The organism is Maribacter sp. UBA3344 (assembly GCF_002362375.1).
GTDB classification, from domain to species: domain Bacteria; phylum Bacteroidota; class Bacteroidia; order Flavobacteriales; family Flavobacteriaceae; genus Maribacter; species Maribacter dokdonensis.
Genome location: NZ_DERI01000009.1, coordinates 57672 through 115342, shown reverse-complemented (window position 1 = coordinate 115342; position 57671 = coordinate 57672). Strand labels below are relative to the sequence as shown.

At 36.6% G+C, this 57671-nt stretch carries 42 protein-coding genes and 1 tRNA gene (1 of these 43 only partly in view); 9 read left to right on the top strand and 34 right to left on the bottom strand.

Annotation, left to right across the window (positions count from 1 at the left end; genetic code table 11):
- Positions 1-75: 75 nt before the first annotated feature.
- From B2Z27_RS05560 to ruvB, 17 genes are all read right to left on the bottom strand, one after another.
- The gene (locus tag B2Z27_RS05560; RefSeq protein ID WP_210708719.1) at positions 76-294 is read right to left on the bottom strand and encodes a hypothetical protein; all 219 of its coding nucleotides are present in this window, start codon (positions 292-294) and stop codon (positions 76-78) included.
- Positions 284-817: a DUF420 domain-containing protein gene (locus B2Z27_RS05555; protein WP_286812869.1), complete on the bottom strand. Its 534-nt coding sequence runs from the start codon at positions 815-817 to the stop codon at positions 284-286. The genes B2Z27_RS05560 and B2Z27_RS05555 overlap by 11 nt, the downstream gene beginning before the upstream one ends.
- A gap of 10 nt (positions 818-827) precedes the next feature.
- Positions 828-1559: an SCO family protein gene (locus B2Z27_RS05550; protein WP_286812867.1), complete on the bottom strand. Its 732-nt coding sequence runs from the start codon at positions 1557-1559 to the stop codon at positions 828-830.
- The gene (locus B2Z27_RS05545) at positions 1559-2188 is read right to left on the bottom strand and encodes a hypothetical protein (protein ID WP_286812865.1); all 630 of its coding nucleotides are present in this window, start codon (positions 2186-2188) and stop codon (positions 1559-1561) included. Before B2Z27_RS05545 ends, B2Z27_RS05550 begins: the two co-directional genes overlap by 1 nt.
- 122 nt (positions 2189-2310) lie before the next feature.
- Complete coding sequence (locus B2Z27_RS05540) at positions 2311-2694, bottom strand: cytochrome C oxidase subunit IV family protein (protein WP_058103931.1); 384 nt, start codon at positions 2692-2694, stop codon at positions 2311-2313.
- A gap of 53 nt (positions 2695-2747) precedes the next feature.
- Positions 2748-3725, bottom strand: a complete 978-nt coding sequence (locus B2Z27_RS05535; protein WP_058103932.1) for a cytochrome c oxidase subunit 3 — start codon at positions 3723-3725, stop codon at positions 2748-2750.
- Between the two features lie 97 nt (positions 3726-3822).
- A complete protein-coding gene (locus B2Z27_RS05530; RefSeq protein ID WP_074672003.1) occupies positions 3823-4404 on the bottom strand; it encodes a cytochrome c oxidase subunit 3 in 582 nt (193 codons plus the stop codon).
- Between the two features lie 2 nt (positions 4405-4406).
- Positions 4407-5309, bottom strand: a complete 903-nt coding sequence (cyoE, locus tag B2Z27_RS05525) for a heme o synthase (protein WP_286812864.1) — start codon at positions 5307-5309, stop codon at positions 4407-4409.
- 222 nt (positions 5310-5531) lie between these two features.
- Positions 5532-6236: an energy transducer TonB gene (locus tag B2Z27_RS05520; RefSeq protein WP_058103935.1), complete on the bottom strand. Its 705-nt coding sequence runs from the start codon at positions 6234-6236 to the stop codon at positions 5532-5534.
- A gap of 62 nt (positions 6237-6298) precedes the next feature.
- On the bottom strand, positions 6299-6691 hold the full coding sequence (locus B2Z27_RS05515; protein WP_286812863.1) for a VanZ family protein: 393 nt from the start codon (positions 6689-6691) through the stop codon (positions 6299-6301).
- Entirely contained in the window at positions 6684-7064 is a 381-nt protein-coding gene (gcvH, locus tag B2Z27_RS05510; protein ID WP_286812862.1) for a glycine cleavage system protein GcvH, read from the bottom strand. Before gcvH ends, B2Z27_RS05515 begins: the two co-directional genes overlap by 8 nt.
- Before the next feature lie 132 nt (positions 7065-7196).
- Positions 7197-14327 (bottom strand): cell surface protein SprA, encoded by a 7131-nt coding sequence (gene sprA / locus B2Z27_RS05505; RefSeq protein WP_286813100.1) that lies wholly within the window; start codon positions 14325-14327, stop codon positions 7197-7199.
- Positions 14328-14392: 65 nt separating this feature from the next.
- Positions 14393-14974, bottom strand: coding sequence for a Holliday junction branch migration protein RuvA (ruvA, locus tag B2Z27_RS05500; protein WP_058103939.1), 582 nt, complete (start codon positions 14972-14974; stop codon positions 14393-14395).
- Between the two features lie 73 nt (positions 14975-15047).
- Complete coding sequence (locus B2Z27_RS05495; protein WP_071341265.1) at positions 15048-17342, bottom strand: NADP-dependent malic enzyme; 2295 nt, start codon at positions 17340-17342, stop codon at positions 15048-15050.
- A gap of 118 nt (positions 17343-17460) precedes the next feature.
- Complete coding sequence (locus B2Z27_RS05490) at positions 17461-18780, bottom strand: MFS transporter (RefSeq protein ID WP_099189774.1); 1320 nt, start codon at positions 18778-18780, stop codon at positions 17461-17463.
- 167 nt (positions 18781-18947) lie between these two features.
- A complete protein-coding gene (gene queG, locus B2Z27_RS05485; protein ID WP_286813099.1) occupies positions 18948-19868 on the bottom strand; it encodes a tRNA epoxyqueuosine(34) reductase QueG in 921 nt (306 codons plus the stop codon).
- Between the two features lie 2 nt (positions 19869-19870).
- The gene (gene ruvB / locus B2Z27_RS05480; protein ID WP_071341258.1) at positions 19871-20893 is read right to left on the bottom strand and encodes a Holliday junction branch migration DNA helicase RuvB; all 1023 of its coding nucleotides are present in this window, start codon (positions 20891-20893) and stop codon (positions 19871-19873) included.
- 196 nt (positions 20894-21089) lie between these two features.
- Here ruvB and B2Z27_RS05475 point away from each other — a divergent pair, with 196 nt between their 5' ends.
- Entirely contained in the window at positions 21090-23354 is a 2265-nt protein-coding gene (locus B2Z27_RS05475) for an acyl-CoA dehydrogenase (protein ID WP_286812861.1), read from the top strand.
- On the opposite strand, the gene B2Z27_RS05470 is transcribed toward B2Z27_RS05475, so the two are convergent.
- From B2Z27_RS05470 to B2Z27_RS05430, 9 genes are all read right to left on the bottom strand, one after another.
- Positions 23351-24178 carry a GIN domain-containing protein gene (locus tag B2Z27_RS05470; protein WP_058103944.1) on the bottom strand — a complete coding sequence of 276 codons (828 nt, stop codon included), beginning with the start codon at positions 24176-24178 and terminating at the stop codon, positions 23351-23353. The two genes, B2Z27_RS05475 and B2Z27_RS05470, sit on opposite strands and share 4 nt — an antisense overlap.
- Positions 24179-24307: 129 nt before the next feature.
- On the bottom strand, positions 24308-26137 hold the full coding sequence (locus B2Z27_RS05465) for a cytochrome c oxidase subunit I (protein ID WP_058103945.1): 1830 nt from the start codon (positions 26135-26137) through the stop codon (positions 24308-24310).
- Between the two features lie 62 nt (positions 26138-26199).
- Positions 26200-27303: a cytochrome c oxidase subunit II gene (locus B2Z27_RS05460; RefSeq protein ID WP_074671969.1), complete on the bottom strand. Its 1104-nt coding sequence runs from the start codon at positions 27301-27303 to the stop codon at positions 26200-26202.
- A 36-nt stretch (positions 27304-27339) separates the two neighbouring features.
- Positions 27340-28674, bottom strand: coding sequence for a quinol:cytochrome C oxidoreductase (locus B2Z27_RS05455; RefSeq protein ID WP_091606845.1), 1335 nt, complete (start codon positions 28672-28674; stop codon positions 27340-27342).
- A gap of 15 nt (positions 28675-28689) precedes the next feature.
- Positions 28690-29250, bottom strand: a complete 561-nt coding sequence (locus B2Z27_RS05450; RefSeq protein WP_091606847.1) for a c-type cytochrome — start codon at positions 29248-29250, stop codon at positions 28690-28692.
- 2 nt (positions 29251-29252) lie between these two features.
- Positions 29253-29783, bottom strand: a complete 531-nt coding sequence (locus tag B2Z27_RS05445) for a DUF3341 domain-containing protein (protein WP_058103949.1) — start codon at positions 29781-29783, stop codon at positions 29253-29255.
- A 2-nt stretch (positions 29784-29785) separates the two neighbouring features.
- Positions 29786-31531 (bottom strand): NrfD/PsrC family molybdoenzyme membrane anchor subunit, encoded by a 1746-nt coding sequence (nrfD, locus tag B2Z27_RS05440; RefSeq protein ID WP_286812858.1) that lies wholly within the window; start codon positions 31529-31531, stop codon positions 29786-29788.
- A 32-nt stretch (positions 31532-31563) separates the two neighbouring features.
- Positions 31564-34683 carry a TAT-variant-translocated molybdopterin oxidoreductase gene (locus tag B2Z27_RS05435; protein WP_286812857.1) on the bottom strand — a complete coding sequence of 1040 codons (3120 nt, stop codon included), beginning with the start codon at positions 34681-34683 and terminating at the stop codon, positions 31564-31566.
- Between the two features lie 34 nt (positions 34684-34717).
- Positions 34718-36088, bottom strand: coding sequence for a c-type cytochrome (locus tag B2Z27_RS05430; protein WP_286812856.1), 1371 nt, complete (start codon positions 36086-36088; stop codon positions 34718-34720).
- Positions 36089-36320: 232 nt separating this feature from the next.
- Here B2Z27_RS05430 and B2Z27_RS05425 point away from each other — a divergent pair, with 232 nt between their 5' ends.
- Positions 36321-36692 carry an SPOR domain-containing protein gene (locus B2Z27_RS05425; RefSeq protein ID WP_058103952.1) on the top strand — a complete coding sequence of 124 codons (372 nt, stop codon included), beginning with the start codon at positions 36321-36323 and terminating at the stop codon, positions 36690-36692.
- A gap of 55 nt (positions 36693-36747) precedes the next feature.
- Here B2Z27_RS05425 and infB read toward each other — a convergent pair whose 3' ends face one another.
- The 3 genes from infB to rimP are packed head-to-tail and all read right to left on the bottom strand — an operon-like array spanning position 36748 to position 41322.
- Positions 36748-39573 carry a translation initiation factor IF-2 gene (gene infB, locus B2Z27_RS05420; RefSeq protein WP_286812855.1) on the bottom strand — a complete coding sequence of 942 codons (2826 nt, stop codon included), beginning with the start codon at positions 39571-39573 and terminating at the stop codon, positions 36748-36750.
- A 42-nt stretch (positions 39574-39615) separates the two neighbouring features.
- On the bottom strand, positions 39616-40848 hold the full coding sequence (nusA, locus tag B2Z27_RS05415; RefSeq protein ID WP_058103954.1) for a transcription termination factor NusA: 1233 nt from the start codon (positions 40846-40848) through the stop codon (positions 39616-39618).
- A 12-nt stretch (positions 40849-40860) separates the two neighbouring features.
- Positions 40861-41322: a ribosome assembly cofactor RimP gene (gene rimP / locus B2Z27_RS05410; protein WP_071341249.1), complete on the bottom strand. Its 462-nt coding sequence runs from the start codon at positions 41320-41322 to the stop codon at positions 40861-40863.
- Positions 41323-41543: 221 nt separating this feature from the next.
- Between rimP and B2Z27_RS05405 the strand changes: the two genes are divergently transcribed.
- Positions 41544-42869, top strand: a complete 1326-nt coding sequence (locus B2Z27_RS05405) for a cation:proton antiporter (protein ID WP_286812854.1) — start codon at positions 41544-41546, stop codon at positions 42867-42869.
- 24 nt (positions 42870-42893) lie between these two features.
- Here the strand turns inward: B2Z27_RS05405 and B2Z27_RS05400 are convergent, their stop codons facing one another.
- Together B2Z27_RS05400 and B2Z27_RS05395 are read right to left on the bottom strand one after the other, a co-directional pair.
- The gene (locus tag B2Z27_RS05400) at positions 42894-43226 is read right to left on the bottom strand and encodes a hypothetical protein (RefSeq protein ID WP_058103957.1); all 333 of its coding nucleotides are present in this window, start codon (positions 43224-43226) and stop codon (positions 42894-42896) included.
- A 254-nt stretch (positions 43227-43480) separates the two neighbouring features.
- Positions 43481-43551, bottom strand: a tRNA-Gln gene (locus B2Z27_RS05395).
- Positions 43552-43720: 169 nt separating this feature from the next.
- Between B2Z27_RS05395 and B2Z27_RS05390 the strand changes: the two genes are divergently transcribed.
- Positions 43721-47071 (top strand): DUF2723 domain-containing protein, encoded by a 3351-nt coding sequence (locus B2Z27_RS05390; protein WP_286812852.1) that lies wholly within the window; start codon positions 43721-43723, stop codon positions 47069-47071.
- Between the two features lie 51 nt (positions 47072-47122).
- On the opposite strand, the gene B2Z27_RS05385 is transcribed toward B2Z27_RS05390, so the two are convergent.
- The 3 genes from B2Z27_RS05385 to B2Z27_RS05375 all read right to left on the bottom strand — a co-directional run bounded on the left by B2Z27_RS05385 (position 47123) and on the right by B2Z27_RS05375 (position 49522).
- Positions 47123-47419, bottom strand: a complete 297-nt coding sequence (locus B2Z27_RS05385) for a thioredoxin family protein (RefSeq protein ID WP_058103959.1) — start codon at positions 47417-47419, stop codon at positions 47123-47125.
- 92 nt (positions 47420-47511) lie between these two features.
- The gene (locus B2Z27_RS05380) at positions 47512-48741 is read right to left on the bottom strand and encodes a metallophosphoesterase (RefSeq protein WP_286812851.1); all 1230 of its coding nucleotides are present in this window, start codon (positions 48739-48741) and stop codon (positions 47512-47514) included.
- A gap of 58 nt (positions 48742-48799) precedes the next feature.
- Positions 48800-49522 carry a copper homeostasis protein CutC gene (locus B2Z27_RS05375; RefSeq protein ID WP_286812850.1) on the bottom strand — a complete coding sequence of 241 codons (723 nt, stop codon included), beginning with the start codon at positions 49520-49522 and terminating at the stop codon, positions 48800-48802.
- Positions 49523-49563: 41 nt separating this feature from the next.
- Here B2Z27_RS05375 and B2Z27_RS05370 point away from each other — a divergent pair, with 41 nt between their 5' ends.
- The 5 genes from B2Z27_RS05370 to B2Z27_RS05350 all read left to right on the top strand — a co-directional run.
- Positions 49564-50550 carry an isoaspartyl peptidase/L-asparaginase family protein gene (locus B2Z27_RS05370; RefSeq protein WP_286812849.1) on the top strand — a complete coding sequence of 329 codons (987 nt, stop codon included), beginning with the start codon at positions 49564-49566 and terminating at the stop codon, positions 50548-50550.
- 65 nt (positions 50551-50615) lie between these two features.
- Entirely contained in the window at positions 50616-51464 is an 849-nt protein-coding gene (locus B2Z27_RS05365; protein ID WP_286812848.1) for a hypothetical protein, read from the top strand.
- A gap of 10 nt (positions 51465-51474) precedes the next feature.
- The gene (locus B2Z27_RS05360) at positions 51475-51990 is read left to right on the top strand and encodes a hypothetical protein (protein ID WP_286812847.1); all 516 of its coding nucleotides are present in this window, start codon (positions 51475-51477) and stop codon (positions 51988-51990) included.
- 95 nt (positions 51991-52085) lie between these two features.
- Positions 52086-54920, top strand: a complete 2835-nt coding sequence (gene polA, locus B2Z27_RS05355; RefSeq protein WP_286812846.1) for a DNA polymerase I — start codon at positions 52086-52088, stop codon at positions 54918-54920.
- A gap of 121 nt (positions 54921-55041) precedes the next feature.
- Positions 55042-57671 carry the 5' portion of a leucine-rich repeat domain-containing protein gene (locus tag B2Z27_RS05350; RefSeq protein ID WP_286812845.1) on the top strand. Its footprint extends 703 nt past the window's final position, so only the first 2630 of its 3333 coding nucleotides appear in the window; it begins with the start codon at positions 55042-55044; the stop codon falls past the right edge of the window.

The window sequence follows — 57671 nt, the reverse complement described above, 5'->3', positions numbered from 1 at the left end:
CAAGTGCCACACAATCATAAGACTAACCAATTGAAAGAATGTTACAGTTTTTTTGAAAAAAATTAAAAATGAGCATTATGCCCTCATCTTCCTGTAAATAAAATAGAAAAGTGCTGCCACCAAAACATATGGTACGGCCATTAAATAAACTATGCCATTATTTATACCTTCCGCTGCTTTGCCAGTGGATTCACTCTCTAGCACGGCTCTACACATAGCACATTGAGCCTCCACATCCATTGGTGTTAAAAGCACTAAAAAAAACAATATTAAAAATAAATATTTAGTATGCATAATACGGAGATATCATTAAATAAACCACAACACCGGTAACCGCAACATAGAACCAAATAGGAAAAGTATATTTTGCCAATGCTCTATGGTCTTCAAATTTTCCTAAATAAGCCATTGCATAGGTTCGTAGCACTAACGGAATTAGCGCAATGGATAAAATAATATGAGTAATCAAAATAAAATAGTATACATATTTGATTGCGCCTTCACCCCCATAACTTGTAGAATCCGAGGTCATGTGATAGGCAATATACATTACCAAGAACAATAAGGACAGTACAATATTTGTAGTCATCAAATTCTGATGTAATTTTTCATTACCATTCTTAATAGTCCAAACAGCTGCCAGAAGTAGAACCGCAGTTAAACCATTTATTGCAGCGTAAATTGGTGGTAAAAATGACAGAGGTTCAACATTGGGTAATTTAACCCCAAACAAAGCTGCTACAACTATAGGTATAACTATAGAAACTATAGCAATTAGCCTATTGAATTTTTTTTCGTCTTGAACCTTACCTTGCATATCTGTACTCTTATTCTTCCAACAACTTTTTAATATCGGCTTTAAGTATGCCTATTTCTTCCGTTTCACCATGATCATTGACGCCCTTATCTTCTAAAATTGCTCCGCGATAATATACAATAGGATTACCGAACTCGTCAATTCTAGATCTTAAGAAGCCTTCCTTATCTACTAAAGCAAATAACCCGGAATGTTCAAACCCGCCAGGCGCATCTGGCATTTCTGCCGCAAAAATATTGAATCCGGCATTGGCCAGGTCATAAATGGCTGTTTGATCGCCGGTCATTAAATTCCAATTATGGTCTTGTATATGGTGCTTTTCTTGGTATTCCCTTAATACCTTGGGCGTATCAAATTCAGGCGTTATACTAAATGAAGCTACCCCAAAGTGATCCTCACTTTTAAAATGTTTCTGAATATTTACCAAGTTGGTAGTCATTACAGGGCAAATACTAGGACACCTTGTAAAAAAGAAATCCACAACATAGACCTTACCTAAATAATCCTTATCAGAAACCAGAATACTGTCTTGGTTCAAAAACTGAAACGAAGGTACTTTTCTTCGTTTTCCATTCAATAAAATATAGCCAAGTTTTTCGTTATCGATTTTACTAGAGGTATTCAAACGATCATTCTCAACCACCGAACCATCAGACAATCTATTTACTATTCTTGGAACCACAATAATTCCAAAAATCAGAACAATTAACGAAACCCAAACGTATGTATATTTTTTATTCATTATTTAGATCTATCTGCGTTATTCTTTTTTAAGGCCAAACGATACTCTGCTAAAATGATCTTAATATCATCAACCATTTTGTTGTTTAGATCAGCTACCGAATTAGAATTAAAACCATATTTGGTACCATCATCTTCATCATCTGACCTACCTCTTAAAGTTAAATCCTTATCAATTATAAAAACATAAGGAGTACTATTTTCTGAATCTAGCTCAATATCTGTTTTTAAACTAGTAAACATTGAATTAATTTGCTCTGTATCTGCATACACAAATTTCCACTTTTCGTTATCTGCCAAGGTTGCCAATTCCTTTTTAAGTTCATTTACTTTTGATTCATCTTCAGGAGATACCAACATTACAAACTGAAAGTCGTTAAACTCATAAAAGCGTTTATATATCTTTTGATTTAAATTAAAGGCATTACCTTTTCTACCTTCAACATTGGAACCCAAAAAACCTAATACGGTTATTTTATTCTTTAATTGGGTCTCAGGTGCAAAGTTCAGCTCCTGAACATTTTTAGTAAGTTGAGATAATTTACCAAAATTGGTTACACCAGACGCAAAGAACATATACGCCACAATAGGCAGCACAAACAAGACAACAAGAACAAAGGTCTTTTTCATATATCAGTAAAGCAATCTATTGAAACACACAACAGATCTTCATAAAACAATTGTTAAATACAAAGTATACAAAAATAAAAAAGACGGTTATATAACCGTCTTTTAATATTGTTAATTATACCCTAGAAGTTCCAACTTATAAAACCATCTTTATAAACATTATAAATGTAATCAGCTTCAACCAGAAGGATAAACGTCAAATAAATGACCAAGAATATTGGTGTCCAAACTATGGCTCTTCTTAGAGAAGACTTTTCATCACGTAAGTGCATAAAATCCCACGCTATATAATACGCTTTTACCAAAGTTAAAATGATAAACACCCAATTGATCAGTTTCATTCCCAATATATAGGTATCGGTTAATGATGCTGGCTTAATGATACCTAAAACTACCTCTACTGCAGTTATTAAGGTCAAAAATGCCAATACTCCCCAGATTTTCTGTGTGTTAGATTTGAACTTTACAAGCCCTCTAAAAATCTCTAATTTATGTCCGTCTGCCATGTTACTTTAATCTAAAATTCTATTTACAGTAATGCTGTTTATTGTTAAAAGGATTATACCAAGTAGAAGAAGGTAAATACAAATACCCAAACTAAATCTACAAAGTGCCAGTATAAACCAACCTTTTCTACCATTTCATAATGTCCTCTTCTTTCATAAGTACCAAGAATAACATTAAACCAAATAATAATATTGATCACTACGCCTGAGAAAACGTGAAAACCGTGGAAACCTGTGATAAAGAAAAAGAAATCTGCAAACAATCTGCTTCCATATTCATTATGAATTAGGTTAGCACCTTCCACAACTTGTGTAGCATCTGCCAATTTAGCCAAAGAAGCCTTTCTATCCAATACGGTCTTCTTACCTTCTTCATTGATCAATTCAGTTCTGATCAAAATATTAGGATTAGCCTTAAAACCTTCTACAACTTCATTTAAAGAAACACTTGTAAGTCCCGGTTCTTGATAAAACCAAACACCATTCTTTCTCTCGTGCTCAGTTCTTTCACTTGGAATAGAAGTTGCAAAATCTGACAATGCAACTCTCTTTTCGGTATCACCAGCATCAACAAACTGCAAAATTCTACCACCTTTTGTTTCTAAAGCACCGTAATCACCTTTGATAAAAGTTCCCCACTCCCATGCTTGAGAACCAACGAAGATTATACCACCGATAACCGTAGCGAACATGTACCAGATAACGGCATTCTTTTTCATTTTATGTCCTGCATCTACAGCCAATACCATAGTTACAGATGACATAATTAAAACAAACGTCATAAAAGCCACATAAATCATGGGATAATTACCATGAAAGAAAGGAACGTGTGTAAACACCTCGTCCGCAATGGGCCATGTTTCAATAAACTTAAATCTTGAAAAGCCATAAGCTGCTAAAAATCCAGAGAAAGTCAAAGCATCTGAAACAATGAAAAACCACATCATCATTTTACCATAGCTTGCTCCTAAGGGTTGATTACCTCCACCCCATACGCTTGTTTCCGTTCCCGTAGTCACCGTAGAATTCATATAATTATTTATCGTTTTAATAAAACTTTAGCAAATTTACATCTTTTTGAACTATTTAAAAACGCAATTTGCACCAAAACTAATTTTGATTCACATTTTATTTTACAAAGAACATAAATAACACCAAATAGATCCATAATAAATCTAAAAAATGCCAAAATGTAGCCCCTAAGGTAACACCTAAATAGTTTTCCGGACTATATTTTCCTTTGTTTTGATTGTATAACACCACTAATAATGATATCATACCCGCCACCACATGTACTACATGGACCATTGCAATTAAAAATACAAAGGAAACCTTAATACCACTTGTTGGCCCTGTAAAATAATATCCTTTGGCCACCATTTCTGAAAATCCAGAAAACTGAAGCAACACAAACAATATCCCTAAACCTAACGTTATCCAAAGCCATTTAGTACCACTGGCTTTTTCTCCATCTTTAATAGCCTTTTTTGCCAACATATATGAAACGCTACTGATGATTATAACGATCGTACTATACAAAAAAGCATTTGGCAATTGAATTTCACTAACCCAATCTTCTCTAGAGCGACTAACTATGTAAGCACTTGTCCACCCTGCAAAACTCATTAGAAGGCTAATAATACCAAACCAAAGCATCATTTTTTTCGCCCTAGCTTTTTTTTCTGCCTCCGTACCCTGTGTTAAATCCATATTTAAGCTAAAAATTTATCTATTACGTACACTATTTGCATTAATGTTATATAACTAACACTTGCCAACATTAATTTTCTTGCGGAAACGTTATCCCTATTTCTATATAACTGAAAAGCAAAGCCTAGCATAACCGCACCCATCAAGAAAATAACAACAGCTGCCACTATAGACAATTGCAATCTACCCGTTATACCAAATACCGGTATTATAGATACCGCAATCATCCAAATAGTGTACATTATTATTTGAAGTACGGTAGCTGCATCTTTCTTACCTGTGGGAAGCATCTTAAAACCTCCGCTTCTATAATCATCGTCCAACATCCAACCTAAGGCCCAAAAATGTGGAAACTGCCAAAAAAACTGAATCATAAATAGAGTTCCCGGTTCTATTCCAAAATCATTTGTAGCAGCTACCCAACCCAACATAAAAGGTATTGCTCCTGGTATTGCACCTACAAATACCGCTAACGGGGTTATTGTTTTTAAAGGTGTATATACGCTAGTGTAAAGGAATATGGATATAGCACCAAACATGGCAGTTTTTGGATTCAGAAGGTATAGAGACAATACACCCAATAAAGTAAGTACTATAGCCACTGCCATGGCAATATTAACAGACATACGCCCAGCGGGAATTGGTCTATTCTTAGTACGCTTCATTAAGGCATCCAAATCTTTTTCAATGACCTGGTTGTAGGCATTACTGGCACCTACCATACAATAACCACCAAAAGCCAAAAGAAGCACTTGCCCCCATTGTATTTCGTAAGCACCCAAGAAATAACCTGCTAAGGAAGAAAAAACGACACTAATAGCTAATCTAGCTTTGGTAATCTCCTTAAAATCGGCAAAAATCAATGCAAATGCACTATTCTTTACCGAACCAACGGCCGTCTTCATACTTTTTAAAATAGGTCTGCAAAGATAACGCCCCAGTCATATTTCTGCAACCTAAAACCTTTATTTCTAGATTTATTGAAAATGTCACCATTTGCATTTAAATAAAATTCCAATTAAATCTGATCAACGTTAATGTTTACGTTGATATTCACTAAAAAGTTGAAACAAAAAAAATCCTGAGCTTAACTCAGGATCTTTTTACAAATAAATTCTAATATATTGTTACTGTAACTTAAAGTTAATTGGAATACTAAAAGGAACACGTACCGCTCTACCTCTTTGTTTACCCGGTGTCATTTTAGGCAACTTGTTGATAATTCTAGCAGCTTCAGCTTCAAGGTTTTTATCTGGACCACGCATTCTTACGTTACCGATACTACCATCTTTCTGAATTACGAACATTACACTAACTCTACCTTGAACACCCATTTCTTGAGCAATTTCTGGGTAACGGAAGTTTTTACCAATGTGCTTTTGAATCATTTTATTGAAACAAGCTCTTTTATCACTTTCATTTTCACAACCTGGGAATACAGGTACATCTTCAATTACTGCGAAAGGTACATCTACATCCTCTTCAATTTCATCTACAACAACGTCTTCAACCTCAACGATTTCCTCTTCTTGACTGGTTTCTGTAGACTCTATTACAGTTTCTTCAACCTCTTCTTCATCTTCAACAACCTCAATAATTTCTGGTGCAGCTGGTGGCGGTGGAGGTGGTGGAGTTTTGATCTGTTCTGTCATTGGAACTTCTTCATCTAAAAGATCATCCACATTCATAGAAATATCATAATCGTTTACCTCATCATAAGTTTTCCACTCAAATGCTACATAAGTAAATAACATTACTGCAAATAAACCGATAACGAAATAAAGACTGCTGTTCTTTGTTAAATCCGCCTTTGGATTCTTTTTAGGTTCCATATATATTCAATTTAGTGATTGCTAATTTAACTAATTAATCCATAAAAATGCAACTAAAATTTTCATTTTAACGACGGGGTTCTAAAAAATAGAAATCTTATGACAAACATTCCTACAAAAGCCCCTATTGAATTTGCAAGTGCATCTAAAGGATCACCGTAACGATCAGTCGTCAATACATGTTGTAATACCTCAATAATTATGCCGTATGTTACAGCAAATAAAACTATGTACCACAACAACTTAGAACGTTTGGGCTGCTGGACTGTTTTGCTCCTCATTGCCAAATAACCTAAGACCACCATAACGGAGTAAAAGGTAAAATGCACGACCTTATCCATATGCGGTATGTTGAACCTAGAAGTACCAACACCTGATAAAGAAAATAAGCTGAAAAATGTTACGAACATCATCCAGCTTATGAAAAGTACTTTGAAAATAGGTTTTTTAACCACCAATTATCTCTTTATATGCAGCATCACTCAACAAATCATCTAGCTCGCCTGCATCGCTAAATTTAATTTTCACCATCCAACCTTCTCCATAGGGATCAGAATTCACCTTTTCAGGTTCATCTTCTAAACCTTCATTGAATTCAACAATTTCACCTGATAATGGCGAAAATAAATCAGATACCGTTTTAACCGCTTCAACAGTACCAAAGATAGCCTCACGATCCAAGGTTTCATCTAAAGTGTCTACTTCTACATAAACAATATCACCTAATTCACCTTGTGCGAAATCTGTAATACCTACCGTAGCAATGTCACCGTCAATTTTAACCCACTCGTGATCTTTTGTATATTTTAATTCAGCTGGTATGTTCATTGTAATCTATTATTATTTTTTACTTCGGCAAATGTAAAGTTTTCAACTTAGGTTATCAAAATATTTACCTATGTAATGATTTGTTTAAAAGCCTACATAATTATTGGGGCATACTTTTACGAAACAACCGTATTAATTACCAAAATTATAACGAAGTGTAAAACCTGTATTAATCGTAGTTTGTGGAAAGGCAGTTGATACAGCAAATTTGGAGAATGAATGATCGTAAAAAAACAGGGCGTTCAAGCTTTTACTCAATGCATAATCTGCCGTAAACTTCAATGACATTAAATTTTGACCCGAAGTAATTTGATTGTTATTGATATCCAAATTTCTAATGATGGTAATATTATCTCTTAAAGTAACATCGGCCTTTAAGTTTAAATCACCTTTTAACCTTGTTTTATTACCACCAATATTGGTTACGAATTTTACATCTTTAAAGCGATAGCCCAAACCAACCGTATATTCTTTACCATTGATCTCTGTCATCAAATTATTATCAAAACTTAATGATAAGGCTCTATCTGTTCTAACTTCTGCTAAGACACTTACCGAATTGATCATTTCAAAATCTACACGGATCAACGGATTAAACCGATCTGTAAGAACAACGTTATTTAATATCAAATCTGGCAAAAGATCTAAATTCTCTTCATTTATTGCAAACTCACCCGGATTATCTTTAACCAATTGCACCTTTTCTAAATTCGTTTGATACGAGTTTATACTATATGATGCGCGATATCCATGACTCAAAGAAAAACGTTTGAATTTCTTTTTAAACCATTTACTCTTCATTAGTCCGGTATACTTAATGTTCCAATTAGGAATAGGAATATCCCTAAAAGTATCTAAGTTTACACGCTCAGCATCTTGCCCTGTATATGCCGCAAAGAACGCTGGTAACAATACCTCTTGTTGCGTTTTACCGTATAACTGAGGAAAACCATCTTCATCTAGATCACCCACAGGTTGAGATCGATCAGCGATCAACCTATTGGCTATTGTAATTCTATTATCCTTAAACTGCTGAAAAGTACTTGAATCAAACTCATCGCTCTTACCAAAGGCCGTACCTATCATCATAGTAGAAATACTGAAACTACCATAATTGTTACCTAGCTGCAGGTTGTATTCTTGATCAACAACATTAAAATTTTCTTGGTAACTATCCGAATATTGACGGTCCGCTACTAAATCTATCGTAATATCTTTGGTAGGTTGTGCCGTAGCGGTAATATTCAATTGCTTATTTGTTCTTTGGATGAATTGCTCATTGAAATCTTCAAAACCAGTTAACCAACCATTTCTAGCAGCTTCAAAACGGACATCTGACTGACTACCGAACAAGAATCCAATGGTAGGTTTGGTAGTACCAACAAAGCCAACAGATTGTGTATAACCCGGAAGCACCGTTCCATTGTTCTCACTATAATTCAGGTTCAATCTTTTAACCATAGTTACAATATCTACTACGGTATTGAACAAATCACTGGTCTTACCTTTTATTTTTTCTTGATCTTCTGCCAATGCACCGGATTTGTCTCTTCTAATAGGTCCTCTTGCACCTGCCCTTGGCGCTTCGCGCTTTTTAAGTCCAAGCATATCATAGAACTTCTGCATGGTCAATGATGACGTTATAGTATGCGTATTGGCGTTCTGTACCGTATTAATGTATTCCCCCGCTACTTCAAACAACGCATCTCCACCTCTTTGCCAGTCAAAATTACTGGTATATGAATATTGTGTACTAATGAAATCCAATGCAGGTATTTTGGAAAAAGGCACATCATAATTCAACTGCATTTGCTGAGAATGCCTGTTAGGCTCACCAACATCAAAGAAGCCGTCCCACATTCCCAACTCATTATTAATTCTATCCGTTGACTCTAAAGGTTCATCTTCGTTCAAATAATTTCTAACTATATTATTGTTTGAGCCGGTCAAATTCAAACGTAGCGATTTGGTCAAATTATAATTGACCGCATATTGCCAATTGAACAAATAGTTACGCTGCTGCAATTCTGGCAACTCAAGTCTATCTTCACCATCAGTATATACATCCCTAAAACGCTGTGCATTAAACTGCCTATTGATATTTGAAGTAACCCCTATATTAGATGGCAACAGGTTTAAGTTAAGATCTTTTAACCATTTCCAATATTTGCCTGTAAAAAGAGAATCTTTTTTAGCAAAAGGCGCTACCTCTACAGGGTCAAAACTATGATTATATACAAAACCGGTATTTACACTTTGTTCTCTTAACTCTGCAATTTCAAAATCTCTATGATCGGTTTCATTATAACTATAGTTAAAGGTAAAGTTTTCAATATCATAAAAATTGGCATCGGCCTCTTCACCTCTATCCTTTCTAACCCCAATTAAGTTGATACTGGTACGCTTAGTGTAATCTTCAGCTTGTTCCAAAACTTCATCTTTACCCTCTTGGGTATCTTCTGCCGCAATTCTATCCTCTAATTTTAAATCATCATAGACAGGGTCGAATTCCGGTGTAATCAATTGTTCAGAAACACCATAATTAAAAGGCAACTGTATACCCCATTTCTTAGGCAGCAATTGACCAACGTTAACATTGGTAACCACATCATACGAAACCGCATCTTCACGGGCACGTTCATTTGGCATTTGATCTATAGAGCCAAAACCAGAAGTACTCTTACTACCCGTTGCACTAAAATTGGCAAAATCGGCAATATTACCATCTACAGCGGCAATAGCTGCCCACCCTCCATTATTGTCCAAGCCTGCTAAACGAAGTTCATTGAACCACACCTCACCTCTTGCCGGTAGTATATCTTGGTTCTTTACACCCACCATCATAGTACGTATGCTACCCAAAGACGGATTACCTTTAATACCAATACGTAATCTGCCGGGCGTACGCACATCGAACTCACCAACAGGAATCACTTCCCCGTTTTCAATTTCAAAGAAACGAACATCATTAAGATCACCATCCGCGATCCATTGCGATTTCACCTTGGTCAAATCACTAAGTGCAATGTTCATTTCATTATTTTCCGGCCATATTTCTTCATCTGAAACAGCTGTAAAAGGAGTGAATTCCAAAGGCAATTCTATTTGGTAATAGTTTTGGGTAAAATCTGTACCCATTCTTAAAAAACCAACCAATGGTGTAGATGTATCTGCATAATCACTATCTACAATCTTCTCAGCATGAATAAACATTTTCAATTTCTCATATTGACGAATGTCAACATTCAAGTTTTTAAATACTCCGCGTGAATCTTCAGACTCTAGGTTTGATACCGTCAAGGAGAGAGATTGCTCATTCTGTCTAATAATAGTATTGTTATTATTTAACTGCTCCCTTATAACGCCCGGAGGCAGAACGTATGGAATTGGAGTTCTACTACTATTCTCTTCAATATTTACCGTGTTTACATCTAAAGTAGTACCGTCATCAGAAGGATCACTATCCACATCTGGATCTTGCAGCGTATTTGTATATGTACGCCAATCTCCCCTAACCAAATCCAAAGTAGCAAAACGTAGAACAGTAGGACTATTGAAACCGGTCATATACATACGCATAAAACTAATAGACCTAAAATCCGTAATACCACCCACCGCATCGGTAAAGTCACTTAACGGAATCTTATATTGGATCCAACGGTAATTAACCTCGTCTCCATTAGGTATTCTAAAATCCCCACTAGCGGTACCTTCTATAATATCGGTTACATACTCGTCATTAATTGTAGTATTTGGCTTTATGGCAATTCTATACTCATAATAACTATTCACCGTATTCATGGTTAAATCCCTATCAACATCTTCTACGTCAGGTAGGGTTGTAGAACCTCTATCGGTATTTGTTACCGAAACAGGTGAGTTACCTTGTGGATTATTGAAGTCTTGATATCTTTCTAATATGCTACCTTCCCTATTTAAATAATATACATAGTTATCCAATGCAGGGTCATCACCAGCATTGTTGGTATATACTTCTACCTCACGTGCATCATCCAAACCATCAAAACCAATATCCTGTAATACCCTGTTATTTTCATCGGCATCAAAAGCATACACTAAAGATTGTGTTGCTGGCACCTCACCCCATGAAGTAGGGGAAACAAAATCATTACTATCAACACCAGGCAAACCGTTTTCATACTGCTTTTTACCATCACGTAAAATATCCTCAGATATATTACCCAAGTTTAGTACCAATTCACCTGCCCCATTTGCAATACCATCTACATAAGGATCCATTACCCAAAACTGAACAAACTCTACATTACTCTGTTCAAAATCCGTACTGCTCAAAGAACGCATCATCCCTCCCCATTTTTCTGTAGGAGCTTCGTTTTCAAAATCTGGATTATTGTTATACGGTCCCTTTACCGATGGGTAATATACCATATCCAAAGTAGACTGCACCTGGGTCTGCCCCTGTGCCACATCGGTCTCTGGAAAAACTTCATCTATATACACCCTACGTGTAGCATTAGTAGAGATATCATCATCACTAACAGTTGATGGTCTTTGCGTAGTATAGAAAATTGGATCAATAGTATACCAAGACAGTTTTGCCCTATTATAACCATTTAATAAATTATTTGGATCATCTGGAGAACTACCAAAAGATTGATCATCATTACCAAACTCCAAAGGCATACTTGCTAAAAACCAACCAAGCGAAGCTCTAATATCTATTAAGGCCTGCGCACCTTCAAAATCATCTAAATAAGTAGTGGTCTCCCCTTCAAAATCTGCGTTTTTAGGTGAACTTGGTATCAAAGCGGCCATTTCTGCCCTTACGGAAATATTAGAAGGCACATCTGTATCTATATTAGGCAGCTTATTTACCATACGGGTTAAAAAAGGAACCTCAGTAGAAAAGTTAGTGTTCAACCCAAAAATGGTATTGTTCACAGATTCCACTCCGTAGGTAGATTTCTGGGTTAGGGGTCTTTCGTTCAAGTTTAACAATGTACCCCCTAAAACAAATTTTTCATTGAATTGATGCTCTACATTAACACCTGTAAATCGACGTGTTTGTTGTCCAAATACCGCGTTGTTTTCTACTGAAATATTAATAGGTACATTGGAAGCCTCTAAACTTGGATCTAAAATTTGAACCGTACCCGATTGATAGTTTACCGTATAATCTATACCTTCTTGTAATGTTCTACCATTGGCGGTTACCGTTACGGATCCCTGCGGAACATTAAATGCTCCAATAGAAATACCATTACTACCTTCTGATTTATACGTACCTTTTAATAAAAACTTATTTTTTTCAGGGTCTTGCAGTGCGGCCGTTTTGGTCAAGGCATACATATCTCTAAATACATACTGCTCTTGGTTGGCATTATAGCCAGAGGTTACATCGTACTGACCACTATTACCATTTTCCAATTGCTCATATAAAAACTCCCCAAAAGGTTCAACTTTGGTAAATATTATTCTACCGTTCTGTATATCAATAGTCTGGCCACTGATAAAATCAAAAAAACCATCTCCACCGGGCTGAATATCATTGTAGACATTTAACCTATCTAAATTGAATACATTTAATAGAATACGTTCTTCTAAACCTTCTGGCCAACCAGAACCAGGACCTTCTTCAATAGGCGTAATATAGTTTCTTGCGGTAGGATCAGAATATAAGATATTCATCTTAAAATCTTCTTGGCTTAAACTGTAAGCTCCAGTTGCGTAAATGTTCTTCATCATAAGATCCCAAATTGGATCAGTGATATTGGTAATATTACTTTTAAGAAGCTTAAGAATCAAAGTATTGTTTTCAATTACCGTACTTACATCTTGTGTAACCGTAGTAGCTTCTATACCTCCATTTGCAAATTCACCTACCTGGTATACTTGACCTTGAAAAGTATACTGGTAAGCAACACCTAAAACCTCATCATTACTTAGGCGTTGGTTTAAAGAAATGTACCCCAGTTGAGAGTTGAAATCAAAATCCCTGCCTTGTTCCAACTTTCGTGCATTTTCTAGATATGCATAATCAAACCCTTGATTAGGACTGTAACCACCTGCAAAACTACCGGCATTAAACCCGCTTTCTACGGTTGCAATTTCTCTTATGTTATCGTTCAATGCACCATTACCGCTCAAAATTAAAGCAGGATCATAATCATTGGCGTTGTTTCTAGGTCTTAAATCGGCAGGACCGTTGAAAAATCCACTTGCACTACCATTGTTTTGACCAACCCTGGTCTTGGTAATATCTGCCTCACCTAAATCCTGTATGGCCACCACGTTACGTACATTCAAGGTTTGTTGGGTTCTATTCGTAATCCAAACCTCTATACGGGTAATCTGCACTTGACTCTGTATATAAGGGTAAGAAGAAAGTGCATTATCATAGTTATCCCTAAAATATTGCGCTAAGAAAAAGTGTCTGTTTTCATCATAGTCCAACGCAGATAAAGAAAACTCATTTACCGTACCACCACCTTGGGCAACTACCGTATTATTTTGTGAACGTTGTTCTGAAAAAACAGCCGTTACAGAAGTTTTACCGAACTGCAATTTGGTCTTTACACCAAATAAACTTTGCGCTCCTGAAATCAGTGAGCTATTAAGAGGCATATTAACATTACCTACTTCTATAGATTGAATGATATCATCTTCCGTTGGGGTATAATCCAATTTTACGATATTCTGAAAATCAAAAGTTGCCTCCGTATCATAGTTGGCCGTCACTTGTAAACGCTCTCCAATTTTCCCTAGCATACTAAGACTAATACGCTGATCAAAATCGAACGAAAGGTTAGTTCTATTTCTAGGTGATAAAGATGGATTATCATTCTTTTGCCATATAACCCCCAAATCCATTGCAACGGATCCTTGTGGAATTATCTCAATAGTATTACCGCCAAAAATGGTAGAAAAGAAATCATTATTTACATAAAAATTAGGAAGAAGATTTTTTCGGGCTTCCTCACTACCTTCTTTTTTACCGGCATAAGCGTCTGATTTTTCTTTGAAGTAAGACTTAATACCTTCTTCTTCGATCAACTTAAAATACTGTTCCGGCGTAAGAATAATCGGATAACCAATATTAAATTCGCCAACACTTTCATTGTAGATATAGCGATCTAAATTAGGGTCGTAAATATATCTAGATACAATACTATCTGGATTCTCAATTAGGATTCTACCCAAATCAAACCCAGTTTTCACAGAATCAATCTCCTGCTCTCCAGTCTCTTGAGCCACAACCGAAGTTATAGAACCCAAAAACATAAAGAATACAAAGATGTGCTTAAAAGAAATTTTAAGAAATTTAGTTACCCCGTTTTTCAAACTTATTACAAATTTTTGAGCGCGAGTTTAATTATATTCTCGACACTTAGCGAAGCATCTTGACCTAGCACTTTATCGACAACCCTCTCTGATTGTTTACGTGCGAAGCCTAGAACTTCTAAAGCAGATAACGCTTCATCTTTATTTGTATTGTTTGTACTTAACGAAAGTTCGTCTATATCGTAAACTTTTAAGACCTTATCCCTAAGATCTAAAATTACACGCTGGGCAGTTTTGGCACCAATACCTTTTACAGCTTGTATTGAAGCCACATCACCATTGGCAATAGCATCCCTTACTTGAGAAGGTGACATAGAAGAAAGCATGGTTCTGGCTATACTTGAGCCAATACCAGAAACCGATAACAACAATCTAAAAATCTCACGCTCTGATTTTTCAACAAAACCAAAGAGTGTGTGAGAATCTTCTTTCACTTGTAGATGCGTAAATACAGAAATGTTTTCCTGTTCCGGCAACTTTGAAAAAGTATTCAAAGAAATATTTACAAAATAGCCAACCCCACCACATTCAATAATAACATGAGTTGGGTTTTTCTCTACTAATTTTCCTTTTAAGTGGTGTATCATGTTCCTTTAAATTAAAAGGGGAAAAAAGTATGTCTACCTATTTCCCCATTTATGTTATTCTATTTATAAACTTTTATTTAGATTCTTTTGCTTTTTTTCTTTTTTCTCGTTCTTGAGCATCTATTACGGCCACAGCTGCCATGTTTACAATTTCATCTACACTAGCACCCAGTTGCATAATATGAACTGCCTTTCTTAAACCTACCATTATAGGACCAATTGAATCCGCTCCATTTAACTCTTTCAACAATTTGTAAGTAATGTTCGATGATTCCAAATTAGGAAAGATCAAAGTGTTCACCTTTCTACCGGCAAGCTTAGAAAACGGGAATTTACTTTCATGTAATTCTTTGTTCAAGGCGAAATCTGTTTGAATTTCCCCATCGACTACTAAATTTGGTGCAGTTTCATGAAGAATACGTACAGCTTCTCTCACCTTAGTTGCGTTAGGATGTGTTGAAGAGCCAAAGTTGGCATAGCTTAACATTGCCAATACAGGATCAAAACCAAACGTTGACGCTACATTAGCCGTCATTTTTGCAATATCTGCCAATTCTTCGGCATTTGGTTCTATATTAATAGAGGTATCCGCCAAAAATAACGGTCCTCTTTCGGTAATCATAATATTTACCGTAGCTACTTTCTTTACACCGGAAGCTCTACCGATAACCTCTAAAATAGGTTTTACTACCGTAGGATAAGCTCTAGAATACCCAGAGACCATACCATCAGCATCACCCTCAAGTACCATCATTGCACCAAAATAGTTACGCTCGCGCATTTTTATCTTTGCACTGTAAAATGTAACCCCGCTTCTTTTTCTACTTTCCCAATACTTGGTAGCATAACGTACATGACGTTCATCAAACTCATCGGACATTGGATCGATTATAGCTATATCGGCATCAAATTCCAACTCCTTTTTAAGTTCCAGAATAATGTCTTTTCTTCCTAAAAGAATAGGTTCGGCAATGCCCTCCTCATGAACAATTTGTGCCGCTTTCAACACATCTAAATGATCCGCTTCGGCAAAAACTATTTTCTTCGCATTACTACGTGCCCTACCATGTAACAGCCTAACCACTTTATTATCATTACCGGATCTAAGCATTAATTCCTCTTTATACTTATCCCAATCTGAAATAGGCGCTTTTGCCACACCACTATCCATTGCCGCCTTGGCCACAGCAGGTGGTACCTCATGTATAAGTCGCTGATCAAAAGGTTTTGGTATTATATATTCCCTACCAAATGTTAATCTAGTTTCACCGTATGCAATATTCACCTGTTCTGGCACTGGTTGCTTTGTTAATTCGGCCAAAGCTTTTACCGCAGCCATTTTCATAGCTTCATTAATGGCTGTAGCCCTTACATCTAAAGCTCCACGGAATATAAATGGAAAACCAAGAACATTATTCACTTGGTTAGGATGATCAGATCTTCCCGTTGCCATGATGATATCTTTACGGGTATCTATAGCCAAATCATATGCTATCTCCGGATCAGGATTCGCCATGGCAAAAACAATAGGATTTGGCGCCATAGACTTTAACATTTCAGGAGAAACAATATTAGCTATGGAAAGTCCGATAAAAACATCGGCATCTACCATTGCCTCATCCAGGGTATCTATTTTTCTATCTGTTGCAAATTCTTTCTTCGCTGCCGACAGATTCTCAGCATCTTTTCTAATAACGCCCTTACTATCTAGCATTACAATATTCTCTGCCTTTGCTCCAAAAGCCTTATAAAGCTTTGTACAAGATACTGCTGCTGCGCCGGCACCGCTAATAACTATACGTACCTCTTCTATTTTCTTCTCAGCAATTTCAAGAGCATTCAACAACGCTGCCGCAGAAATAATAGCAGTACCGTGTTGATCATCGTGCATTACAGGAATGTCAAGCTCCTCTTTTAACCTACGCTCTATCTCAAAAGCTTCGGGAGCTTTAATATCTTCAAGATTAATACCGCCAAAAGTTGGGGCGATCATCTTTACAGTTTCAATAAATTTATCAACATCTTCAGTATCCACCTCAATATCGATACCATCTATATCTGCAAAGATCTTGAACAAAAGACCTTTACCTTCCATAACCGGTTTTGAAGCCTCAGGACCAATATTACCTAATCCCAATACCGCGGTACCATTAGAAATAATAGCTACCAAATTCCCCTTAGAAGTATATTTATAGGCATTATCCTTATTCTTTGCTATTTCTAAACAAGGCTCTGCCACACCTGGCGAGTAAGCCAAAGCAAGATCTCTTTGGGTACTATATGGTTTTGTAGGAACTATTTTAATCTTACCTGGTTGAGGTTTAGCATGGTACACCAATGCTTCCCTTCTTTGCTTCTCCTTGCTCATACGTTCTAATTTAAAAGATCAAATTTAAAGGTATTCTTCAAAAAAGAGTAAATAGTAACAGTATTTATGCAAACAAATTAAATAGTTTTCCTTAGGAAAGAAAAAAGCGGACAATTTTCTACAAATCTATAACCGCAGCCTTACTTCTAACATTAAGTCTTAGTGCCAAAATACCCGAAATTGCAAAGAAAGCTCCTGCGAACAACATTGCATTAATAGCATTATTTCCAAGTACATATTTATAGATTGGGCCAAATGTCAAAGTTTCTATACCCATGGGTATTACGATCATCATATTCAAAATCCCCATATATACCCCCCTTCTGTCTTGCGGCACCACTTTAGACACCATTGTATACGGTATTCCCATCATTGCCGCCCAGCCAATACCAAATAGGACCATTGGCACCAAAACCAATATGGGATCCGTAATAAAAGGTATGGTGAATAATGATAAGGCCGTACCAAACAAGCTCAACGCATATACTTTTTTACCCCCAAATTTTAAGGTCAAAGGCACTAGCGCCAAAGCTACAACCATGGTAACGACATTATAGGTTAAACTCATTTGTGCAGATTGAGATGCTGCCTCTCCTGTTGAGTATCCCATGGTCAACTTAAATAATGGGGTAGTATATTGCCAATAAATAAACAATGCATACCATTGAAATAAATAAACCGCTCCAACCCTCCACATAAATTTGGGCATTCTCTTAATAGCTTCTGCAATTTCTTTGAAAGGAAACATTATCCGATCCATTAAGGGTTTGGCCCTTGCCGCATTTATCTCCTCCAATTCTAAAGAAGACGGAGGAATTTCGGGAGTTTTTAATACCGAATAAAGAATTGTAGTAATTGATAGAATTGCACCAATATAGAACGAGTAATATAACCACGTAGGTATAGTACCCGCCACTTCTACAGACTCGCCACCAAACAAATACTGAAACAGTACTATTGACCCGTTTGCCAAAAGAATACCAGCCCCAACGAAAAGGCTTTGCATTTGGTAGCCTAAACTTAACTGCTTTTCAGGTAGCTTGTCACCCACAAAAGCACGATAAGGCTCCATTGCCATATTGTTACCCACATCTAAAATCCATAAAAGTCCTACCGCAAACCATAATACCGGACTTGTAGGAAATGCAAAAAGGCACAAACTACCCAAAATTGCCCCAATCAAAAAATAGGGTTTTCTTCTACCCCAACGTGCAGACCAAGTTTTATCTGACATGGCTCCAATAATTGGTTGTACGATCAAACCCGTTACAGGCCCAGCGATATTTAAAATTGGCAACATATCTTCTGGTGCGCCTAGATAAAGAAAAATAGGGTTTATTGCTGTTTGCTGTAATCCGAAGCTATATTGAATTCCTAAGAACCCAACATTCATATTGAATATTTGCCAAAAACTAAGACTTGGTTTAGTTATTTTCATTAGGGCTAACGTTTATAATCTACTGGTTTATTTTAACATATTCACATAAAAATCATGTAATAACTCAGAAAAACATAATTTAAAGTAGCAACCAATATAATATAAATAAACCTGTTGCGCATGATTATCTATTGGAAATGCCTACGAAAACGATTGAGGAAATGAAATTATTTTAGAAATTCAATATTTCTAGTAAGTCCGCCGTACTTTGTTCGTTTAACAGCAGATTTTTTGAAGACCTTTTGAAAGACATCCACTGTTATCTCTTCCCAATCCTTTTTGGTCATGCTTAACAACTCTGGATGAGGATTGAACAAAGGCTCATTGTGTGGTTTAGAAAACCGGTTCCAAGGGCAAACATCTTGACAAACATCACAACCAAACATCCAATCATCAAAAGACCCTTTCATTTCATTAGGCAACTCATTTTTTAATTCAATCGTAAAATAAGAAATGCACTTACTGCCGTCTACCACGTATGGTTCAACTATAGCTTGTGTAGGGCAAGCATCTAAACACGCAGTACAGGTACCACAATGATCGGTAACAGCATGGTCATATTCTAAATCAATATCTACGATCAATTCGGCAATAAAGTAAAAGGAACCAACCTGCTGTGTTAAAAGATTACTATTCTTACCAACCCAGCCCAAACCACTTTTTGCTGCCCAAGCCTTATCGAGCACTGGAGCAGAATCTACAAAAGCACGGCCATGTACCTCGCCTATTTCTTCAGTTATGAATTCTTGTAATTGCCTAAGTTTACCTTTTATGATGTGATGATAATCTTGACCGTAAGCATATTTTGAAATTTTGTAAGAATCTTCTAGTTGGGTATTTTCAGGATAATAATTTAAAAGCAAGGATATGACAGACTTAGACCCTTCCACCAATTTTCGCGGATCTAATCTTTTGTCGAAATGATTTGCCATATAGCTCATTTCCCCATGCATATTGTTGTTGAGCCATTTTTCCAACCTTGGCGCTTCTTCCTCTAAGAAATCCGCTTTAGATATACCACATGATAAAAAACCGAGGCGTTTGGCTTCGGTTTTAATACTATGGGTCCATTTAGATTTGATATCTATACTCAAAATAATCCTGGTTGAATTCCACCTTTGATTCTTCCTAAATGTTTATAAGCCATTTCTGTAACTTCACGACCTCTAGGTGTTCTCATAATAAACCCTTGCTGAATTAAAAAGGGTTCATATACTTCTTCAATAGTTTCGGCACTTTCAGACACAGCGGTCGCCAAAGTTGTTATCCCAACAGGACCACCTTTAAACTTATCTATAATGGTTGTAAGAATTTTGTTATCCATTTCATCTAACCCATGTGCATCTACATTCAATGCCTTTAAACTGAATTTAGAAATTTCCATATCAATAGCACCATTACCTTTAATTTCCGCAAAATCTCGTACCCTACGCAAAAGGGCATTACATATTCTAGGAGTACCCCTACTTCTACCGGCAATTTCTATAGCAGCATCTTGAGAAATAGGAACCCGTAAAATTTCCGCACTTCGTTCTACTATAGTGGACAACAGTTCTGTAGAATAATACTGTAACCTACTTTGAATGCCAAACCTAGCTCGCATAGGCGCTGTTAGCAAACCTGAGCGCGTTGTAGCACCAATTAAGGTAAACGGATTCAAATTTATTTGAACAGACCTGGCATTTGGGCCTGTTTCTATCATGATATCTATTTTGTAATCTTCCATTGCGGAATACAAGTATTCTTCTACTATGGGGCTCAGTCTATGTATTTCATCAATGAACAATACATCTCTTTCCTCTAAATTGGTCAACAACCCTGCTAAATCTCCAGGCTTGTCCAATACAGGACCAGAGGTAATCTTAATTCCAACACCAAGTTCATTTGCCAAAATATTTGCCAAGGTTGTTTTACCTAATCCCGGAGGACCGTGAAACAAGGTGTGATCCAATGCTTCACCTCTTCTATTGGCAGCTTCAACAAACACCTTAAGATTTTCGAGCACTTGTTCCTGACCAGTAAAATCATCAAAATTTACAGGTCTCAATGCTCTTTCAATATCAAGCTCCTCATTAGAGAAACCTTCCGCAGATGGGTCTAAATACTCGTTCATACACTAACAAAGATAGACAAACACGCGGTAACTTTGAGCCAAATCATTTTCCTAAATAGGATTTTAACCAAACTAAAAATAACTTAAAAGCAGCCCCATCAAAATGAAGACATACCATCTGTTATATTTAAAATAGAACATAGGTATTGTCTATTCAGATGAATTCAATATCAAGTAAAAATTGTAATTTCATTGTATGACAACAGAAATTTATACCGCATCGGTTTTACAGTACATACCTGTATTTTATATTATTTGGTCAGATGATCTTTTATCTGCATCGGAAATTAACGTGGCAGAAAATGCCATTTCAGAAGATAGTTCACTAACACTTGCCGACAAGAAACTATTAAAATCTTGGTTAGATGTTAATAATCCTCCCAAGGATAGTGTTCTTAAATCTTGGAAACAATTAATTGCCAATAGCGGTGTTAAATTGGTGGAGCACAACACCTATCCTTTAACCGCATTCAGCGAGAAAGTGGCCACACACTATCAAGGGGAAATACCATTTAATGAATGCATAAAAAATATTGAGGTCAATTTGGGTATACAACCCAATCACTACAACCATCTTTTTGATGTTCAAATTGACCTAGATCCAAAATCGGCACAATATTCAGCAAAGCAAATAGACTCCATTTTAAAAGGTGAACATGCCCAAACGATAGACCAATTTAGGTCTACATTAAATGACCCAATTTTTTCTTGGCAGATACGACGAAACAAAGAAGATTTTAGACAGCACGTTCTAGAACAAGTGAAATTTCTAGCACAAAAAGGTTATGGCGCTATGGCATATTCTGAAGACTATGGCGGAACCGATAATATGGAAGGTTACGCTCATATTTTTGAAAATATGATTTGGGCAGACGGAAGTTTAGCCATAAAATTTGGTGTTCAATTCGGTCTATTTGGGGGTAGCATACAAAAACTGGGCACAAAAAAACACCACAACACGTATCTAGCAAATGCCGGTAAAGCATCATTGTTAGGATGTTTTGCAATGACGGAAACCGGTCATGGATCCAATGTACGCGGTATTAAAACAACAGCAACCTACAACAAGGAAAAAGATACCATTGTTATACACACACCAGGTAGAAATGACAATAAAGAGTATATAGGCAATGCCTTACACTCACAAATGGCATCTGTTTTTGCCCAATTGATCGTTAACGGAAAAAATGAAGGAGTACACGCCATATTGGTACCATTAAGAAATAATGCACATGAGCTTTTACCAGGCATTACCGTAGAAGACAATGGTTATAAGTTAGGGTTAAATGGTGTAGATAATGGCAAAATATGGTTTGATCAAGTAGAAGTGCCTAAAGAAAATTTGCTAAATAAGTATGGTACTATTCTAGCGAACGGTGAATATTACTCAGAGATAAAAAATCCGAATAAAAGGTTCTTTACCATGCTGGGAACGTTGGTTGGCGGTAGAATTTGCGTTGCAAGAGCCGGACTTGGCGGTGCTAAATTTGCTTTGACCGTCGCCATAAAACATGCTTTAAAAAGAAGACAGTTCAATGATAGTGTAAAAATACAGGAAGACCTTTTAATGGATTATCCCTCGCATCAATTACGCTTAACCCCATTAGTTGCCAGTGCCTACGTTTACCATTTTACCTTAGATAAAATGATGTCGTTATATTGTGACGAGTCTCAACCGGACAAGAGAAAAATTGAGACGCAAGTTGCTGGTTTGAAATCTATCATAACCTGGTATGCCAATGACACTATACAAGAATGCCGAGAAGCTTGCGGTGGCAAAGGCTACCTTATAGAAAATCGTATTGCAGACTTGAAAGGCGATGTGGATATTTTCACCACTTTTGAAGGCGATAACAATGTGCTATTACAGCTGGCCGCAAAAGGGGTTTTATCAGATTTTAAAGCCGAATTCAATAGCGCAGGATTTTCTACCGTTTTGAAACTTTTAAGCTCACAATTAAGTGATAAACTATCGACCATAAATCCAATGTACTCCAATAAAACCGACAAGGATCATTTATACAATCCTAAGTTTCATGTACATGCCCTTGAATATAGAACAAGAAGATTAACCTATACGCTTGCTATGCGCATTAGAGGATATATTAAAAAAGGAATACCCTCTTATCAAGCGTTCTTAAAGGTGCAAACACATTTAATGACACTTGGTAAGGCTTACAGTGCAGAATTGGCCTATAAATCATTCTTAGAGCATACCAACACCATTACGGATCCTGACTATAAAACACTATTTGAAAAAATTGGGACATTGCATGCTTTATATGAAATTAGAAAAGATGCATCATGGTATCTAGAACAAGGCTACTTGGGAGGAACAAAATCAAAAGCGATACGCCAAAGAGTAGAACGACTATGTACCGAACTTAGACCTCATTTAAACACCTTAATAGACGGTTTTGGCATACCAGACCACCTTATGACCGCACCTATTGCCAATTAGTTCTTCTCCTTTTCCAATCTAGAAGTGTCTAAAAAATCCAAAATGGTAATCTCTGCATCACCGTATAACTTAGTTCTAGTAGCACCTTTAGAACTAAGTTGTATGGTATTTAAGGCACGCACTTCAACATCAGGTGAATCTTCGGCAATTACCAACACATCATTTGATTGTAAGTTAGAAGCTTTAAGGGCACTATTTCCATATAATTTCGCCATTAAAAAATCTGAAGTTCCCTCAACTTTAGCAGAGGCATTTTTATACATATAAATATTATTGCTTTCACCGGTGGTATATAACTTAACATCTATTCTATCCTTTAAAACGATATTTAAAGAATCACTTGCCAAATTAAAATCGCCAGAACTAATTTCCTCCATACTGACATCAATAATATCAGCAGTGGCGTTTAATTCCAATCTTGAAGTGCCAAAAGTCTGCACCCTAAGTTTATCCGTAGAAATAACATCCTTCATACTGATTTTACCGTTCAACATTTTAATACTGTTCAACTCTTGAAAAAAGATGGTAATCTCCAGTTTTCTCTTAGAGGTAATATTATAGAATGAAGAAATTTTTAACACCCCGTTATCCACCTTAAACTTTAGTACATCTACCAGATTGTCATCAAGCTCTAGGGCATAACCTTCATGTGATGCCTTTTGAATAACAATATCCAAATCATCTGCCAACTCAATTCCATAAAACGGTTCTAGGTCCTCTCTTACCTCAATAACATTCTTATTACCTTTAATTTTAGGCTTACGTTGTGAATAGCTTGTAACCCCAACTATTAATGCTACAAACAGAATGGCGAACTTTTTCATATAACTGTATTTTTAAATGAAGGTATTTAAATTTATGCAATAATAGAACAACTTAATAATATCCTCATAGTAATATAAAAAAAAGCCCAACTAAGTATAGTTGGGCTTTTATATAGAATAAGATTTTTTCTAGTGATTCAATTCCTCTTCATTTTCTTGCAAAGGAATATGTTGTGGTACATAATCCTGACCAGCGATGATATACTCACCGTTCTCATAGACCTTACTATAATCATAAGCCCATCTATGTACCTCAGGTATTGGTCCATCCCAGTTACCATGAACATGCTTTTGATCTGTTGTCCATTCCAATGTGTTGGATTTCCATGGATTTTTAGGACCTACTTTACCATAGAATATGCTATAGATAAAGTTAGCAACGAATACCAATTGAGCTGCAGCTGCAATAATAGCAAAAACAGTCATCAATACTTGAATATTAGTTAACTCATCGAACATAGGAAAAGCAGTGTTTTCATAGTACCTTCTTGGAACACCAGCCATACCGACAAAATGCATTGGGAAGAAAACACCATAAGCACAAACAGCAGTTACCCAAAAATGTACATAACCAAGATTCTTATTCATTAATTTTCCTTCAAACATTTTAGGGAACCAGTGATAAACTCCGGCAAAAAGACCATAAAGTGCAGATATACCCATTACCAAGTGGAAGTGAGCTACAACGAAATACGTATCATGAACGTTAATATCCAAAGTACTATCTCCTAATACTATACCCGTTAAACCACCCGTAATAAAGGTAGATACCAAACCAATTGAAAACAACATAGCCGGATTCAACTGAAGGTTACCCTTCCATAAAGTAGTAATATAGTTAAACGCTTTTACCGCTGATGGTATAGCAATTAATAGGGTTGTAAACGTAAATACAGATCCAAGGAACGGATTCATACCTGATATGAACATGTGGTGACCCCAAACAATGGTAGACAAGAAAGCAATTGCCATAATTGAAGCAATCATAGCTCTATAACCAAAAATTGGTTTACGAGCATTAGTTGACATTACTTCTGAGGTTATCCCCAATGCCGGCAATAATACAATGTACACCTCTGGGTGACCCAAGAACCAAAATAAGTGCTCAAATAAAACTGGAGAACCTCCTTGGTAGTGTAAAACTTCACCTTGAATAAATATATCTGACAAGAAGAACGAAGTACCAAAACTTCTATCCATGATCAAAAGTAATGCTGCTGACAATAGAACAGGGAAGGAAATCACACCAATTATGGCTGTAATAAAGAATGCCCAGATAGTCAAAGGTAATCTAGTCATTGACATTCCTTTTGTTCTAAGATTAATTACGGTTACAATATAGTTCAATGAACCAATAAGAGAAGACGCAATAAATATTGCCATAGACACCAACCACAATGTCATACCCATACCAGAACCTGGTTGCGCCATTGGCAGTGCACTTAATGGAGGATAAATTGTCCAACCAGCTGCGGCAGGTCCTGCTTCTACAAACAATGAAATAATCATTATAATACTAGATACAAAGAACATCCAAAAAGAAACCATGTTAAGGAATCCTGATGCCATATCTCGTGCACCAATTTGTAATGGAATTAAAAGATTACTGAATGTACCACTTAAACCTTGCGTAAGTACAAAGAACACCATGATTGTACCGTGCATTGTAACCAATGCAAGGTAAACATCAGCATCCATAACTCCACCTGGAGCCCATTTACCCAATAATGCCTCAAATACAGGAAAAGATTCACCTGGCCAAGCCAATTGCATTCTAAACAATAAAGACATTGCAATACCAATGAAACCCATTACCAATACACCCATGATAAAATATTGCTTAGCAATCATTTTATGGTCTTGGCTAAAGATGTACTTTGTTACAAAAGTTTCTTTATGATGATGTCCATGATCGTCGTGTCCGTGATCATCTACATGTGCATGTGCTGTTGCTGACATAATCGTAATCTTATTTTTTATTAATTTTCTTTAAATAGCTAAAATGACTTGAGAATAAAAGATTATTCCCCTACTGTTACTGCGCTTAATGAATGAACTTCAGGACTAGATTCATCTTTCATTACCGTTTCGGCAAATGTTGATTGGCTCTTCATCCATGCATTATATTCCTCTTCGGTCTCCACGATAATCTTCATTTGCATATTGTAATGAGATTTACCACAAATTTTGTTACATAACAAAATGTAATCAAATTGCCATGGATCTATAGGTTCACCTGTAGCAGCTGCTTTCTCCGCGCGTATTTTATTTGTTCTTTTCACCTTATCCATGACATCTGGATTGGTTCTCATTTCCTCAGTAGTGTAAATTGGTGTAAAAGAAAACTCCGTAATCATACCAGGAACACAGTTCATTTGTGCTCTAAAATGTGGCATATATGCAGAATGCAGTACATCTTGTGAACGCATTTTAAAATTAACTTTTCTACCAACTGGCAAGTGAAGCTCTTTAACGATAACATCATCATGTGCATATGTATCAGCTTCATCCAAACCTAATACGTTAGCTTTGTCAATATCGATCATTCTAACATTTGCTCCACCTAAAACATTATCATCACCACCATACCTAGCAGTCCAATTAAACTGTTGCGCATATAACTCAACGATTAGTGGATCATCCTCATCATTTACATCCATTATAGTGGTCCAAGTATATAAACCCCACAAAATAAGACCTGCCAAAACAATTACAGGAATTATTGTCCAGATAAATTCTAAACGATCATTATCAGCATAAAACAAAGCTTTTTGACCTTCCTTACCAGCGTATTTATATCCAAAATAATGAAGTAACGCCTGAGTTATTGTTTGTACAATAAAAATGATAATAAAGGAAACCAACATTAAGTTGTCATACTCTTCACCATGTGCAGAACCCGCTTCGGGCAATAAAAATTTACCATATTTCCAGAAACTAAAAATGGTAATTCCGTATATGAAGACCAAGAACCCAAATAACATATATCCGTTATTCTTGTTATCGGTATCAGTAGCTATCTCGTACTTAGTAGTTTTAAGCTGTGATAATTCAAAGATTTTAGTCAATTGCCAAATGGCAATTGCTACAAGAACAAGAACAGCTAAAGTCAATAATGTCGTCATCGTATATATAAATGTTATACTTTACTTATTAATCTATTAATAGTGAAAGTGTCTACTTTCTTCAATAAACGGATTTCTCTTTGGTTGTAAAGGGGCTGTAGAAAGCGCTCTGAACACCCAGAATATAAACAATCCAGCGAAAAACAATACAGAACCTATTTCAGGAATACCAATATACCAGTTCTTACCAACTGTTGAAGGCATGATAGCATTGAAAATATCCATATAATGTCCTGCCAAAATTACTATACCTGTTAATATTACAAACCAGTTAATTCTTTTGTAATCACTATTCATTAGCAAAAGTACTGGGAACAAAAAGTTCATAGCAACCATACCAAAGAAAGGTAGTTTATAATCCGCTATTCTAGTCACATAATAAGTAACCTCTTCCGGTATATTAGAGTACCATATCAACATGAACTGTGAAAACCACAGGTAGGTCCAAAAAATACTAATACCGAACATAAACTTAGCCAAATCATGAATGTGACTATCATTAACATCTGGCAAAAGACCTTTTGATTTAAGATAAATGGTAACCATAGCAATCACTGTAATCCCAGATACAAACATACTTGCAAATATGTACCATCCGAACAATGTACTAAACCAGTGCGGCTCTACACTCATAATCCAATCCCAAGACATAATTGACTCAGAAATAAGATAGAATACCAAGAAAGCTGCAGATATTCTAAAATTCAATTTAAAATTAGCGTTATCGTCAGACTCATCCTGAGCTAAGGATAATCTTCTAGAGTATTCTCTATATCCGATCCAACCTGCTAAGAAAATTGCAGCTCTTATTAAAAAGAATGTTGGATTCAAATATCCAGATTTACCTTGCAATAAGTGATCATGAGCAACTACATCTGCATCCATCCAAATAAATAAATGGTTCATATGTAATACAGAAAGCAATAATATAACGAACACAATAATTCCTCCAGGAACTAGGTATGCCGTAATTGCCTCCATTACCCTAAACAATAATGGCGACCAACCTGCCTGCGCTGCTCGTTGTATAGCATAGAAAGCCAAAACACCTAGAGCGATCATCATAAAGAAGAAAGCTGCAACATATAAAGCTGACCAAGGTCTATTCTTTAATTGATCTAACAAATGCTGATCATGAGAAGCATCGTGCTCCTCACCATGAGTATCTGCAACAGCATGATCATTTTCCTTTACTGCATGTTCTGCTTCAGCTCCATGTGCATCACCATGACCTTCATCATGACTTGCCACCATTTCTTTCGCTTCTGCTATAGTTCCAGGAGCCATAACAAATCCGCCAATAATTCCTAATGCACCTACTATCATTAGAACTATGGAAGCTATTTTAAGTCTATTTGAAAACGTATACATAGTATTGCTTACCTATTATTTGGTTAAATCTTGTTTCAATTTCATCACATATTCCGATACTTGCCACATCTCTTCAGTATTCATTTGAGAAGCATAAGACCCCATTGAATTCAATCCATAATGGATTGTATAATACGTAGATCCAACCGTCAAGTTTCTTACCGGGTCCGCATAACTAGGAACACCTAATATTTTTTCTCTTTTTACAAGTGTACCTTGCCCATCACCTTTATCACCATGACAAATAGCACAATAAATAGTGTAAAGTTGACTACCTTTTGCCAAGTTCTTTTCTACGCTCATAGAATCTAATGGACTTGATTGAAGCCTAGCCAATTCTTTGCCCTCAGGCGAGTTTTCAATTTCATATGGCAACCACCCTCTATTAATTGTATTCGCCGGTGGCAACATAGCTTCGGACTGGTTTGGTAAAAAATCTGCCTCGCTATAAGCCTCATAACCTACAGACTCATACATGTTAGGCATATACTGATAATTAGGAACACTATCATCTTGACAAGAAGTTGCCACAATAGCTAGACCGAATATTAATGCTAATTTCTTAAAACTGTTCATATTTAATGACTGTTTTTTTCTGATATACTAATTTCAACTGCACCAGTATTCATTAATAAATCTCTTAATTCTTGCTCGTTGTCATGGATTTCAATCTCCATTAAAAAGTGATCATCCGTTGTTCTTACATCTGGATTTTCTGCTTCTTTAAAAGGCCACAATCTACTTCTTAGGTAAAAAGTTATTACCATTAAGTGAGCCGCAAAGAAAACCGTTAATTCAAACATAATAGGCACAAAAGCCGGCATGTTCTCCAAATAGCTAAAACTTGGTTTACCACCTATATCTTGGGGCCAATCTTCTATCATGATAAAGTTCATCATTAATACCGCCACTGTTAAACCTACACAACCGTATAAAAAAGCAGTGATAGCTATTCTAGTTGGCGCTAAACCCATAGCCTTATCAAGACCGTGTACAGGAAAAGGACAATAAACCTCCTCTATATGAAGCTTTGCCGCTTTAACCTTTTTAACGGCAAGCATTAGCACATCATCATCGTCGTAAAAAGCATGTATAACCTTAGATGCCATATTTATCTTTTGTTATTTAATAAAATTGATGCTTGTCCTGCCCAGTCATCACGTTGTGCTCTACCTGGGAAAGAACCTGTAATTGAATCTAAAAGATCATACTCGCTTTCCGTCATTCTAGCGACTTGAGCAAATGTATAGATTCCTATTTCATTTAAAGTAGCCTCCATTTGCGGCCCTATACCTTTAACTTTCTTTAAATCATCTGCCTCTTGTGTAGCAGGATCAAAAGTACCCACAGCACTCAACAAATCAGAAACACCTACTTTATCACCGACAGATGGTACTACTTCCCCCATCAATACATCATCAGTTACCGTTTCCTTCACCTCCACTTTAGCCTTTGAGATTTGATATAGAGGTTTCCCAGCATCTCTTAACACTTTGTATTTTTCACCAGAAGATTTCAATATAGATTTCACTTCTGCCTGAGCAATTACTGGGAATGTTCTAGAATATAATAAGAACAATACAAAGAAGAAACCAATAGTACCTATAAATATTCCAATATCAACAAATGTTGGTGAGAACATTGTCCATGATGATGGAAGATAATCCCTATGTAATGATGTAACGATAATTACGAATCTTTCGAACCACATACCTATGTTTACCACAATAGAGATAAAGAAAGAGAACATGATACTTGTTCTTAATTTCTTGAACCACATGAACTGTGGAGAGAACACGTTACAAGTCATCATTGACCAGTAAGCCCACCAGTAAGGTCCGGTTGCTCTGTTCAAGAATGCATACTGCTCATATTCCACACCAGAATACCATGCCATGAACAACTCGGTAATATAGGCACAACCCACAATTGAACCAGTTAACATGATTACGATATTCATTAATTCAATATGCTGAACCGTAATATAGTTTTCTAAGTGACACACCTTTCTCATGATGATCAACAAAGTATTTACCATAGCGAAACCAGAGAAGATAGCCCCTGCAACGAAATATGGTGGAAAGATTGTTGTATGCCATCCCGGGATTACCGAAGTAGCAAAGTCAAAAGATACAATGGTATGTACAGATAGTACCAAAGGAGTTGCCAAACCAGCAAGTACTAAAGATACTTCCTCAAAACGTTGCCAATCTTTTGCACGACCGCTCCATCCAAAACTCAATAAGCTATAAATTTTCTTTTGAAATGGCAATACCGCTCTATCACGAATCATTGCAAAGTCCGGTAACAAACCTGTCCACCAGAATACTAATGAAACAGAAAGATATGTTGATATCGCAAATACATCCCAAAGAAGTGGAGAGTTAAAGTTCACCCACAATGATCCAAATTGGTTTGGAATTGGAAGAACCCAGTAAGCTAACCATGGACGACCCATGTGTATAATTGGAAACAAACCCGCTTGAACAACCGAGAAGATTGTCATCGCCTCTGCAGAACGGTTAATGGCCATTCTCCATTTTTGACGGAACAATAATAATACTGCAGAAATCAGAGTTCCTGCATGACCGATACCTACCCACCAAACGAAGTTGGTAATATCCCAAGCCCAGTTTACAGATTTGTTAAGACCCCAAGTACCGATACCGGTAGAGACCGTATAAATAATACAACCTACTCCCCAAAGAAATGCCACTAAGGCAATGGAAAAAACTATCCACCAGTGCTTGTTAGCTCTACCTTCTACAGGAGCAGCTATATCCACAGTTACATCGTGGTAGCCTTTGTCTCCAGTTACTAGGGGTTTACGTATAGGTGCTTCGTAATGCGACGCCATAGACTTTTGTTATAATTACTTTCTACTATTGTTTATGCTTCGTTGGTGTTTCTAACCTTAACGTGATAGAAAACATTTGGTTGAGTTCCTACATGCTCCAATAAATGATACATACGGTCACTCGCTTTTAATTCTGATACTTTACTCTTCTCATCATTAACATCACCAAATACAATGGCTCCATTACTACATGCAGAAGAACAAGCCGTTTGGAATTCTCCATCTTGAATAACACGACCATCTCTTTTAGCATCAAGAATTGTTTTTTGTGTTTTTTGAATACACATAGAACATTTCTCAATAACACCTCTTGAACGAACGTTAACATCAGGATTCAATACCATTTTACCCAAATCATTGTTCATATGGAAATCAAACTCGTCATTATTATTATATAAGAACCAGTTAAATCTACGCACTTTATAAGGACAGTTGTTTGCACAATATCTTGTACCTACACATCTGTTATAAGCCATTTGATTTTGACCTTGTCTACCATGTGAAGTTGCCGCTACAGGACATACAGTTTCACAAGGAGCATGGTTACAGTGCTGACACATTACCGGTTGGAATGCCACCTGAGGATTAGCGGAAGGATCTTCCAACTCACCAAAACCACCTAATGAACCATTATCACCAGATAAACCATCAAAGCCATCTTTTTTAGCGTTGTCACCTTCAAAAGTTTCTTCTGAAGAATAATATCTATCAATACGCAACCAGTGCATATCCCTAGATTTTCTTACTTCAGCCTTACCAACAACAGGAACGTTGTTTTCAGCATGACAAGCAATAACACAAGACCCACAACCAGTACAAGCATTCAAATCGATAGACATGTTAAAATGATGCCCTATTGTACGATCAAAACTATCCCACAAATCAACAGATGTAGCAGGAACCTCTTGGTGATCTAAAGACACCACCGGAACTTCATTCCATTCAGCGTGATCTTTTGTATTAAATATCTCTAAAGTAGTTTCTTTAATGATATCACCTCTACCCATAAGGGTTTTATGTAATTGAATACAAGCAAACTCATGATTACCTGCAACTTTTTCAACACTTACGGATTGAATGTTACTAAACCCTTCGTAAAGTTTAAAAGCATTTACTCCGGTCTGCATTTCCTCTTTTAAACCTACAGTTTTACCATAACCAAAAGAAAGACCTACAGTACCTTTTGCCTGCCCTGGCTGAACAACCACAGGAACTTTATCAAGACTAACACCGTTAACGGTAAGCTTAACATAGTTACCATCCATTCCGCCGTTAGCAACATTTACATTTTCTACACCTAACTCAGCAGCATCGGCTTTTGAAATAGTCACATAGTTATCCCAAGAAACCCTTGTGATCGGATCAGGGAATTCTTGCAACCAAGGATTACTTGCCTGCTGACCATCACCCATACCTACTTTAGAATACAAAGTAAGCTCCATACCCTCACTGGTGGTATTCGCCAAACTACGCACCGCTGATGCCAAAGAAGAATTCGGTGCAATTTCAACCTCATCTTCAACTACATTAACATCTTGCACAACGCCTTCAGCACCAACAACCATGGTATCAGCTGTAAAGACACCATCTTGCAATGCCTGGTTCCAACTTGCACCATTAAGCACACCGCTGGACCAAGTATCTTTTATATAATCATAATACGTTTGCTCACTTCCCAGTAATTCTAAAACAACCGACTGAAATTGCTTAGTATCAAATAATTCTTTAATTGTAGGTTGCATTAAACTATAATGCCCCTTCTTAACTTGAAGATCACCCCAAGATTCTAAATAATGATTTGCAGCACCAACATATTGCACGGCTTCAGTAGTTTCGTTCCAATTTGTCGAAAAAGCAACACTAAGATCCACTTTAGACAAACCTTCCTTGAAATCCGCAGCATTTGGAAGCGAATACATTGGATTCACACCATCCATTAACAAAGCACCTACTCTACCGGCCTTCATATCAGAAATTAAGGCATTTACGCTTTTCACATTACCTTTTCTAATATACTTAGGAGCACTAGCGTCATATGCCTTACTAGACAACATTTCATTTATCGCCAATACAACGGACTGCGCATTTACATCATCCAAACCAGTTACCACAACTGCATTAGAACCTGCTTTCTTGATTTCAGTAGCAATAGAATCTACCAATGCATCATATTCGGATGTATTACCACCCACAGAAGTTCCATTTAACTTACCGTACAACTTGGCTAATACCACTTTCTGCGCACTAGGCTTCATAGCTAAACGCTTATCTGCATTAGCACCAGTCAAAGACATGTTTGCCTCTACTTGAATATGCCTAGACATTTTACCGTTCTTTGGCACTCGCCCTCTTGAATAAGCAGCATCATAACCACCACCTTGCCAATCAGCAATAAAATCAGCACCAAAAGAAACAATTACTTCAGCTTTCTCAAAATCATAATCAGCTAAAGCCCTTTCACCATACTTATTTTCAAAAGCGGTCAAAGCCGCATCTTCAGAAATTGCATCGTAAGTTACATGAACAACATTTTCATTAGCCGCAACAAAATCAGACATTAAACGGTCAGTTGACGGACTTGCATATGTCTGTGTAAGTACGGCAATCTTTTTTGAAGAACCTTTAAGAGCCCCCATTTTAGATTTTAACGTAGCCTTCAACACATCCCACTCAACAGGCTCTCCGTTTGCCATAGGCCCCTGCAATCTTGTACTGTCGTACAAAGAAAGAACAGAACCCTGAACCCTTGCGTTTGCGGTACCCCCTATTTTAGCCAAAGTGTTATTCTCCACTTTTATAGGACGACCTTCACGCGTTTTTATCAATATACTTGCAAAGTCAAAACCATTTGCAATTGTAGTTGCGTAATAGTTAGCAACTCCAGGAACAATATTTTCCGGCAAAACCACATAAGGAATCGATTTTACAACCGGACCTTCACAAGCCGCCAAAGAAGCTGCTGCGGTACTAAACCCAACATACTTTAAAAAATCTCTACGATTGGTATTTGTAGAAGACAATGTTTCCTTATCACCCAAGAAATCATCAACAGGAATCTGCTCCACAAATTCATTCTGCTTAAGCGCCTCAACAATGGAATCGTTAGGATTTAACTCCGCTTCGTTCTTCCAATACTTTTTGTTTGATGCCATACGTATTATCTGTAATTAGCTTCTTAAATTATTATTAATAGTGACACTTACCACATTCCAGACCACCCAATTGTGCTGCTGTCAAATTCTCAACACCGTACTTTTTAGAAAGTTCTGCGTGAATTTTCTCGTAGTACTCATTGCCCTCAACCTTCACATTGGTCTCTCTATGACAATCTATACACCATCCCATAGTTAATGGAGCATATTGGTACATAATTTCCATTTCCTCTACCGGACCATGACAAGTTTGACACTCTACACCAGCAACCGATACGTGCTGAGAGTGATTAAAGTAAGCGAAATCAGGTAAGTTATGAATACGAACCCACTCTACCGGCTGGCTTTCACCTGTATACTTTTGGTTTGTTTCATCCCAACCAACGGCTTTATACAACTTCTTAATCTCACCAGTATAAAACTCATTAGTATATCCATTAGCCAAATCATCTTGAGATGGACCCTCTGGATTACCTGTATACTCATATATAGATTTATGACAATTCATACAAACATTCAAAGAAGGAATACCTGATGTTTTTGAAACCCTTGCAGAAGAGTGACAATACTTACACTCTATCTTATTATCACCAGCATGAATTTTATGAGAATAGTGAATAGGCTGAATAGGCGCATAACCCTGATCAACACCAACCTGCATCATCCAACCATAAGCAAAATACGCACTACCCAAAAGCAAGATTATTGCCGTTACCAAAACCAAAAATTGATTTTGAGCAAAAGCCTTCCAAATTGGAGTTCTTTTTACAGCCGCTTCTTTTTCAACTACAATGCCGTTCGCCTGAGCAATTCGTTGCAATGTCTTGTTTACCAACAACAACATTATAACCAACAAACCAAAAACAAGCACCAGCGCCCCAAGAATAATTTCATTGGATACACCAGAAGCATCACCTGAACCAGCAGATGCAGTTTCTGCACCTCCGGCAGCAGCAGCTGGAGCAGCCGGTGGTGGCGCAGCGGTATATGCCAAAATATTATCTATATCACTATTTGTCAATGTTGGAAAAGCGGTCATTGCAGCTTGGTTGTACTCAGCATATACTTTATTAGCATAAGCATCACCTGACTTAATTACACCTGGACTATTCTTAATCCAAGCATACAACCACTCCCTATCTAAACCTTCATCTTCAGCCAATCTGCTTTCCACATCTTGCAATGCAGGACCTGTCATCTTACGATTTAACGCATGACAAGCAGCACAATTCTGATTAAACAAAGCTTTACCCTTTTTAGCGTCTCCGCCACCTGCGGCTTCAGTAGTCGCAGATTCAGCAGCAGCTTCATTCTGCGCTATTGACGGACTTGCAAAAAACAAAAATGCAATTAGGGATAATCCTAAAATTTTAGAAAACTGATTTCGGTTCGGAACCTTTTTCATATATCGAATATTTCTATCGGAATCTTGGCATGATTTTGGTCATAGATGAAACCAAATTAAAATCCACCAAATGCCTAAATCGGAGACAAAAATACGACATAGACTTTATTTGAAAAATGTTAATGTATCTATAATTTATAATTTAGAAATATTCTAAATAAACAATGATTTATTTGTTTGAACCTTAATAAATTACTTTTGCACAGAAGGAAAATAAAACTTTAAAAAGATTATGAAAACACTAAGTACCCTCGTAATTTTTGCATGTATAACTCAATTTACTTACGCACAGGGTGCAAAAGTAACCATACAGCAAGACCAAAAGATAGACCAACTTCTAGAGGTTTATAAAACATCTTTAAGCAACAATGAGTACTATAGAATACAAGTAGGTTTTGGCAATTACGCCAAAGCGAAAGAAATAAAAGCGAATGTTGAGGAGGACTTTCCTGAATTGGTGTCAAAAATAGATTTTGACTCACCTACCTATCGGGTTAGGGTTGGGAGGTTTACTTCTAAATTGGATGCAGAAAGAAAGTTCAACGAAGTAAGAGTCAAGTATCCTAATGCAATGTTATTAAAACCAAAAAAATCGACCAAATAGGTCGATTTTTTTTGCCTTATCTTAAAAGAACAAAACTAATTCCTTAAACAAATTCTTATTTAGATTTTAGTTTCTTCTTCACCGCAACTTCCTGGAACGCTTCAACAATATCACCTTCAATAATATCATTATAGTTCTTTATCTGAAGTCCACAGTCATATCCTTTTGCAACTTCTCTAACATCATCCTTAAATCGTTTTAAAGAAGCCAACGTACCAGTATAGATTACCACACCATCACGTATTAATCTAATATTAGAGTTTCTAAAGATTTTACCACTTGTTACCATACAACCTGCAATAGTACCTACCTTAGAAATCTTAAAGGTTTCTCTAATCTCAGCTGTACCAGAAATTTCTTCTTTCATTTCAGGTGACAACATACCTTCCATTGCATCTTTAAGGTCATTGATCGCAGAGTAAATAATAGAGTACATACGGATATCTATCTCCTCTTTCTCGGCAATTGCTTTTGCATTACCCATTGGTCTTACGTTAAAACCAATAATAACCGCATCAGAAGCCGAAGCCAATAACACATCAGATTCAGTAATAGGACCTACGGCCTTATGTATAATATTTACCTGAATTTCATCTGTAGACAATTTCTGGAAAGAATCTGTAAGTGCCTCAACAGAACCATCAACATCACCTTTAAGTATAATGTTAAGCTCTTTGAAATCACCTAGTGCAATTCTACGTCCAATTTCATCTAATGTTATATGCCGTTGTGTTCTAACAGATTGTTCACGTTGTAATTGAGATCTTCTAGAGGCAATTTGTTTTGCTTCACGCTCATCTTCCAATACGTAGAATTTATCACCTGCTTGAGAAGCACCATCTAAACCTAAAATTGAAATTGGAGTAGACGGACCTGCCGCTTTAATATTGTTACCCCTTTCATCTTGCATTGCCTTGATCTTACCACTTGTGGTACCGGCCAATACATAATCTCCAATTTTAAGAGTACCCGACTGAACCAATACTGTAGACACATAACCCTTTCCTTTATCAAGGAATGCCTCAACAACCGTACCGGTAGCAAGCTTATCCGGGTTTGCTTTAAGCTCCAACAACTCTGCCTCCAACAACACCTTCTCCAATAATTCTTTTACCCCCAAACCTGTTTTGGCAGAAATATCATGAGATTGAATTTTACCACCCCAATCTTCTACCAATAAATTCATTTGGGCCAAACCTTCCTTAATTTTATCTGGATTAGAAGTTGGCTTATCTATTTTGTTAATAGCAAAAACAATAGGAACACCTGCTGCTTGCGCATGACTAATAGCCTCCTTGGTCTGTGGCATAATGTCATCATCTGCCGCAACCACAATAATTGCTATATCGGTAACTTGTGCACCTCTAGCACGCATAGCGGTAAACGCTTCGTGACCAGGAGTATCCAAGAATGCAATACGCTCACCGTTCTCTAAGGTTACCCCATATGCACCAATGTGCTGGGTAATACCACCACTTTCTCCTGCAATAACATTTTCCTTACGGATGTAATCCAATAAAGATGTTTTACCGTGATCAACGTGACCCATTACAGTAACGATAGGAGCCCTATGTTCCAAATCTTCCGGAGCATCTTCCTCTTCTACAATACTTTCTTCTATATCCGCAGTAACAAAATCTACTTCATACCCAAATTCTTCAGCTACAATAGACAAAGTTTCAGCATCTAAACGCTGATTCATGGTTACCATTATACCAAGAGACATACAAGCCGAGATTATCTCGGTAGTAGAAACTCCCATCATGGTAGCCACCTCACTAGCGGTAACGAACTCGGTCACCTTAAGAATTTTGTTCTCTAATTCTTGTTTTTCAAGATCCTTCTCCGTTTGCTCACGGTGTTGATCTCTTTTACTTCTTCTATACTTAGCACCTTTACCCTTTTTAGACTTACCTTGAAGTTTCTCTAGGGTTTCACGTACTTGCTTTTGAACATCTTCTTCAGTAGGCTCAACTTTTGCCACAGGAGCAAACCTTCCTCTACCTTTATTTCTATCACCAGAGCCACTGTTTCTATTTTGACCAGGACCAGAAGTATTTTTAGTTACAATTCTTCTTCTACGCTTTTTACGGTCAGTATTAGATTTGTCTGCAGCTTTTTTATCTTCTTTCTTCTTCTTAGGCTTCTCAAACTTACTAAGGTCAATTTTTTCACCTGCAATTTTAGGACCTGATAATTTTTGATATTGGGTCTCTATTGTTTTTGGTGTATCATCTTCTGGAGCAGATTCTGCTTCAGTAGTTTTAACCTCCTCTTTCTTAGGCGCTTCCTTTTTAGGCTGTTCGGGTTTAGGCGTCTCAACTTTAGGACTTTCTTTCTTATCCTCTGTTTTTTGAACAGGTTGAGAAACTATTTTGGGTCCTTGCAGTACCACTTTCCTTGTTTCTTTAACCTCTACCTTAGGCGCAGCTTTTTCTTCAACCTTAGGAGCAACTTTCTCCTCAGCTTTAGGAGTTTCCTTCACCGGCTCTTCCTCTACTTTTTTCTTAGGATTCAAGTCAATTTTACCAACCATTTTAGGTCCGGCCAATTCAACTTTACCAACCAAAGTTTTGTCTTCAGCTTCAGAATTTCTTCGCTCACGGGCCAAGCGACGATCTTCCTGTTCTTTTTCCAATTGAACTCGAATTGCCTCCTTTTCCTTACGTTTTTCCTCTCCAACTTCCTTAGATGCAACTTTTTTACTCTTATCCGTCTGGAACTCGTCAAGTAAAACCTGATAAACATCATCGGAAATTTTAGTGGTAGGCCTCGCTTCCACATCATGTCCTTTCCCATTAAGAAAGTCCACTGCCCTATCCAAGGAAATATTAAGTTCACGAAGAACTTTATTAAGCCTTATTTTTGCATTGTCTGCCATAAATACTGATTCCCGTTCTTTTATTTAAGTGCTAATATATAGCTAATCTTCTAATTCTTCTTTTAGGATACGCACAACTTCTAAAATTGTTTCCTCTTCTAAATCCGTACGTTTCACCAAATCGTCTACATCTTGCTCTAAGACGCTACGAGCTGTATCAAATCCAATTTTCTTGAATTCCTCTATAATCCATGCATCGATTTCATCAGAGAACTCTGTTAACTCAACATCTTCCTCTACACCTTCACGGAATACATCTATTTCATAACCAGTTAATTGACCGGCCAATCTAATATTATGCCCACCTCTACCAATTGCTTTAGAAACCTCTTCTGGCTTAAGATAAACTTGAGCCGTCATTTTCTCATCGTTCAACTTTACAGAAGATACTCTTGCAGGACTTAATGCCCTTGTTACCAACAATTGTGGATTTGCCGTCCAATTGATAACATCGATATTCTCATTACCCAATTCACGAACTATTCCATGAATTCTTGAACCTTTCATACCAACACAGGCACCTACTGGATCAATACGGTCATCATAAGAATCCACAGCAACTTTAGCTTTCTCTCCTGGTATCCTAACCGCTTTCTTAACCGTGATCAAACCATCAAAAACTTCTGGTATTTCTTGGAAAAACAATTGCTCCAAGAACTTAGGAGAACTTCTTGACATTATGATAGTAGGTTTGGCACCTTTTAATTCTACACTTTCAATAACACCTCTAACATTATCCCCTTTTCTAAAAAAGTCCGAAGGAATTTGCCTATCCTTTGGAAGTATAATCTCATTACCTTCATCATCAAGCAAAATTATTGCCTTATGACGAATATGATGAACCTCTGCAGTATAAATCTCACCTTCTAAATCTTTAAAGTGCTTGTAAATCGTTGTATTATCGTGCTCATGAATTTTAGAGATCAAATTTTGACGCAATGCCAAAATAGCTCTTCTACCCAAGTCAATTAACTTTACTTCTTCAGAAACATCTTCACCAACTTCAAAATCAGGCTCTATTTTACGAGCAGCGGACAACGAAATTTCCTCATTCGGCTCTTCAACCTCACCATCATTAACAACGATACGATTTCTCCAAATCTCCAAATCACCTTTGTCCGGATTAATAATGATATCAAAGTTATCATCTGAACCAAACTTCTTTTTCAGCGCATTTCTAAAAACATCTTCCAAAATGGCCATCAATGTTACCCTGTCTATGAACTTATCGTCCTTAAACTCTGAGAAAGATTCAATTAACGCAATATTTTCCATTGGTAATTACAATTAAAATTTTAATACAACTTTTGCTTTAATAATATCTGAAAAATTTACTTCTTCTTTTTTCTGAACGGTCACTTTGCCTTTACCTATTGGCTTAGGCTCCCTAGCTTTCCACTCCAACACAATAGATTCATCGTTAACGGCAGTTAAATTGCCTTCAAATTTATCATCGTTGGTACGAACCTCCAGTTTACGTCCAATATTTTTTAAATATTGACGAGGCATAACCAAAGGTGCAGCCGCTCCAGCAGAGGCAACCTCTAAAGAAAAATCATGTTCATCACGGTCTAAATTATGTTCAATAGCCCTACTTATCTTAATACAATCACTGACCGTAACCCCATGGTCACCGTCTATTACCACATGAATGCTATTATCTGCACCCATTGTAAAATCGATTAAAAACAGGGAGGGATCTTCTTGAAGACCTTGTTCCAATAATTCTTTTACTTTTTCCTTTAGCATAAATAATAAGTAATAAAAGAGGGGACTAATTGTCCCCTCATGAATACTTTTATATCCTTTCAGCATTGCAAATATACAACAAAATTAATTTCCTACAATACCACACCCGCACCTAATTCGTTCATTTTGAAAACAATTAATAAAATAATAAATCTTCATAACATTACCGCATTTTAGAAATTATATTATTTTTAACAGAACACCAACCAAAACAACACCTGATGGAAATTCTATCTTCATACAACCTAATAATAGGAGCATCCTTAATTGTAGTATTATCATTCTTTTTTAACGGAATTTCCAAGAAAACGAACATACCAGCGGTTTTAATGCTCATTGTATTAGGCATACTTATTAAAATAACGCTTGAATTTTTCATTCCTGAAATACCAGACTTTAAAGGCTCTTTAGAAATTTTAGGTACCGTGGGCCTCATTATGATAGTTCTTGAGGCAGCTTTAGAACTAGAACTGAAAAGAGAAAAGTTATGGCCCATAATTAAATCTATGGCCGTTGCATTAATTGGCTTAGTGGGTTCTGCATATGTAGCAGCATTGATTTTATACCAATTTATACCGAACATGACCATGCAATCCGCATGGCTTTACGCAACCCCTTTATCCATATTATCCAGCGCCATAATTATTCCGAGCGTAGGCGGATTAGCTGAACAAAAAAAGGAATTTCACATCTATGAAAGCACATTTTCAGATATAATGGGCATAATGATGTTCTATTTTTTAACCGGCAAATTAAACCCCGCAGAAGATACAGGCGCCTCGGGCTTTGCCTTAAACCTAGTTCTTACCATAGTTATCGCCCTTGTAGCCAGTTACGCCATAATATTGGTATTCCAAAAAATTAAAAGTCAGGCTAAACTATTCCTTCTCATAGCGGTACTTCTTTTACTATATGCCATCGGTAAAAAAATGCATTTGTCTTCTTTAATAATCATCCTCGTTTTTGGACTCATCGTAAAGAATGTAAACTTATTTTTTCCTGGTAAGACCAAAATTTTCTTGGAGTCTGAACGAATGCAACAAATATATCACGAGCTACATATAGTAACATTGGAAACTGCTTTTGTAGTACGGACTTTCTTCTTTGTTATATTTGGAATCACCATTGTGCTTTCATCACTGTTAAGTATCAATGTCGCAATTGTTAGCCTACTCATTATCACATCTATCTACGCCATACGTTTTCTGGTTTTAATGATATTTGTAGGGAAGGATATGCTACCACAATTATTTATTGCTCCAAGAGGCCTTATAACAGTTCTTCTATTTTATGCAATACCTAGTGAAGCTCAAATTGAAGGGTTTGAATCTGGCATATTGCTGTTCGTCATTATTGCCACAAGTTTAGTAATGACCTGGGCAATGATAAAGGACAAACAAAAAATGGGCACTTTACTAGACGAAATAGATGAAGAAATTACTGAAAGAAATTTAACAGAAGATGCTATAAGGGCTTCTGAAGCCATCGCACCTACAGAAACTGAAGGAGAAAACCCTCAGACGGACATATTTGAAAATAACCGTTAAATCTTAAAACACAAGCTCCGCTTCTTATTGAGGTCCAAAAGAAGCATGTTGTTCTTGGTGTTCACCGTAAGCTTGTGGTTCGGTATTTTCCAAACTATCCACCTCTTTACGAAAACGAAGTATCATTAAAGTATCTAATTCTTGATCAATGCTATCTTTTAGCACTCGCCAGTTACTAGAGTTCATTTTATTATTATACTCCATGATTTTATTGAACCGCTCTAAATTATAACGATTGGCCTTCCAGGCGTGAGCGGTACTTTCTTCATGTTTCACATCTTGCAAATAGAATCCTATTCCAAATCCAAGCACAACAACGACCAATAATATCTTTAAAACTTTTGGAGAGAGTTTCATAAGGTTAAGTTCTTTAGGGTACTAAAGTATGTAATAACAACACCGAAATGGTTTCTTTTCCGATGAATTTGTAACGTTATTAGATTAAATGTACAAAAATACTGACACACTGTTAACCATTTCTTCACATTAGGATACCTAAATTGTATCATTTGCCAAATTTTGCACAAATTTACCACTAGAGAAATGACAAAGGTCATAAAAACAAAAAATCCTAACATCAATTGACATTAGGACTTTATTTGTTCTCTTAGTTGGCCCACAAGGACTCGAACCTTGAATGACGGTACCAAAAACCGGAGTGTTACCATTACACCATGGGCCAATACCTTTTTAAGAGGCTGCAAATTTAAAACAAAGTTTGGTTTCACCAAATATTTTTTAAAGTAAAAATTGAAAAAATCTTTATTGCCTCATGTTAAAGGTTTATAAAAATAGTTTATTCCTTTCTATATTAATTAGTAAATTCGCCACTTAGGTTTAACCCAAGCTTCATGTTTTCAAACAACTACCAAAAGTGGAACACCATACTAGGATGGTCCGTATTTTTTATAGCCCTTATAACGTATTATATTACCGTTGAGCCCACTAATAGTTTTTGGGATGCAGGTGAATATATAGCTACCGCTGCCAAATTGCAAGTTGGTCACCCACCGGGGGCACCTCTATTACAAATGATCGGTGCTTTCTTTGCCATGTTCGCATTGGAACCCAGTCAAGTAGCTATGATGGTAAATTTAGTATCTGGGGTATCTAGCGCATTTACCATTCTATTCATGTTCTGGACCATTACCAATATCACCAGAAAACTGATAGATAAAGACGGTCCTTTTACCAATAGTAAGGCTATTGCGGTATTTGGAAGTGCTTTAGTAGGATCCCTTGCATTTACCTATTCTGATAGTTTTTGGTTCAACGCGGTGGAAACAGAAGTATACGCCATGGCCAGTTTCATTATGGCACTTTTGTTATGGTTAGGTCTTAAATGGACAGATAATTTAGACGACCCTAGAGGGAATAGATGGATTATATTGATTTCCTTTGTTGTAGGCCTTACTTTCGGTATTCAATTTATGGGCTTTTTGGCCATACCTTCAATTGGTCTACTTTACTATTTTAAAACCTACAAAAAAACAACGGTAAAGAATTTTTTACTGGCTAACATTATCGTCATTGCCATTTTAATGTTGGTTTATAAATTCTCATTGACCTACGTATTAAAATTATTTGGATGGGGCGAAGTCTTTTTTATAAACAGTATAGGCTTACCTTTTAATTCTGGATCAATAATCATTGGCCTGTTATTTATTGCCGCTTTTTATTTTGGCTTAATCTATACGCGTAAGAACAATTACAAAACAGCAAACACCATTGTTTTATGTATGATGTTTTTGTTTTTAGGATTTTCTTCATGGCTAATGTTGCCCATAAGGGCAAATGCCAAAGTCGTAATTAACGAAAACAACCCTGAAGATGCGAGAGCTCTTTTAGCGTACTATAACAGGGAGCAATACCCAGGTGTGGATAGTCCCGTTTACGGCACCTATTATTCCGATATGTTTGCAGCACCAGGCGAAGATCAAGACGGCAAACCAAAATATGAAAAAGATTATACGCTAGGTAAATATATAATTGTAAATAAATACAAAGATGCCATTCAAGGTCCAAATCCAAAGCACCAAGGTTTATTACCGAGAATGTGGAGCTCTCAAAATGCAGAGAATTACATGCGCTATTTTGGAGCTTTGGATTTCAGGATTACCCAGCCCAACCAAGAACTAAGACAAGCGGCAGAGCAGGTTAAAATAGGTTTTGCGAATGGCGAAATCGGGGCGGATCAATACATCAGTTTCTTAAAACGTTTTGATGAATACATAGAAGTGCAACCACCAACATTGTGGGACAATATAGAATACATGATCGAGTTTCAGTTCAACTACATGTATTTACGTTATTTTATGTGGAATTTTGTTGGAAAACAGAATGATGTTCAGGGCCGTTACAATGAAAATGGTAATTGGCTGAGCGGAATCAATTTTATTGATAGCTGGCGTTTAGGTAGTCAAAACAATCTACCTAGCGACATACAAAACAATCCTGGCAGAAACACCTATTTCTTTTTACCATTGATTCTAGGAATTATTGGAATTATTTTTCAAGTATCTAAAGACAAAAGACAATTTTGGGTGCTGTTGATTTTCTTTCTTTTTACAGGGCTGGCAATTCAATTTTACACCAATCCAGGCATCTTTCAGCCACGTGAACGCGACTACTCCTTAGTAGGGTCGTTCTATGTTTTTGCCCTTTGGATAGGCATTGGAGTGTATGGTCTTTATGATGGTTTCAAAGATTGGATCACACCAAAAATATTGGCACCTGTTGTAGTCGTTGCTACCTTACTTGCCGTACCAACGGTTATGGCGGTACAAAACTGGGATGATCACGATAGGTCAAATAGATTTACGGCGAATTCATCAGCAAAAGCATATTTAGATTCTTGTCAAGAAGATGTTGGTGCTATATTGTTCACCATTGGAGATAATGATACCTTCCCTATTTGGTATGCCCAAGAAATAGAACATTATAGAACAGATGTACGCATAGTTTGTACTAGCCTTTTTGAAACAGATTGGTATGTAGATCAAATGAAAGCGGCGGCTTATGAGAGCGCACCTATACCCTCTCAAATAACCCATGAAAAATACAGATGGGGGTCTAGGGACGTATTGTACCACCAAGGCATTACCGAGAATAGATGGCCAATTAAAGATTTCATCAATTGGATCGACAGCGACAAACCTAGAACCAAACTAAAGTATTTATTTGAGCAGAATGGGGCAGATTTAAGTCAGTATTCTGAAGATACGCAAAACATTGTTTACTACCCTACAAACAAAATTAGGGTTCCCGTCAACAAACAGAATGTATTAAGTAGTGGTTTGGTAAAGGAAAAAGATGCCGATTTAATTGTAGATTATATTGATATAGACTTACCTGGCGCCATTACCAAGAAAAGCATGATGATGCTTGATATTTTGGCGAACAACGACTGGAAACGTCCTTTGTACTTTTCTGGAGGAAGTTTTGATGATGCCGAATATCTTTGGATGAAAGACTACTTACAATTAGATGGTTTAGCCTATAAATTAGTACCTATAAGAACAGAAAGACCTAATGCTTTTGAATTAGGTAGAATAGATACCGATCTAATGTATGACATTGTAACCGGTTGGGATTGGGGCAACTCTGGTGGTGATATTTACCATGATACGCAAACACGTATTCAGAGTGTTTCGTTCAGAGGCAATTTGGCGCGCTTAACCGAAGGGCTGATCAAGGAGAACAAAATGGACAAAGCCAAGGATATTATTGAAATATCTTTGACCAATATGCCTGTAGACAAGTTTGGCTATTACACTTTAGTAGAACCATTTATTGATGGTTATTACAAAGTTGGCGAAAGCAATAAAGCCCGTGAGCTTTTTGAAAAACTGAAGAAAAAGTATCAAGAAAGATTGGAATATTATGCCTCTACCAGCTTAGACGAACAATATAATAACATTGATGATATTATCGCCGATATGGAAGCTTACAGGCGCAATATTGATATTGTAATCACAAATGACAGTGAGGATATTGCAGAAAAAGAAACATTGATATTCAATGAGTATATTGACAAGTTTCAACACTTCTATAAAGACGAAGATGATATGGGTATGCCGCAAGATGTATTGGATTCCAATCCAGACATGATGGATACCATGCCAATATCCGATACCATATTACCAGATAATACCAAAACGGATATATTAGAAGATACAATAGATATTTCTACACAACAATAAGCTTTGGGCGAAAGCCCAAAGTGTTTTAGAAATGAAATGAAGAGAGATAGATTACACGTATTCTTTGAGAATACCAATTAAAGTGTTAGCGTCTTGCTCACCGCTTTGGCGCCAAACCATTTCGCCTTTCTTGTAGATCATTAGCGTAGGCAAACCTTTAACCCGTAAGGCCTGTGAAAGTTCTTTGTTCTTGTCCACATCGATTTTTATAACCTTACCTCTATCACCTAAAGCCGCAGCTACATCTCTAAGCACAGGGTGCATTGCAGTTGACTGTTCGTTCCACTCTGCATAAAAATCCAGAAGAACGGGTACCTTTAAATCTATTAGTTCACCAAATTTGGACATATAAAATACTTTTCTATGTTAGCCAAATGTAGTAAAAATTGTTAAAATACTACTCTTGCCTATCTATTTGTAGCCCTGTAAAAGGGTTAAAATCATGTTAATGCCTTTTTTCTCAAAGTTATCACCGTAATCTCTGGCCAAATTCCAACTCTACCAGGATACCCTAAAAAACCAAATCCTCTGTTCACATTCAGAAATTGCCCCATCTCTTTATAAATACCTGCCCAATATGGGTATCTCCATTTTACCGGACTCCATTTGATCCACCCCGGTATTTCAATCCCAAATTGCATACCGTGAGTATGGCCGCTTAACGTTAAATGATAGTGGTAAGCATCTTTAATAACCTCCATTTCCCAATGTGAAGGATCATGGCTCATTAATATTTTAAAATCATTTTCATTAATCTGTGAAGCTGCTTTTTTTAAATCTCCGGCTTTCTTGAATCCGCCTTTTCCCCAATTCTCCACACCTACTAAAGCAATCTTATCCTCTCCTTTTTTAAGATACCTATGTTCATTGAGCAAAAGGTCAAATCCCATTTGCTTCTGCAAAGCTTTAAGATCCTCTAAATTCTTACTCTTCAACTCTTCAGTTTCCCAAGGTATATAATCTCCATAATCATGATTTCCCAACACAGAGAACTTTCCGTCTTTAGCATCTAGCGTGCTAAACAAATCCGCCCAGGGTTCCATTTCAGAGGTCATATTGTTCACCATATCTCCAGTAAAAAGCAATACATCACTTTTTTGCTGATTGATCAAGTCTATAGCATATTCAATTTTTTTTCTATCATCAAAACTTCCACTATGTATGTCAGATATTTGTGTAATCTGGTACCCATCAAAACTATCTGGAAGATCATCAAATTCTAAATTATACTTCAATACCTTAAAATTGTATTTACCCTTGTACATACCGTACAAAAGAGCACCAAAAGGCACAGCTGCGATCCCCAAAGCCAACAAACTTAAAAATCGCCTACGTGCAGGCAAGCCAAATTGTTTTTCCGCCCCATATAATTTTTGATATAAACCAGAAATAAGCCGATAAATATCCTCTGAAAACAAAAATACAATAGTAATAATATTGAAGGTTAGCATGGTCAACAAAAACCCAAAGGCATAACTTTTAGGTATACTTAAAACACGCCCCGTTTCTTCTCCCGCAGTAAATTGATATATAAAATTTAACATAACAGCAAGTGAAACTGCTATATAAAGCCAAGACCACCAAGGCTGTTTTGAAATGGTTCTTAATGCCTGAAGTACATAAAAACTTAAAGCAATGTATGCCAAAACGAAAATAAGCCAACGAATCATGTTCTTTTTTTTTTACAAAGATATCTGTATAACAGTGGTATATGCGCTCATTTACATTTTATTTAACCTTGGATACGACTGTTTCAATGTTCTCAAATTGAGTAACGGCAATATGATCATCGCTCAAAAAACCTTCAGAATTCATGGAAATCAATGGTTTTGATGGCAACTTTTGTTTCATAGCGGTACCCGATAAATGTACTGCCTTAAAACCCTGCTCCTTGAACATTTGAACGTTGCCGGCATTTACGCCCGAACCTGGCATTATTTCAATTGCCGTATTTTGAGCCTTTAGATCCACCAAAAAGTCTATTCCGCCTGGAGCTGAACGCTGTTGACCCGATGACAAAATGGTATTCACTCGCATTCTTTCCAGTTCCAACAATGCTTCCTTCGGGTTCTTAACCCAATCAAAGGCCCTGTGGAATGTAAAGTGCATACTACCGGCCGCCAATTTAAGTTTATGCGTACGATCAATATCCAAGGTAAAATTATTCAAAAGCACTCCAGACACAACACCATCAAAACCTAATTCTGCACAAAGTTCAATATCCGAAATCATTATATGCAACTCTTCATCGGAATAGGTGAAATCTCCACTTCTAGGCCTTATCAATACATGGACGGGAATAGAAACCTGTTCCCTAACCGCTTTTAACATCCCAAAAGAAGGTGTTAACCCACCTACCGCCAACTCTGTACATAACTCAATACGGTCTGCTCCAGCACGTTCTGCTACCATGGCAGATTCTAAAGAATTAGCACAAACTTCTACTATCATATTGCTATATTTAAGATCATTAAAAGTAAAGAACCAAACCCATGAAAAGAAGAAAGTTTCTAAGAAATTCAAGTACAGTTGCCGCCGGTATCGTTTCTGCACCTATATTATCATCGTACAAAGAAATCCCTGCAGTAGGTACAATAGACAATACACCAGTGCTACCTATTGCTATTTGTACATGGAATTTTGGAAACGCCACCGCCAAAGCATGGGAAGTTCTTGAAAAAGGAGGTAACGCTCTTGATGCAGTTCACCAAGGTGTTATGGTTGAAGAAAACGATTTAAGCAATAGCACCGTAGGTAATGGCGGAAGACCGGATAGGGATGGCAATGTTACCCTAGACGCTTGTATTATGGACAAAGATGGGAACTGTGGGGCAGTATTGGCTATGCAGAACATTGCAAACCCAATTTCAGTGGCCAGAAAAGTGATGGAAGAAACGCCTCATGTAATGCTTGCCGGCAAAGGTGCTGAGCAATTTGCATACGAGCAAGGTTTTGAAAAGACAAATCTTTTAACTGAAGAATCCAAACAAGCATGGGAAGAATGGAAAAAAACATCGCAGTACAAACCAATAATAAATATTGAAAATCATGATACCATAGGCATGTTGGCCATTGATGCCGATGGAGACATTGCAGGTGCATGTACCACAAGCGGAATGGCATATAAAATGGCAGGTAGAGTTGGCGACTCCCCTATTATTGGCGCTGGACTTTTCGTAGATAACGAAGTTGGCGGAGCAACAGCAACAGGCGTTGGCGAAGAAGTGGTAAGAACCGTTGGTAGTTTTCTGATCGTAGAATTAATGCGCCAAGGAAAATCGCCACAAGAGGCATGTGAAGAAGGCGTAAAAAGAATTATTGCAAAAAATAAGGACAAACAAGACTTTCAAATAGGCTTTATCGCCATCAATAAAAAAGGGGAAACTGGCGGATATTGTATTCACCCAGGGTTTACCTATAGAACATACACTAAAGTAGGTCATGTTAACAATCCTTCAGATAGTTATTTAAAAAGTTAAGATTATTTCTGAAAAATCTTACAAATGGCGTGGTTTTTGATTTCAGATTCCCGTCAAAACCAACCATGAGGATAATTCTAATTTTATTGATTTCAGGATATTTATATCCACAAAGAAATGATTCACAAGCAGCTTTCTACAATGTAGGTTCAAAAGCTATCATAGGCGGCGTTGGAGCATTGATCAATAAGAAACCTAATGAAAAGGGTTCCAAGGTTTTTTTCAAAGGTATGTATCAAGGTGCTTTAGGAGGTTACTTAACTTTTGAAAGCAAAAGATTGGTAAGGCAATTTCATAGAACTGACAACTATGCCTATATATGGCCTTCTAAGATTTTAAATTCGGCAGGTAACTCCATCATTTATAACGCTGCCGCCAATCGGAACTTTTGGGAACGTTGGCATATAGATTTTGGTTTTAATTATCTAGAATATGATTTTAAGCGAGAAAAAAAACTTCGATACCGGATTTTACCTTTTGCACTTTACGGTAATGCATATGGATTTACCACCTCAAAATTTGATTTTAAAAGAACATTATACTCTGGTCATTTTATTTTCAAAAATGAAAAATTGCCTAAATTAGAAGATAGTGAACCATTTGGAGTAGCTGTATACAATACAATTCAATTTAAACGCAACATCAACATTGACATAGAAGCGGTTATAGCACATGAAATTATTCATGTTTATCAATATACCGGTGCATTTTTTATCAATGCATATACTAAAGAACTTATTAAAAGGTTAGAAGAAAAAAGCGATTTCTTCAAAAAATACAATAAAGTCTTTTATACAGATTTAAATGCTCCTTTACATCAAGGTTTATATAATGTGCAATATTTATTCGGTGTCGATTATTATGACATACTTCAAGAAAAAGAAGCCGACTATTATTCCTCAAACCATTTCTAAAATAACATAAATGAAAACAGTCTATTTATTTCTAGCTGGTATGTTGATTTTATTATCTGGGTGCACTATAGAAGAAGAGTATACTTTTAAAGAACAGATTGCCGGTAAATGGGTCGGGACTAAAAGAATTATTTATTTCAAGGATGGTACTTCAGTAGATAATTTATCTACAGGTATATGTGAAAGTCAAACAGAATTTATTCTTTTCGAAGATGGCAGTCTTTACTTTGAAGATTATTATGAAACCGAAAATAATTCGGGAGGAACTGATTTTTGTGAAATTGATGCAAAAACTAGCGATAATGGAGAGTGGAAAATAATGCCAGGGAACAAGGTTATTTTTAAACTCACAAATACAATCGACAATACCGAATTGATTATGGAACTTTTTGAAGTAAACCTGATAGATATAGGCAATCTCGAAATAAGGTATAAGGAATTTGAAAATAATGAGGATGAAAACATTGATTATTACGTTTATAAATATTTTAGAATTTATGGCGATTATGAATCTCCTGAAAAATAAATATTGAATAACAAAACTTCTAAGCATTCAGGTATTCTGCCTTAATGTTTCCCTATCAATTTGTACTTTTATCCTTTTTCATACAATACTTAAAAATGGCAGATCAAAAAAGACTCTTTTTGCTAGATGCATACGCACTTATATTTCGTGGTTACTATGCGCTTATAAAAAATCCAAGAATAAACTCTCAAGGCATGGACACCTCTGCCATTATGGGTTTCATGAATTCCTTATTCGATGTAATACGCCGTGAAAAACCTGATCATTTAGCCGTTTGCTTCGATAAAGGCGGTAGCGTTGAAAGAACTGAGATGTTTGCCGAATATAAGGCAAACAGAGATGAAACCCCAGATGCCATTAGGATAGCCGTACCCTACATACAAGATATACTTAAGGCTATGCACATACCTTGTGTGGTTTTGGAAGGCTGGGAAGCAGATGATATTATAGGCACATTATCCAAACAAGCTGAAAAGGAAGACTACAAAGTGTTTATGGTCACGCCAGATAAGGACTTTGGGCAATTGGTTTCCGAAAACATATTTATGTACCGCCCTGCAAGAATGGGTAACGGTATTGAAATTTGGGGAATTCCGGAAATTCAAAAACGTTTTGGTGTAGAAAGACCGGAGCAGGTAATAGATTACTTAGGTATGATGGGCGATGCCAGTGATAACATACCCGGATTACCAGGTGTGGGAGATAAAACTGCAAAAAAATTCATTGCCCAATTTGGATCTATGGAAAATCTATTGGCAAATACCGATCAGTTGAAAGGTAAGATGAAGGAAAAAGTAGAAGCAAACAAAGAATTGGGTATACTTTCTAAAAAATTAGCCACCATATGCATTGATTGCGACGTTACTTTCAACGCTAAGGACTATGAACTTTCAGTACCGGATTTTGAGAAGGTACAAGAGATATTTGAACAATTGGAATTTAGAAGATTAAAGGATCAATTCATTAAAATATTCTCGGAAGAAACAGAAGAAACCGTTACACAGGTTACCAGCACAGCAACTGCTAAAAAAGAAAAACAAGATGCGGGGTCAGGGCAATTCTCTTTATTTGGGGGTTCTGCAGATGCCGGAGCAACCGTAAAAGACTTTTCTAGTAGAAAAACCATTGCAGATGTAGCACACTCATACCAAAGTGTAGCTCCTGGTATGGCCATGAAGCTTTTCTTAAAAAATTTAATGCAGCAAACTTCGGTTTGTTTTGATACCGAGACTACAGGCTTGGACCCGTTGACCGCTGAATTGGTAGGAATTGCTTTCTCTTGGGAAGCAACAAAAGGTTTTTACATTCCTTTTACGGATAACAAAGAAGAAGCACAGGCACTTTTAGAAGAGTTACGCCCTTTCTTTGAAGCCGAAGAAATTGAAAAAATAGGTCAGAATTTAAAGTATGATATTAAGGTATTGGATAAATACAATATTGATGTCAAAGGACCTTTATTCGATACTATGTTGGCCCACTATCTAATTAATCCGGATATGCGTCATAATATGGATGTTCTGGCAGAGACCTATTTAAATTACACTCCAGTATCCATTACTGAACTTATTGGCAAAAAAGGCAAGAATCAATTGAGTATGCGTGATGTTCCGTTAGAAAAACAAACGGAATATGCAGTAGAAGATGCAGATATTACCTTTCAACTTGCACAGCATTTTAGACCAGAACTAAAAGAGGCAAATACAGAAAAATTATTTCAAGATATTGAGATTCCCCTACTACGTGTACTGGCGGATATGGAGCTAGAAGGAATCAATTTAGACAACGAATTCTTGAATTCACTCTCCGAAGACTTGAATAACGACATTTCTAACCTTGAGAAGAAAATTTATGAAGTTGCCGGTGAAGAATTTAATATAGGGTCTCCAAAGCAATTAGGTGAAATTTTATTTGACAAACTAAAACTGGTAGACAAACCTAAAAAAACCAAAACAGGTCAATATTCTACCGCGGAAGATGTATTATCCTTTTTGGCTAAAGACCATGAAATTGTACAAAATGTATTGGATTACAGAGGTCTTGCTAAATTAAAAAGCACCTATGTTGATGCATTGCCAGAGCAGGTTGAGCCTTCTACAGGAAGAGTGCATACCGATTATATGCAAACCGTTGCAGCTACCGGAAGGTTAAGTAGCAACAACCCTAACTTACAAAACATTCCAATTAGAACAGAGCGTGGAAGACAAGTAAGAAAAGCTTTTGTACCAAGAGATGAGAACTACACGTTGTTAGCGGCAGATTATTCACAAATAGAATTACGTATAATTGCAGCTTTAAGTGAAGAAACTACCATGATAGAGGCTTTCAAACATGGAGAGGATATTCACGCTTCTACAGCATCTAAGGTATTTAATGTACCATTGGATGAAGTTACACGAGAACAACGTAGCAATGCCAAGACAGTTAACTTCGGTATCATCTATGGCGTATCTGCATTTGGATTAAGTAACCAAACGGACTTATCAAGAAAAGAAGCAAAAGAACTGATAGACACCTACTACAAGACTTATCCTAAGCTAAGAAACTACATGAGCGAGCAGGTAGATTTTGCACGTGAAAACGGTTATGTTTCAACGGTGTTGGGTAGAAGAAGATACCTTAAGGATATAAACGGCAGTAATGCAATAGTACGTGGCGCTGCGGAACGAAATGCTGTAAACGCACCTATTCAAGGTAGTGCGGCAGATATCATTAAAATTGCCATGATCAACATTCATAAAAAGTTAGAAGAAGGCAATTACAAATCTAAAATGTTACTGCAAGTACATGATGAATTGGTATTCGATATCTACAAACCAGAATTAGAAGAATTGCAAACACTGATTAAATCAGAAATGGAAAATGCATACAAAATAGCAGTTCCTTTAGATGTTGAAGTTGGCTTAGGTGATAATTGGTTGGTAGCCCATTAAAATACAGAGACTACACAAATACGCCAAAAAATGTAAGAAAGTTACTGTGGTATTTTATCGAAAATATGTTGTTAAGAAAACGCTAATATTTATATTAGTGCTTTACTAACCAGATATTTTTATGATTAAAATCTACGCTAGGCTGCTTTTGGCAGCCCTCTTTTTGATTTGCTTTAAAGGATTATCGCAAACGAATTATTTACAAAATGCCAGCTTTGAAAGTTGGTCCGGAAGTCCAGAATCACCAGTAAATTGGAGTATCACAAATGAAAATGGCATCAATAAAAGTACAGATGCCACAGAAGGTAACTTCTCCCTGGAACTAGGTTTGAACAACACTCTAGTAAACCAAACCGTACTAAGCACTTGGAATGCCAGCAGTATAGTTTTAGAACCAAACACCAACCATACCTTTTCCTTTGATTACAAAGTAAGTACAGAAGCAGGTAATAATCTAAGTGCCTATTTAGATATAGTTAAAGACGAAGGAAGTTATACCATTCAATATATCCATGAATTTATTCCTTTAGAAAGTGACGGAGCTTGGCATACCTATACTTTTGATTTTGATACGGATACTGAAGAAGATTATGCGTTTGAGTTAATGTTTAGAGCCAACACAAGTCCTGCAAGCTCAATAATAGTAGACAATTTAAAAGTTTTGGGTGACGACACAACTACTAATCTTGACCGCGATGCTTTAATTGCACTATACAATGCTACGGACGGCGACAACTGGACCGTTTCTTGGGACTTAAATGCAGATATCAGCACTTGGGCAGGAATAACATTAAATACCGAAGGTAGGGTAAGAACTCTAATTTTAGATAGTCGTAATTTAACAGGAGAAATTCCAAATGAAATTGGCAATCTTACAGAACTAGAATGGATAGACCTTGGGCGAAATAACCTTACAGGGGAAATTCCCGAACAGTTCGGAAATTTGTTAAAATTAGAAAGACTAAATCTCCGCACAAATCAATTAACGGGAAATGTTCCTAGTGAATTAGGCAATTTATCAAATTTAGAAATTTTACTTCTAAATTCTAACAATCTTACCGGTGCTCTACCAATAGACCTTGGTAATTTAAGCTCAATTCAACAAATGGATTTTACCTTAAATCAATTATCTGGTCCCATACCAGTATTCTTAGGGAATTTAACCTCATTGACCTATTTAAGTCTTTACGGCAATCAACTAACAGGCACTATTCCACAAGAACTAGGTAACTTAACTAATCTTAAAAATTTAGTACTCGGGAATAATGATTTAACCGGCGAAATACCATCTCAAATTTATAATCTTACCGAACTTTTAGAATTAAATTTATTCTCTACAAACATTACAGGTACAATTCCAACAGAAATAGGCAACCTTACTAAATTAGTTTTTCTTAGGTTAGGTGACACACAAATGTCAGGCAGTATACCCCCAGAAATTGGCTATCTAACTCAATTAGAAGACCTTGCCTTGTTCCGTTCCAATTTTTACGGACCATTACCACAAGAAATTGGCAACTTAACAAAACTTGAAAAATTAAGGTTGAATAACAATAATTTTTCTGGAAGTATCCCGTCAAGCATTGGAAATTTAACACTTCTAAAAGAGATTGGGTTGCGAGAAAACAATCTTTCTGGTAGTTTACCCTCTGAGATAGGTAATCTTACATCTTTAGAAAACTTCTATCTATCTAACAATCAAATAAGCGGAAGCATACCTGCAAGTATTGGCAACCTAAGTTCAATAAAAACTTTATGGTTTGACAGCAACAATTTTTCTGGCTCCATTCCGCCCGAAATAGGAAACCTTACCCAACTAGAACTTTTAATTCTAAATACTAATGAATTAACAGGTACCATTCCAAGTGAAATGGGTAACATGAGTAGTTTAGGCACCGCAGATTTTAGTAATAATTCTATAACTGGAGGCATACCTGCGGAAATTGGAAATTTAGCACAACTAAGAGCTTTTGGATGTGAAAACTGCAGCTTATCTGGAAACATTCCTATTTTTAGTTCAAGCCTTTCAAAAAGTGTAGTTCTTAAAAACAACAACCTAACATTCAGTGATTTAGACAATTCAGTTATAAATTCTATAAATACTACGTTTAGCATACAACCGCAGCGTAATTTAAATAATGAAGAAGAAATAGAATTAGAACTAGGTGATGAAGCAAACTTAGCTGTTACCGGTCTATCACATGCCATCAATCAATTTCAATGGCGAAAAGATGGAACTAATTTACCAAACGAAACAAGTGCTACATTTTCTATACTTTCATCAACAGTAACCGATATTGGGGTTTATGATTGTGTAATTACCAATTCTAGTGTACCTGGCTTAACGTTATATAGAAATACAATCACTATAAGTATAAATGGTGTTGATGGTGAAGCAGATGATGATAACGACGGTGTTAAGAATTCTAATGATTTTTGCCCAAATACAAGCATAGGAAATAATGTAAATGCTAATGGATGCACAGAAAGCCAATTAGATGACGATAAAGATGGGGTTGACAATACAAATGATATTTGCCCAAATACTCCAAGTGATGAAGACGTAAATGCATATGGTTGTTCAGAAAGTCAATTATCAGATAATGATGATGACCATGACGGTGTACCTAATGTTATTGATGTTTGTGAAAATACTCCTATTGGCGCTGTAGTTGGTAGCACTGGTTGTAGCTACCAAGATATTTTAGTGCCAAAACCAGATGATTTTACTGCAAAAGCTACGAGCACTTC

What these genes read in the sequence shown, in the direction of transcription:
- nrfD (WP_286812858.1), bottom strand. Translation starts at nt 31,531, where the DNA reads ATGGCGTCGCATTACGAAGCACCTATACGTAAACCCCTAGTAACTGGA.
- B2Z27_RS05390 (WP_286812852.1), top strand. Translation starts at nt 43,721, where the DNA reads ATGTTTTCAAACAACTACCAAAAGTGGAACACCATACTAGGATGGTCC.
- rimP (WP_071341249.1), bottom strand. Translation starts at nt 41,322, where the DNA reads ATGCTAAAGGAAAAAGTAAAAGAATTATTGGAACAAGGTCTTCAAGAA.
- B2Z27_RS05555 (WP_286812869.1), bottom strand. Translation starts at nt 817, where the DNA reads ATGCAAGGTAAGGTTCAAGACGAAAAAAAATTCAATAGGCTAATTGCT.
- B2Z27_RS05375 (WP_286812850.1), bottom strand. Translation starts at nt 49,522, where the DNA reads ATGATAGTAGAAGTTTGTGCTAATTCTTTAGAATCTGCCATGGTAGCA.
- B2Z27_RS05545 (WP_286812865.1), bottom strand. Translation starts at nt 2,188, where the DNA reads ATGAAAAAGACCTTTGTTCTTGTTGTCTTGTTTGTGCTGCCTATTGTG.
- B2Z27_RS05470 (WP_058103944.1), bottom strand. Translation starts at nt 24,178, where the DNA reads ATGAAAAAGTTCGCCATTCTGTTTGTAGCATTAATAGTTGGGGTTACA.
- B2Z27_RS05370 (WP_286812849.1), top strand. Translation starts at nt 49,564, where the DNA reads ATGAAAAGAAGAAAGTTTCTAAGAAATTCAAGTACAGTTGCCGCCGGT.
- B2Z27_RS05520 (WP_058103935.1), bottom strand. Translation starts at nt 6,236, where the DNA reads ATGGAACCTAAAAAGAATCCAAAGGCGGATTTAACAAAGAACAGCAGT.
- ruvB (WP_071341258.1), bottom strand. Translation starts at nt 20,893, where the DNA reads ATGAACGAGTATTTAGACCCATCTGCGGAAGGTTTCTCTAATGAGGAG.
- B2Z27_RS05435 (WP_286812857.1), bottom strand. Translation starts at nt 34,683, where the DNA reads ATGGCATCAAACAAAAAGTATTGGAAGAACGAAGCGGAGTTAAATCCT.
- B2Z27_RS05430 (WP_286812856.1), bottom strand. Translation starts at nt 36,088, where the DNA reads ATGAAAAAGGTTCCGAACCGAAATCAGTTTTCTAAAATTTTAGGATTA.
- B2Z27_RS05455 (WP_091606845.1), bottom strand. Translation starts at nt 28,674, where the DNA reads ATGTATACGTTTTCAAATAGACTTAAAATAGCTTCCATAGTTCTAATG.
- B2Z27_RS05385 (WP_058103959.1), bottom strand. Translation starts at nt 47,419, where the DNA reads ATGTCCAAATTTGGTGAACTAATAGATTTAAAGGTACCCGTTCTTCTG.
- ruvA (WP_058103939.1), bottom strand. Translation starts at nt 14,974, where the DNA reads ATGATACACCACTTAAAAGGAAAATTAGTAGAGAAAAACCCAACTCAT.
- B2Z27_RS05450 (WP_091606847.1), bottom strand. Translation starts at nt 29,250, where the DNA reads ATGAACAGTTTTAAGAAATTAGCATTAATATTCGGTCTAGCTATTGTG.
- B2Z27_RS05445 (WP_058103949.1), bottom strand. Translation starts at nt 29,783, where the DNA reads ATGGCATCTAAGGTTATACATGCTTTTTACGACGATGATGATGTGCTA.
- polA (WP_286812846.1), top strand. Translation starts at nt 52,086, where the DNA reads ATGGCAGATCAAAAAAGACTCTTTTTGCTAGATGCATACGCACTTATA.
- B2Z27_RS05535 (WP_058103932.1), bottom strand. Translation starts at nt 3,725, where the DNA reads ATGAATTCTACGGTGACTACGGGAACGGAAACAAGCGTATGGGGTGGA.
- infB (WP_286812855.1), bottom strand. Translation starts at nt 39,573, where the DNA reads ATGGCAGACAATGCAAAAATAAGGCTTAATAAAGTTCTTCGTGAACTT.
- cyoE (WP_286812864.1), bottom strand. Translation starts at nt 5,309, where the DNA reads ATGAAGACGGCCGTTGGTTCGGTAAAGAATAGTGCATTTGCATTGATT.
- B2Z27_RS05475 (WP_286812861.1), top strand. Translation starts at nt 21,090, where the DNA reads ATGACAACAGAAATTTATACCGCATCGGTTTTACAGTACATACCTGTA.
- B2Z27_RS05460 (WP_074671969.1), bottom strand. Translation starts at nt 27,303, where the DNA reads ATGACGACATTATTGACTTTAGCTGTTCTTGTTCTTGTAGCAATTGCC.
- B2Z27_RS05380 (WP_286812851.1), bottom strand. Translation starts at nt 48,741, where the DNA reads ATGATTCGTTGGCTTATTTTCGTTTTGGCATACATTGCTTTAAGTTTT.
- B2Z27_RS05360 (WP_286812847.1), top strand. Translation starts at nt 51,475, where the DNA reads ATGAAAACAGTCTATTTATTTCTAGCTGGTATGTTGATTTTATTATCT.
- B2Z27_RS05490 (WP_099189774.1), bottom strand. Translation starts at nt 18,780, where the DNA reads ATGAAAATAACTAAACCAAGTCTTAGTTTTTGGCAAATATTCAATATG.
- B2Z27_RS05465 (WP_058103945.1), bottom strand. Translation starts at nt 26,137, where the DNA reads ATGTCAGCAACAGCACATGCACATGTAGATGATCACGGACACGACGAT.
- sprA (WP_286813100.1), bottom strand. Translation starts at nt 14,327, where the DNA reads ATGTTTTTGGGTTCTATAACTTCGGTTGTGGCTCAAGAGACTGGAGAG.
- B2Z27_RS05400 (WP_058103957.1), bottom strand. Translation starts at nt 43,226, where the DNA reads ATGAAACTCTCTCCAAAAGTTTTAAAGATATTATTGGTCGTTGTTGTG.
- B2Z27_RS05540 (WP_058103931.1), bottom strand. Translation starts at nt 2,694, where the DNA reads ATGGCAGACGGACATAAATTAGAGATTTTTAGAGGGCTTGTAAAGTTC.
- B2Z27_RS05550 (WP_286812867.1), bottom strand. Translation starts at nt 1,559, where the DNA reads ATGAATAAAAAATATACATACGTTTGGGTTTCGTTAATTGTTCTGATT.
- B2Z27_RS05365 (WP_286812848.1), top strand. Translation starts at nt 50,616, where the DNA reads ATGAGGATAATTCTAATTTTATTGATTTCAGGATATTTATATCCACAA.
- B2Z27_RS05560 (WP_210708719.1), bottom strand. Translation starts at nt 294, where the DNA reads ATGCATACTAAATATTTATTTTTAATATTGTTTTTTTTAGTGCTTTTA.
- B2Z27_RS05405 (WP_286812854.1), top strand. Translation starts at nt 41,544, where the DNA reads ATGGAAATTCTATCTTCATACAACCTAATAATAGGAGCATCCTTAATT.
- nusA (WP_058103954.1), bottom strand. Translation starts at nt 40,848, where the DNA reads ATGGAAAATATTGCGTTAATTGAATCTTTCTCAGAGTTTAAGGACGAT.
- B2Z27_RS05495 (WP_071341265.1), bottom strand. Translation starts at nt 17,342, where the DNA reads ATGAGCAAGGAGAAGCAAAGAAGGGAAGCATTGGTGTACCATGCTAAA.
- B2Z27_RS05530 (WP_074672003.1), bottom strand. Translation starts at nt 4,404, where the DNA reads ATGGATTTAACACAGGGTACGGAGGCAGAAAAAAAAGCTAGGGCGAAA.
- gcvH (WP_286812862.1), bottom strand. Translation starts at nt 7,064, where the DNA reads ATGAACATACCAGCTGAATTAAAATATACAAAAGATCACGAGTGGGTT.
- B2Z27_RS05425 (WP_058103952.1), top strand. Translation starts at nt 36,321, where the DNA reads ATGAAAACACTAAGTACCCTCGTAATTTTTGCATGTATAACTCAATTT.